This is a genomic window from Stenotrophomonas geniculata ATCC 19374 = JCM 13324, from assembly GCF_001431625.1.
Lineage (GTDB): Bacteria > Pseudomonadota > Gammaproteobacteria > Xanthomonadales > Xanthomonadaceae > Stenotrophomonas > Stenotrophomonas geniculata.
In genome coordinates this window covers 111,718-168,353 of sequence record NZ_LLXT01000138.1, presented here as the reverse complement: position 1 = coordinate 168,353, position 56,636 = coordinate 111,718, and the positions used below count along the sequence as shown (strand labels likewise).

Below are 56,636 nucleotides of genomic sequence, written 5' to 3'. Positions count from 1 at the left end.
ACCGCCATGCGCTTGACCTTCGGGTCGTAACTGGGCCCCTTGGGCACGGCCCAGCTCTTCAGCGCGTCACCCACCTGCAGGCGGAAGTCGTAGTGCCTGCGGCTGGCGTGGTGCAGCTGCACCACGAAAATGGCGCGTTGCCCTTTCGGTAGCGCCTTGCCCGGCTCGGGCTCCTTGGTCTTGTCAAAACTGCGCTTGCGGCGGTACTCGACCAGGGACATGGGCAACTCCGCGCTACTTTCCCAGATGCTTGCGGACAGCAACGGCTGTGGGGCCGACCGCCGCCACAGCGGCACGAAGTTCCTCGGCGGACACGCCCAGCGTCGTGGTCCAGTACTGCAGCTCGTAATCTTCGTTGACGTTGATGCGATCCCGGTCCGGGCGGCCGGTGTTCTTCTTGTCGTCGCTCATGGGAGTCTCCACGCGTGATCGGGCGTGAAGTGACCGTACCGGCCCGCTCATGGGCACCAGGCGATGCCACCGTGAAGCCATGGCGAAGGCCTGCCGGCATCGGGACTGCGGCAGGCAGACGACAGACGCCACCTCGTGAAGACAACGCGCAGGGTTCGCGCTGGCGTTCACATGCCGCCTTCACCTGGCCCCCGCCTGATCGCAACCGGGCGGGACCTACTCTGAGTGCTCCATTCACAGCGGAGCCCAGTATGGCTATCAAGACGGCGGAAGACCTGTTCATCCACGAACTCTCGGACATCTACAGCGCCGAGAAGCAGCTCACCAAGGCCCTCCCGCGCCTGGCCCGTGCGGCCGAGAACCCGGACCTGGCCACGGCGTTTGAAACGCACCTGGAAGAAACCCAGGGCCAGATCGAGCGCATCGACCAGGTTGTGGAGATCCTGGGCATTCGCCTGAAGCGCATCAAGTGCGCGGCGATGGAGGGCCTGGTGGAGGAAGGCAAGGAAGTGATCGACAGCATCGACAAGGGCCCTGTGCGCGATGCCGCCCTGATCGGTGGCGCACAGAAGGTCGAGCATTACGAGATTGCGTCCTACGGCACCATCGCCGCGCTGGCCAAGCAACTGGGCTACAAGGACGCCCTGCCGTTGCTGCTCGAGACGCTTGAGGAAGAGAAGGCCACCGACGAGAAGCTCACCCTGCTGGCCAAGGGCGGCGGCAATGCCAAGGCAGCGCAGGCCGCCTGATCGACGCGCCCCGGAGCCCGGCTGCCACGGACGGCAGCCTCAGGGCCCGTACAGCACTTGATCATTGGGGCAGAAGAACGTGCGTCGCCGCGTGGTCCCCATGTAGAGCTTGCTGATCGGGCCACCGCACACGGGACAGACCTTCTTCGTGTGCACCTGCCAATGCTTCTTCAGCTCAAAGCGGCGCTTCCATTCCAGGAAATCGAAGCTGTAGGTGCGGGCCTGCTCGATCAGCGCGGTAAGCCTGCGTGGCGGTAGGTCGCCCAATCGGGTGGCGGGATGCACGCCTATCCGGAACAGCACCTCGTTCTTGATGATGTTGCCGACGCCGGCGAAGACCGTCTGGTCCAGAAGCGCGTCACAGACCATGACGTCCGGCAGGGCCTTCAGCTTCCGCCGGGCCAGCTTCGGATCCCAGGCATCGTTCATCACGTCCGCCCGCCAATCGTAGATGTCGTCCAGAGGCTGGTCGATCAGGCGCACGGAACACGCATAGAAGTTCAGCTCACCGTTGTCGAACACCAGCGATACCCGCGCCGGGGCTGGCTTCCGCTCGTCGATGCGCCAGCTGCCGAACATCATCAGGTGGATGCGCAGCGTGTGATGGCTGAAGTCCAGCAGGAAGTGCTTGCCCCAACTGCGGACCGCCTTGACCCTTCGGCCCTGCAGCGGCGACAGGTCGATGCGGCTGTTCCCGGAGACGGTGCGGACCACGTGCCCCTTGAAATGGCTCGCTGCTTCGCGCAGCAGGACGATCGAAGGGCCTTCAGGCATGTTCGTTCTCCTGCAGCAGTGCCTGCAGGTGCAGGGCGTTGCCGGTGGCGTGACCCAGCGCGGTATTGTCCAGTACGAACCAGGCGGGTCGTTGCGCGTCGGCCTCGGCCAGCAGCTGCCGCGCAAGGTGGGCAAGGGTCGGCTCGTCGTAGGCACTGCGATAGATCTGCGGCTGCCCGTGCCAGCGCCTGTAGCTCCACGTGCGATCACCGCCGGGAATCGCTGCCGCCGGCACACGTGCTGGATCTGCGGCAACCCGTGCAACGCCATGCGCGCTCAGCAGCGCATCCACGTCCGCCGTAAACCAACTCGGATGGCGCGGCTCGCACGCTACATCGGCCTGCGTGCGCGCGCGCAGGCCCCGCAGGAAGGCTCCGGCCGTGACCGTGTCGTACACCAGGCTGGGCGGCAACTGCAGCAGCAACGGACCGAGCTTTCCACCCAGTTCCAGCACGCCTTCAAGGAACCGCTCGAGCGGTTGCATTGCATCACGCAGCCGACGCTCATGGCTGATCTCGCGCGGGAGTTTCACCGCGAACCGGAAGCCCTCCGGCACGCTCGCCGCCCATCGCGCATAGGTCTTGGCCTGGTGCGGTCGATAGAAGGATGAGTTGATCTCCACCATCGGCAGGCGTGTGGCGTAGCGCTGCAGAGCGCTGTCGCCCGCGCCGAACGCCTCCTGATCCGACCGCGACAGCGACCACCCCGCACAGCCGACGCGTAGCAGCTCAGGCACCACCGGGGCGGCTGACGACATCATCGTGCCAGCTGCCCGTCTGGTTCCATGATGCCGCCCGCGCCTGCTTCCGTCTGCGATTGCGAAACCGACAGTAGTCGATCCAGGGCGCTGGTGCCCGATTCCAGCGCCGACGCGCTGCGCACGAAGCCGGTCCAGTCGGATATGGCGATCTTCCCCAGTGCGAGCTCATCCACCCGCACGCTGCGCATCCGCCAGTGCGGAAACTGCCGGCGCCCCACCCTGCCCCGGTTCAGTTCGACGATCCCACTGTGGCTGCCGGCCGCGAGAATGCGTGCGTAAGCCGCATTGATCCCGGCCTCCGGGCCCTCCAGATACTGCAGGAAGCGCGAGCCGTCGAACAGCAATGTGCCGGTGACATCGGCGGACTCATTGAACTGCACCGCCTCTGCCACAAGTTCCTGCAGCCGCTGTTCCGTCAGGTTGCGGGAGGCTTCACTTACATAGGCAATCGCTCTGAAGGGCATGGCACCACCGGTTGTTGCAGACCGCTCTACCTTAGCCACACCGATCGTACGCGCGGTGAGACCGGTGTGGAGGCTGCGTCGAACTGTGGCGTGTACCTTCCGCATCGCGTTGACGCGCGGTCGGGCCGCTGAACGTGTGCCTGCCCTTGTGCGCACGCGCGCACGAATGTTCGTGGAGGTCGGATGAGGAATCAGAGCCCTCGGGATGACGCGACGTTGGCAGTCGTGCCACCGCCGTCTAGCGCCGGATCTGGAAGATGGTCGCTGCCGCCAATGAGGCGGCTGAACCCAAGGAGACTTTCCATGGCCAACCAGAACCAGGACCAGGGCACCAGCAACCGCGGTTTCGCTTCGATGGACGAGGACAAGCAGCGCGAGATCGCCGCCAAGGGTGGACGTGCCGCGCACGAGTCAGGCAACGCCCATGAATTCAGCTCGGAAGAAGCACGCGAAGCCGGCCGCAAGGGTGGCGAAGCGGTGAGCCAGGACCGCCAGCACATGGCTGACATCGGCCGCGAAGGCGGCCAGAACAGCCGTGGTGGTGGTAACCAGGGCGGCAATCAGGGGGGCGGGCAGCAACAGCAGCAACGCGGCGGCAACAACCGCGGTGGCCAGCAGCGCTGATCGGCGCTGAAACCCGATGCATCCCTTCGTGGGCGGACGTGATGTCCGCCCACTTTCGTACGCCCCACGCTGCCCAGGGGCGTTGCAACCGGGGCGCCGCACGGGCGCCCCGGGTTCTTTCACGGCTCGCGTGGTGGCAGGTCCAGTGCGCCCGCGCCCGGGCCGGCCCCCAGCTCGGCCCCGGTGGTCGGCCGCGCTTCCGGGTCGGAAAGCGTGCGCAGGGTCATGGCCTGCACCGCCGCTTGTTCGCGCGGGTCCAGGTCCACCGTGCCGCCGCCGTCGCCACCATCCACAGCGGCCTGTGCCTCGCGGTCGCTGACCCGCTCCCAGAGCTCGCCGCTGTTCCAGCTGCCCTGCAGGTCGTCGGCGCCGTCGCCCTGCGACATGTCCATGTACAGATCGGTGAACGCGGGATCCCCCGGCAGCTTGCCCGGCGGGAAGTTGGGCTGGATGCTGTGCAGCGCCTTCTCGAATGACTTCATGTGCGCGATCTCGCGCGTCATCAGGAAGCGCAGCGCATCCTTGATGCCCGGGTCGTCGGTAACGTTGATCAAGCGCTCATACACCAGCTTGGCGCGCGCTTCGGCCGCGATGTTCGAGCGCAGGTCGGCGGTGGGGTCGCCGATCGAGTCGATGTAGGCGGCTGTCCACGGCACCCCACTGGAATTGACCAGCGCGGGGCCGCCACCGTACAGGATCTGTTCGGTGTGGCTGGTGCTGTTCTGGCCCAGCAGCCGCATGTCCTCGGCCTCGGCAAGCCCTTCGGACTGGATCGCCCTGGGCCCGCGGTTGAGCATGGCGATGATGGTGCCGATGATCTCCAGATGGCTGATCTCCTCGGTGGCGATGTCCATCAACAGGTCCTTGCGCCCGGGGTCGCATTCGCCAAGTCCCTGGGTGAAGTAGCGCATCGCGGCGGCCAACTCGCCCTGTGGGCCGCCGAACTGTTCAAGCATGAGACTGGCGAGCTGCGGGTTGGATTCGCGCACGCGTACGGTGTACATCAGCTTCTTGTGATGAAAGAACATGGGGTTTCTCCAATGGCGGGCGTGGGCGGGTGTTGGGGTCAGCGCTTGGCTTGGGCGCCCGGTGTTTCGTCGCGATTGAGGAATGCACCGACCAGGCCGTCCTGGTGGTCCTCCAGCCAGCGCGCCATGGCGATCTCTTCCTGCAGGATCTGGCCGCAGACCGCAGCGATGTCCGGTGCTGCGGCACGCTCGGCAGCGATCACCAGCGCCCGGTAGGTGGCGATCTCGGTATTCTCGAAGCCGAACGAGAGGCCTACGCTCTTGACCACCTCGTCCTCCATCAGACTGGTGCCCGCCGCGTGGAGGGCGGCAGTCATGCTCGCGAACAGCCCCTTTGCGGTCGGCACGCTTCCCCCAAGCGCCTCAATGCACTCGCGCAGGGAAGCTGCCTGCCCCTGCGTCTCCTGGACGTGCTGGCTGACGCGTGCGGCAAGCTGGGGATAGTTCTCGATCCGCGAAGCCATGGCCTTCATCATGGTCTCCGCTTCCTGTTCCATGGCGTAGGCGTCCTGCAGCCACTTCAGCAGGCGCTCGCTTCGGGCGGTGTTCTGGTCTGCCATCTCGATCTCCGGTGCGGGGCAACATGCCTCCGGAGACCATGGTGGAGCGGTGGCAATCACCGCCTTGTCGGCCGCTGTGATCCGCCGAAGCTCGGCGCTGCACGCAGCGCTGATGCGGCGATAACATCCCCAGCCCCGGCTGGACCCGGGGCGCTCTCAGGTCGCCAGAGCGCTGGATACGCCTACGTTGACTGCAGGGCGCTGGCGCCTGGCGTTGGAGGCGCCCGCGCCCTCTGCCGCCATCACGGCCTGCATGACCCGATGTTCAGCACGATGCGCGCCGCCGTCCACGCCCACGACATAGACAAAGCGCCCATCAAACTTGGCCTGTGCACCGTCCAGGGTGTCGTCGGCCAGCAGTGCTCGCTTCAGCGACTTCATCCATGTCCGCTCAGGCGTACGGTCCAGTTCCACGACAATGGCGGCGCCGCCACAATCGAGCGGCATGCACTCGATACGCAGCACGCCAGGAGAGGCCGCTTCGGTTCCGGATTGAGGCATGACAGAAACTCCGATAAGGGGTCGGCGGCAGTATCCACAGCGCATGCCAAGAAGCCGTCAACGAAATCCATAACGCCTTCCACGCCTCCTCCACGAGGTTGGCCACGCGCGCAGAGCTTCGCGCCGGACTGACAATGCACACGCAGGATCTTGATGCAGCACAGCAGAAACTGGTGTTCCCAGGACAACACAGGCATGCACGCATGCAATCCGCAACCGGCCAGCGCAGATGCAACCTGCTGCTGGTGGAAGACCAACTCGACCTGGCCGCACTCATGGAGCACGCCCTTGAGGACGTCGGCGATCAGGTGACGCATGCCTACAGCGTGTTCGACGCTCTCGGGCTGCTGGACACCCAGCGGTTCGACGGTGCCGTGCTCGATGTCGAACTTCGCGACGGTGTGGTCTTTCCCGTCGCTGATCGTTTGGCAGAACTCGGCATCCCCTACCTGTTTGTCTCTGCGGTCTACGACCAGCTGGTGCCACAGCGTCACCGCGGCGCCGCTTTCGTGGCCAAACCGTTCCACGTCGGTGAATTGCAGGAGACGGTGCGGAGCGTCATGGGGGATGTCTGCGTGCAACCGCCCGCGCATTGATTGCCATGGGGTGGTCAACCCAGGTGCGGGGCCACCACCAGGCTCAGCTGGCGCAGCGCGCCACCACGGGAGAGCCCATCCCAGTTGCTGCGCGCCACGCTGCGGATCTCGGAGGCATCGACCCACAGCAGCCGCATTGACCAGTAGGGAAAGAACCGGCCGGAAACCCTGCCCCGGCCCAGCTCGATCAGCTCGCAATGGCTCCGGGCACTGAGGATGCGGCTGTACACCACGTTGATGCTGTCTTCCGGTCCCTCGATGTACTGGAGGAAACGGAGCCCGTCATAAAGAAGCACACCCGTAACGCCGGCTTCGAAGTTGAAGCGGGCGGCGGCCCTGGCGAGGTCATCCACATGGTCCATGGAAAGCCCCGATGTCGCCTCACTTGCGTAGGCGACTGCACGGAGGGGCACATTCGTTCCTTCTGACGCAGGAAATTTCCTGCTCGTCCATCATCGCTTCGCGGAGGTAGGCAGGGATGAGGGCCTTCGCAGCCTGCCCTGTCCCAACGCTCTCCTCAACCGCACGCTCCGATAACACGGGGCGCTTGCGTGACGGAGTGGCTGACCCTCAGGTGATCAGGGCGGGTGCTTCCGCGCCAGATCGCTTGCCACCCAGCGCCGCCAGATAAGCGGAGAATCCGCCTGTAGCGCGCCCCTGCAGACGCGCACTGGTCATCACCACGGGAGCGCCTGCCCATCGCACCACCGCACCGCAGCGTTGCAGCGCTGTAACAAGCGCCACGTCTTCACTACAGTGCAGGGGAGCAAAGCCGCCAACGGCCCGATAGGAACAGGCAGAGACGCCGAGGTTGGCACCGTGGATGCGCCCATGATGGTCGCCCCACTGCTGTCTTGCCTGGAATGCCCTGCGCAGGCGCCGTTCACTCTGGCAGGTCGTCGCTATGTCCACCAGTCCGCAGAAAGCGTCACAACTGCCCTGAACCTGTGCGGCCAGCCACTCGGGAGGCACCTCACTGTCAGCGTCCGTGCTTGCCAGCCACCTGGCGCCCCGCCCCAGCAGTTCAGCAGCGGCTGCGGCCCGGGCGACACCGACGCAGCGTGCATCCAGCTGTACGCTCCCGACCCGGTATCGGTGGCAGATGGTGCCCGTTGCATCCGTACAGGCGTCCAGCGCCACCATTACCTCCACTGCTTCGCCGCCGAGGCCTGGGTGCAGGGCCGCCACCCGGATGGATTGCAGGCACCGCGCGATACTGTCCGCCTCATTGTGGGCGGGTATCAGGACGCCTATCACCCCAAGCCCTCGTTCCGGGCCAATGACAAGGGGCCCCGTGTCCATCCCTGAAGCACGAAGTCCGCATCGCGGTAGTGGAAGGCTTCCTGCAGGCCTTCCCCCAGGCATCGATGCACCACCTCGGTCCGGCTCGCGCGTCCCGGGAACGAGGGCAACCAATGGCAGGCGACCAGCAGGCCGTCATCGCGAAGTGCTTCATCGATGCCACCGCGCAGCTCGCGCAGTGCGCCTGCCCCCAGGTAGTAGCCCATTTCGCCGCAGACGATCAGGTCGAAGCGTCCTGGCGGCCATTGCTCGGGATGGCTGGCGCAATGGACCTGCACGTGCGGCAGATGGGCCAGGTTGCGGCGCGCCTGGAACGCCGCACGTGGACTGATGTCGGTTGCCAGCAGGCGTTCGCAACGTGCCGCCAGCGCCTCGGTCAGTACGCCGTTGGAACACCCCAGTTCCCAGCCGCGAGCGAACTGGCGCTGGCTGAGGCTTGCCAGCAGCAGCGCGCGCTTGCGCTCTTCATACCACCGGCTGCGGTAGCCGAACGGGTCCTCCTGCTCATGCAGGTCATCAAAGTACGGTTGCGCGCTCATGCCAGGAATACCTCGTAGTCTCGGAAGAATCGGGCGAGTACATGTGCGGGCAGCACCGGCGGGCTGTTCAGGCCCGCCACGTCGCCCGTCTGCGTCCGGAAATGCGCGATCGCGTTTCGTTTTGCGGACGCCACCGCTGAAATGTCGATCAGCTTCGGAGCCTCCCACGCCATATGTGCGCAGGCAGGGTCAAGCCAGTGCCAGCCCCACACCGGGTACTCCAGCCGGTGGCAACCGGCCGCCCGCGCGGCGCGGCAGGCAGCGCGCCCTGCGGCTTCGTGATCGGGGTGGCCATCAAACCGCCATGGCGCCAGGACCAGATCGCGCGGTTGCAGATACTGCTGCAGCCAGCCTTCCAGCCCCTGCTCGTGCGCGCTGACCGCGCCGTCGGCGATACCCAGGTGGAAGATGGAGCCGACCGGAATACCGAGTTCGCCCAATGCCGCGGCAAGCTCCGCTCGACGCGTTGATCGCAGGCGTTCCGGCGTCCACCACGGCTCGCCCGGATAGCATGCTTCACCGTCGGTCACGGCAACGACACTGACGTCGATACCCTGCCCCACAGCGTGATGCAGCAGCCCGCCACAGCCGAGTATTTCGTCATCCGGATGCGGCGCGACCACCACCATGCGGTCATGCCTGCTGCAGAGTGCGGTTGCCGATATGGTCGGTTGCTGCCAGAGCCAATCGCAGTGCAGCCAGGCCTGCTCCTGGGTTCCTTCCCCTTGCAGGGGTGTCCTGGCTACAGCGCCCATGTCGCCTCCTGTGTTGCACGCTGCTCGCCCAGCCATTCCCAATCGCGATCGGCGTGGCTCTGGCGAAGGAACACGGTCAGGTCCGCGCAGCGCCTGGCATGGGAGGCCTCCAGGCACATCGGGCCCGGGCCCAGCGCGCGACCCGCCAGGTCCAGCACACGCGTTGCCGCGCGCTCGACGACACAGCGCAGGCGCACCACATCTTCGCGATGGGCCAGTTCGGGCGCGGCGTCGATGCACGCCGCCAGTTCGCGAAGCAGCGCGGCAGCCGGGCCCAGGGCGAGGTCCACTTCACCCAGCAGCCGCGCGCGATTCCCCTCGGTGCAGGCCGGTCGCATGCGCTCGGCCAATGCGGCCGCTGCGCCAAACCAGACCGCCGCGATGCCTGCCCCACCATGCCAGAAGCCCGGGCGCTGAAGGTAGTCATCGCGCGTCCCCAGGATCACCATCGGTGCGCCGTCAAAGCGCACCGTGGTGGACGGGATTGCGGCCATGCCCACGGCGGGCCATGGCTCGCCTGCAAGTGTGTGCCAGTGTTCCGCCGCCACCTGGCATAGCCACACGCCCTGCGCGTTGCGAACCGTTACCAGTGCCGAATCCACCCATGCGCTGCCGGAACACCAGGGTTTGTCACCATACAGTCCACCGCAGGCATCGATGCGAACGGTGTTGGCCGGACCCTCTGCAGCCCACACCGCCAGCAACATGTCTTCAGCATGGATGGGCACCCTCAACTCGGCAGCAATCGCTTGGGCGTCATAGTGGGCCTCCAGTACCTTAGCCAGGCAGAGATCCTCTGCCCCCCAGGCTGCCAGCGCCTGCCAACGCTGCAGCGTCTGGCCGCCCCCGGGCAAAGGCAATGCCGGTTGCTGTACCAGCACCTGGCGTGCGCGATTGAACAGCGAAGAGGATGACGTCACATCCTGCATGGGTGGCAGACCTGCAATGGAGATACGCCATGAACGTAGGCGGCAGGCAGTCACATGCCTGTCTTGACCGCGTGGCGGGCACATGAATGCCCGGTACCGTGATCCTCACGGACCCGTCTGCGTGCGTTGCTCTCGTGCACGCACGCACTGCCGCAGTTCCCACAGCCATGGCAGCACCACCAGGCCCAGTGCCGGCAACAGGGTGAACCACCAGACGTCTGGTGCTGCAGGTTTCACTTCGAGCGACCACCGGGGGTGGACCTGCCAGCCGACCCAGCCCAGCAGGACCCACGGCGCGGCATCCAGCACGCTGTGCACATGTTGTTCCGCCGGGCTGATGCGTCGACGGCCGTCCGCGCTGACGGTATCGAAGTATCCGGCGACCGCGTGTGCGATGACCAGAAGTGCCAGAAACGTGAGGAGCGACAACGTGTTTTCCAGCAGCAGCCACGCCAGCACGCCGCTGCCGATCAGAAGCAGCTGCACCCCATGCAACAGGCTTTCGCGCATCGCGGAGGTGTGTGGAAGGTCGGTCCGGCGATGAAAATGGAAGTCCAGCGAACCGGCCACCAACCACAGTGCGTACACACAGCCCACGACAATCGCACTCATGGCGCCACGCTCACGGTGTCAGAACGATCTTGCGGCAGTCGTCATCCTTGGCATCAAACATCGCATAGCCCTGCGCTGCATCGGCCAGGCGCATCCGGTGCGAGATGATGTCACCCGGGTCCAGCTTTCCTTCCATGATGGCGTCCAGCAGCTCGGGCATCAGCCCCTGGACATGGGTCTGCCCCATCTTGAACGTCAAGCCCTTGTCGAACGCGTCGCCCAGGAGGAAACCGTGGATGAAGCCGGCATAGACACCGGGGATGCTGACCACGCCGCCGCGGCGGGCCGCTGCGATGCACTGCCGGATCGCCACCCCGCTGCTGCCTTCCAGTTTCACGGCGGTCAGCGCTGACTCCAGCGCACTGCCTTCGGCCTCGAAGCCTACGGCCTCGATGCAGGCGTCTGCGCCGCGCCCGCTGGTCTGGGTCAGGATGTAATCGGCCGGGTCCTCGATCTCCCTGAAGTCGATGGGGGTCACCCCGTAGGCGCGACGCGCATAGTCAAGGCGGTAGCGAAGATGGTCCACCATGAAGATGGTCTCGGCCCCCAGCAGCCGGCAGCAGGCTGCGCTCATCAGCCCCACCGGCCCGGCACCGAAGATGGCCACCGTCGAGCCTGCCTTGACCCCTGCGTTCAACGCAGCCTGGTAGCCGGTGGGGAGAATGTCAGACAGGAACAGCACCTGCTCATCAGCAATGCCTTCCGGAATGCGCAGGGGACCCACATTCGCCTTCGGTACACGCACGAATTCGGCCTGCCCCCCGGCCACGCCGCCATACAGATGGCTGTAGCCGAACAAGGCGGCCGGAGGCAGTATGCCCTTCCGATTCAGTGCGGCGCCCTTGCCCGGATTTGTGGTCTCGCAGGCGGCATACTCGGCCAGCCGACAGTGGAAGCACTCGCCACAGGCAATCACAAACGGGATCACCACGCGATCACCGGGTTTCACCTGGGTCACGCCGCTGCCGACCTCTTCCACCACGCCCATGAATTCGTGGCCCAGCACATCGCCATCGTGCAGGTCAGGAATCCTGCCCCGGTACAGGTGCAGGTCCGAACCACAGATGGCGGTGGCGGTCACCCTCAGGATCAGATCATCCTCGGCCGCCAGTACCGGGTCCGGCACGGTCTCGACGCGCACATCCTTGCGGCCGTGATAGGTCAACGCCTGCATCGCGGTTCTCCAGAAAGATCGGAACACCAGCATCGCAGGGCATTCCTCCTGCTGCGGTGACATCCGGGTGTGCGCAGCGTTCATTCCGCGGCGTCGTGGCGTTAACCCGGACCGGTGCAGGCTTCAGGTTCTCGCCGCAGGAGCTGCCCATGAACGACAAGCTGCCTTTCAATCCAACCACAGACGTGGACGATCAGTCGAAGGCCCATACGCCGGACAAACGTCGCAACGACCAGGCCAGGTGGAAGGACCACGACATGCCCGACGATGGGGACGGCCCCAAGGCGGTACCTGAAGACTACGAGCGGCCGGATCCTGACCCGACAGGCAAGCGTTGAGCCCGCCTCACATCCTCGATGCGCAGTAATCACGAGCCCTGCCCTCTTGCCCGCGCATGCTTCAGCACGGTCTTTGGAACAGCTGATCGAGGTGTTGCATGTGGAAACGCAACGGTCTCTCGCTGGTGCTGCTTGCACTCACCGTCGTGTTCATCGTTGGGCAGGCAGTTGCGGGGCACCATGTCCACAACGAGGAGTTGACGCAGCACGGGCGCGCGCCGATCAATCTATGGCACTACCTCGCGACCGGCCACTTTGTAAGCGCCACATTCGAGAACTGGGAGAGCGAATTCCTGCAGATGGGCATGTATGTTCTCCTGACCGTCAGCCTTCGCCAGCGTGGCTCGGCTGAATCGCGGCCGTTGGACCCTGCACGGGAGCAGAGCCGCGTCGAGCCAGGCCCTACGCCTTGGCCGGTGAAGCGTGGCGGCATCTGGAAGGTGCTGTACGGTCATTCGCTTGCAATCGCCTTCGGGCTGTTGTTCCTGCTGAGCTTCACGCTGCACGCGTTGGGAAGCTGGCGAGCCGAGCAAGCCGAGAAGCTGTTGCAGGGCCTGCCCGCACCGGGCTTCCTGCAGCACCTGGCCAGCAGCACATTCTGGTTTGAATCGATGCAGAACTGGCAGAGCGAATTTCTCGCCGTGCTGTCCCTGGTTGTACTGACGATCTTCCTGCGCCAGAAGGATTCACCGCAGTCCAAGCCGGTCGAGGCCCCGCACGCACAGACAGGTGATTGAGCCATGGGACATGATCCATCGACGGCCTTGCTGATCATCGACATGTTCAGCCGTTTCGACTTCCCCGGGGCGCAGGATCTAGCGCCCGCTGCGGAGCGGGCGGCCAGACAGATCCGGCGTTTGAGAGACCACTTCGATGACCGCAGGTGGCCGGTCATCTATGCCAATGACAATTTCTCCGACTGGAAGCGTGACTTCCGCCAACAGGTTGCCCAGTGCAAGCGGGACGGGGGGGGCAGCCGGGCGGATAGCCGAGCTGCTCTCTCCCCTGCCCGATCACTACTTTGTGCTCAAGCCCAAGCACTCGGCGTTCCTCGCCACCCCGCTGCCGGTCCTGCTGGCCAAACTGGGTGTGCGCCGACTTTGGCTCAGCGGGATGACAGCCGATTCGTGCGTGCTGGCAACCGCGTTGGACGCCAACGCCAGGGAGTTCGACGTCGTGTTGGCACGGGAGGCCGTGGCGGGGAGGCCGTCGCAGAAACAGCGGGCAATGGCGCTGCTCGCCGACTCGGGAGCAGCCCGGGTGGCACGAATTGCTTCTCTTGTGCCGGCATGACCAGCGGGATGGAGCTGCACCCCGCTCAAGCCCGGTCTGCGACACCCTTTACACCAGCATGACCGGCGCAATGTGCGCAGCAGAAGATCTGGCCGTTTCCCTCGACACCGTGTCCGATGATGGCGCAATCGCAGTGGGTGCAGCGCGGGGCGAACGCATGGATCGCGCATTCGAACGAATCGAACGTGCCGCTACGCCCGCCCTGCTGCACGGTGAAGCTCTTGTCGTAGTCGTTGCCGCAGACATCACAGGTAGCCATCGGGCACCTCCTGCTCTGGAAGGAACCTGCAGTGTGGCCAGCGCGGATGTCGGCGGCAGTGAAAGCAGCGTGTCGTGCGGGTGTAGGACGTTCGCACCGTCGCCAAGCGGGCGCGGCGTGCTTCATTGGTCATTGCCGGGCTCGGCACTGTTGCCACGTGGTGTGCCGCGACCACAGGGAAACGCCGTCCGCAGCTCTTCAACAACCAGTGGCGACGCATCCTGCTGCAATCGCTCGCGGGGCAGTTGCCGGAGATGGGAAGACACATGGTCGACCAGTTCATGCGGAAGGATCTGGCCCTGCCCGCACCACTGTCCGCGGCTGGCATCGGCGACGCCCAGGATATTGCCGCTGGCGCGAGCGCTGGACAGGCTCCGGCACTGTTCGCCGTCGCAGAACCCGTCATCGCCTTTGCCCTGCAGCAGGGTGATGAGTTCGGCTCCACTGACAAGCCAGGTGCGTGCCGGTTGCGTTGTTCCGGCGAAGGCGTGTCCAGCCAGGGCGCAGAGGCCAAATGCGAAGAGCCGACGCATGCGACGGCGCACGTGGGGGGCGTGATGTCCTTTCATGTCGGGGCCCTTGGCGGTCGTCTCTGTGGGTTCCACGCGGCGTTGGTCAAAGTCGATCGAGCTGGTTGCGCGGATGAAACTCCGGGTCGTCCTGGGCTTCCAGCATGGCCTCCACCAATGTCTCGAAGGGCGCGGTCGCGGTATCCAGGTCCGTGGAAGGCAGGAAGCTGGAGTCCCCCTGGCCGACCAGCGCAATCGCGGCAACGGTCTCCCGCTCACCTTCCTCGGCCCATAGGTAGTCGTGGATCAGTACCACGCCCCGGTCGCCCGCCTTCAGGAAGTCGGCGGCGCCTCGTGCCACAGCGAGAAACGCGATGAGATCGTAGAGGCTTTCCGAATATGTCAGCGATCCTGCAACAAAATGCGTGCTGCTGTGGTCATAGGCGGCAACCCGGATATTTTCAGCCTGTGCAGATGCCAGGAAGGCTTTCAATGCGGCGCGATTGTCGGGGTAGCGAGCCAGCAGCGCCTGGCAGTCCGCGAGCAGGTGATCCAACGCCTCGTCGCTTGAAGAGGCCAGGTATTCGCCGTTGCCCAGGTGCCACTGGCCGGCGATGCATCGCCAGTCGGACCATCGGGATGCTGCGGGCACGGGCGCCGCCAGCCATCTGGAGAGATCTTCGTGGCCCAACTGCAGGCGGAGCAGCGCTGAATAAGGCTCTGACAAGGCGATCATCCATCGTGTCTGCGTGTACAGATCGCTTGTAACAGACAACCGCTGGCCCGCCAACACCCGGACGGCGCTCCCAGGGTCGCCGCAATCGGGCGTCGAGCTATCGCGCAGCCGTCGACCCTCTGACCACGCACCGGCCCGTCATCACAAGTCGGCGCACCGGCAGCTCCGGCGTGCGCAGGCGTTCAAGCAGCATCGACATCGCGGCCCGCCCCATCTCCTCAACCGGTTGCTCAAGCACGGTGATGCCCGGCACGACCAGCTCGGTCCAGCGTTCGTTGTCGAAGCCGGCCAGTGCCAACGCGTCTGGAATCGCCAGCCCTGCGCCGCGGGCGGCTTTCAATGCCCCCATCAACAGCAGGCTGTTGCTGGTGACCAGTGCTTCGGGGCGCGATGGCGCGGCCAGCCACTGCTCGACTGTCGCGATGGCGGCTTCGGCCGTGGGTTCAACCTCCCGGTAGTCCGGCTCCAACCCATGCGTGCGCATCGCAGCAAGATAGCCGTCGCGTCGCTCGGCCGCCGTGGTGCTGGTGCTGCCGAACAATCCGCCGATACGGCGATAGCCACGCTCGACCAGGTGTTCGACCAGCCCCGCCATCGCCGCTGCGTTGTCTAGGACGACGCTGTCGATCGAGCCACCGGGTGCGGCACGATCGACCAGCACCGTCGGATAGTCCAGCGTGAGCCGCTCAAGTCGACCCACCGTGGTCCGGGTCGGCGCGAAGATCAGGCCGCTGATGCGCTCTTCGTGCATCAATTGCAGATACAGCGCCTCCCGCTCCGGGTCCTCATCGGTGTTGCAGAGGGTCACGCGCAATCCTTCGCGATAGGCCACCTCCTCCACCGCGCGGATCAGCGCAGTGAAGAACGGGTTTCGGATATCTGCCACGATCAAGCCGATGATGCCGGTGTGTCGGGAGCGCAGCCGTCTTGCCTGCAGGTTGGGTCGATAGCCGGTCTGGCGGATCGCCAGCTCGACCCTGCGGCGCACGTCCTCGCTGACCGGACCGCCCCCGAGCACCCGTGACACGGTGGATTTGGAGACCCCCGCCACGCGTGCGACGTCGTTGATGCTGATGCTCATTGGAAACGTTCCCGGAAACGTGCGCTGTTCATGGCCGAATGGCTGTCCAGGACAATCCTAACGCCAAAGGACTATTGGCTTTTTGTGCACTGCACATTGAAATGCGGAGTGGGAACGTTCCCAATACGTCCCAGCCACCCCTTCCCGGAGCCCGCTTTGTCGCCCCTGACCTCCCCCTCCCCCGTCAGCCGGGAACTGATCCGCCTGGACGCGCGGGCACAGGACAAGACCGATGCCATCGCCCAGGTAGCCCAGATGCTGGTCGCCGCCGGCTGCGTGGCGCCGGGCTACGAGGCCAGCATGGGACGCCGCGAAGCGCTGGCGAACACCTTCCTCGGCCATGGTGTGGCGATCCCGCATGGGCTCGGCGAGGACCGCCACCTGGTGCGCCGCGACGGCATCGCGGTGCTGCAGTTGCCGGAAGGCGTGGAATGGAACCCCGGTCAGGCCACCCGCCTGGTGGTTGGCATCGCTGCCCAGTCCGATACCCACATCACCCTGCTGCGCAGGCTGACCCGCCTGATCCAGGACGAGGCCGCGCTGCAGCGGTTGTTCACCACCCCCGATGCGAGCGACATCGTCAATGCGCTGGCCAGTGATGTCGCGGTCACGGCAGCCCACGTGCCGGTGGCGGACCTGGCCGAGCGCTTCGACTGGACCATCGCTTACCCCAGTGGACTGCACGCGCGCCCGGCCACGCGCTGGGCCGAGACGGCGCGGGGTTTCACGGCCCGTGCGCAGGTGCGCGCGGGCGATCAGGTGGCCGATGCCAAGAGTCTGGTGGCGCTGCTGCAGCTCGGGCTTCGCGAGGGCGATACCGTGAGCGTTTCTGCCGAGGGTGCCGATGCCCACGCCCTGCTGGCCGCACTGCGCAAGGTCATGGATGGGCTGGTGGCGCAGGAAAAGACCGATGCGGAGCGTGCAGCACAGCGAAAGGCAGCGCCGGTCGCGGGCTGGAGTCCACCCGAAGCGCAGGCGGCGTTCGTCGGCATCGGCGCCAGCCCCGGACTGGCCATCGGACCGGTGCATGTACTGGCCAGCGCGCAGGCCGATGTTGCCGATCGCCCTGCCCCGCTCGGCGAGGGCGGCGCACGCCTGCAGGATGCACTCGGTCGCACCCGCCAGCAGCTGGCCGCGCTGCAGGACGACACGCAGCGCCGCCTTGGCGCTTCGGATGCTGCGATCTTCAAGGCGCAGGCTGCGCTGCTTGACGACACCGACCTGATCACCCGCACCTGCCAGCTGATGGTCGAAGGCCATGGTGTGGCGTGGTCATGGCACCAGGCCATCGAGCAGATCGCCTCCGGGCTGGCGGCGCTGGGCAATCCGGTGCTGGCCGGGCGCGCGGCGGACCTGCGTGATGTCGGCCGACGCGTGCTGGCGCAGCTTGACCCTTCTGCTGAAGGTGGTGGCCTTGCGGATCTGCCGTCGCAACCGTGCATCCTGATCGCCACAGATCTGTCGCCTTCGGATACCGCCAATCTCGACACCGGTCGCGTGCTCGGCCTGGCCACCGCGCAGGGCGGGCCGACCTCGCACACCGCCATCCTCTCGCGCACGCTGGGCCTGCCGGCGCTGGTGGCCGGCGGCGCCGGGCTGTTGGCGATCCAGCCAGGCCGCGAAGCGATCCTGGACGGCAGCAGCGGACGGCTCTACCTGTCCCCCTCCGAAGCCGATCTCGCCTCGGCACGCGAATGGATCGCCGAACAGCAGCAGATCCGCGAGCGCGAAGCCGCGCAACGCGCGCAACCCGCCCAGACCCTCGACGGCCACCGCATCGACATCGGCGCCAACGTCAACCTGCCCGACCAGGTGCCACTGGCACTGGAACAGGGTGCGGAAGGCGTCGGCCTGATGCGCACCGAGTTCCTGTTCCTCGAACGTGGCAGTACGCCCAGCGAGGAGGAGCAGTACACCACCTATCTGGCGATGGCCAAGGCACTCAACGGCCGCCCGCTGATCGTGCGCGCGCTCGACATCGGCGGCGACAAGCAGGTGGCGCACCTGGAACTGCCACGCGAGGAGAACCCGTTCCTCGGCGTGCGCGGCGCGCGCCTGCTGCTGCGCCGCCCTGACCTGCTGGAGCCGCAACTGCGTGCGCTGTATCGCGCCGCCAAGGACGGTGCACGCCTGTCCATCATGTTCCCGATGATCACGTCAGTGACCGAGCTGGTCGCACTGCGCGCCATCTGTGAGCGCCTGCGTGCCGAGCTGGAGGCGCCGGTGGTGCCGATCGGCATCATGATCGAAGTGCCGGCTGCCGCCGCTCAGAGCGACGTACTGGCGCGCCATGCCGACTTCTTCTCGATCGGCACCAATGATCTGACCCAGTACGTGCTGGCGATCGACCGCCAGAACCCGGAACTCGCCGCCGAGGCCGACAGCCTGCATCCGGCGGTGCTGCGCGCGGTCCGCGCCACGGTTGAAGGCGCACGGCTGCATGGGCGCTGGGTCGGCGTCTGTGGCGGCTTGGCCGGCGATCCCTTCGGCGCCATGTTGCTGGCTGGCCTGGGCGTGGACGAACTGTCGATGACCCCGAACGACATCCCGGCGGTGAAGGCGCGCCTGCGTGGCACCGCGATGACCGAACTGCAAGCGCTGGCCAGCACCGCACTGGGGTGCGAAACCGCCGAGCAGGTGCGCGGCCTCGATGGAGCGCGCGCATGACTGCCCGCGCCGTCACCGTGACCCTGAACCCGGCCATCGACCAGACCGTGCGCCTGGCCCGCCTGCAGCCAGGCCGCGTGCATCGCGCCGGCAGCTCCCGCGACGACGCAGGCGGCAAGGGCATCAACGTGGCGGCCTGCCTGGCCGACTGGGGCGTGCCGATCACCGCGCTGGGCGTGCTGGGCGACGGCAACGACGGCGTGTTCCGCACGCTGTTCCGTGAGCGGGGCATCATTGACGGCTGCCTGCGCGTTCCGGGCCATACCCGCACCAACATCAAGCTGGTCGAAGAGGCCAACGGCGAAACGACGGACATCAACCTGCCAGGCCTGGCCGTGGACGCTGCCGATCTGGACGCGGTGTCGCGCCAGCTCGGCGCCCTGCTCGCGCCCGGCCTGCCGGTCGTGCTGTCCGGCAGCCTGCCGCACGGACTGCCGGCCGATGCATGGTCGCGGTTGCAGGCGCAGGCCGGAACGGCCGGTGCGCGCGTGCTGCTGGACACCAGCGGCGATGCGCTTGTGGCTGCCTTGAGTGACGCCGCGGGTGCGCTGCCCTACGCGGTCAAGCCCAATCGCCACGAACTGGAGGCCTGGACCGGCACCCAGCTGCCGGACCGCGGCGCCCTGCGTGTCGCTGGCCAGGCGTTGGTCGAACGCGGTGTTGCGCTCGTAGCGATCTCGATGGGCACCGACGGCGCGCTGTTCATTGATCGCAGCGGCGCGCTGGTCGCACGACCGCCGCGACTGGCCCGGGGCAGCACGGTCGGTGCGGGCGACGCCATGGTCGCCGGCATCGCTGCCGCGATGCTGGAGTCCTCCCTCGATCTGGCCGGTTGCGCACGGCTGGCGACCGCGTTCTCGATGAGCCGGCTGCAAAGCGGTGACGCACGACGGCTGGACCCGGCGCAGGTACGCGCATGGGCCGGCGATGTACTGATCGAGCGGTTGGATTGACCCCTCCTGCCGGAGGCACGGCGGCTGGCTTCACGCCAACCGCAGCGCCCTCGGCAAGGACGAACCCGAAGAATTCCAGGAGTTCCCATGCACGCTTCCACCGTAGTCATCGCAGCTGGCGAGCGCAGCATCGAGGCGGTTCTTGCCGCCGAAGCGCTGCGCCGCGCCGCCCGCCAGCGCGGGCTCGAGCTGATGATCGAGATCCGCAGCGACCAGGGCGTGACCGGCGCACTGCCTGCATCGAACGCCGCCGCCGCGACGCACCTGCTGCTGGTGGGTGATGGTGAGGCGGACATCGCGCGCTTCGCCAATGCTGAGATCGCGCATGCCAGCCTGGGCGAAGTACTGGACGACCCGGTTGCGGCGCTCGCACCGCTCGCGGCCGCACATTCAAACGACGCCGGCACGAATGCGGACAAGCGCATCGTTGCCGTTACCTCCTGCCCCACCGGCATCGCTCACACCTTCATGGCGGCTGAGGGGCTGCAACAGGCCGCCAAAGCGCTGGGCCATGCAATCCGGGTCGAAACCCAGGGCTCGGTCGGCGCGCAGGACGCGTTGAGCGACGAGGAAATCGCGGCCGCTGACGTCGTCCTGATCGCCGCAGACCGTGAAGTCGATGTGTCGCGCTTCGCTGGCAAGCGCCTGTTCAAGAGTGGCACCAAGCCGGCGATCAACGATGGGCAGAACCTGATCCGCAAGGCGCTGGCCGAGGCCGGGGTGCAGGCAGGTATGGCGACTACGGGCCGCCCGACCGAAAAGACCAAGGCCACCGGACCCTACAAGCACCTGATGACCGGCGTGTCGTTCATGCTGCCGTTCGTCACTGCCGGCGGCCTGCTGATCGCACTGGCGTTCGCGCTCGGCGGCATCTATGCCTTTGATGACGCGCACAAGGGGACGCTGGCCTGGTCGCTGTTCCAGATCGGCGCGAAGTCCGGCTTCATGTTGATGGTGCCGGCGCTGGCCGGTTACATCGCCTACTCCATCGCTGACCGGCCCGGCATTGCGCCCGGCATGATCGGCGGACTGGTAGCAGTGAACATGGATGCTGGCTTCATCGGCGGCATCCTGGCTGGTTTCATCGCTGGCTACGGCGTGCACTGGATCAACCGTGCGCTGCGCCTGCCGCGCAGCCTGGAAGGCCTCAAGCCGGTGCTGATCCTGCCGGTGCTGGGCACGCTGCTGGTCGGCCTGTTGATGATGTACGTGATCGGTACGCCGGTCGCCGGGCTGCTGGCGTGGCTGACCGACTGGCTGCGCGGCATGCAGGGCGGCAGCGCGATCCTGCTTGGCCTGCTGCTGGGCGGCATGATGGCGGTGGACATGGGCGGACCCGTCAATAAGGCGTCCTACGCCTTCTCTACCGCATTGATTTCCAGCCAGGTCTACACGCCGATGGCGGCGACGATGATCGGCGGCATGACGCCGCCGCTGGGTATCGCACTGGCGACATGGCTGTTCAGCAACCGCTTCACCGCCGAGGAGCGCGGCACGGCCGGTGCCGCCGGCGTGCTTGGCCTCAGTTTCGTGACCGAAGGCGCGATCCCCTACGCCGCGCGTGATCCGCTGCGCACCATTCCGGCGCTGATTCTTGGTTCTGCCGTGGCAGGTGCGATCTCGATGGCCGCTGGCGTCGAGCTGAAGGTGCCGCACGGCGGCGTGTTCGTGCTGCCGATCCCGAACGCAGTCACTCACCTCGGCATCTACCTGCTGGCACTGCTGGCGGGCGTGGCCGTCACTGCAGTCGCGTTGCGCATCCTCAAGAAGCCGGTCACCACGCCGGCCTGATCCACCCCATCACCAAGCCCCTTCCACCTCCCCTGCGCACGCAGGGGCGCAGCGACCTACGCCCTGCACAAGGACCCTCGCCCATGACCCGCTCTTCCCGACACATGTTGCCGATGGCGATCGCGCTTGCCCTGCCATCCCTGGCCACCACCGCAGACGCGAGCGACGTCTTCACTCCCAGGCTCGCCTACACCGGCGAGGCGGCCGCCACGCTTGACGGCGGCAAGCGCAGCGGCACGGCCTATGCCGGCCAGCTGATGTTCGGCGCCGACGTGAACCTGGACGCCGCGTTCGGCTGGCGGGGCGCAACGATCAAGGCCTACGGCATCAACCGCCACGGCACCAATCTCGCTAACAGAAGCACGGGCAACAGCACCTCGGTGCAGGAGATCTACGGTGGCCAGGGAACGCGCCTGGCTAACCTGACGCTCGAGCAGAAACTGCTCAACGACCGACTGGTGCTGGAAGCAGGGCGAAGCGTCGCCAACATCCATCATCTCGGTTCGGAGTTGTGCCAGTACTTCCAGGGCAACTCGGCCTGCGGCAACCCGACCTACGTATTCCGTACCAGCAACTTCACCTGGTGGCCGGTATCGAGCTGGATGGCTGATGCCACGGCATGGGTGACGCCGGATGTCTACGTACGCGTCGGCGCGTACCAGGTCGACCCGAGCCAGGCCGAAGATGGCCAGCACGGTCTGAAATGGAGCACGAACCAGGCCACCGGGTGGATCGTGCCCTACACCATCGGCTGGCGCAGCCCAGCGTCGGCGCGCTTGAAGGCTCGCTACGAACTGGGTGGCTGGCAGGACAACTCGACCTACCGCGACCCGCTGCGCGATGCCAACGGCATCCCGGCGCTGCTCAGTGGTCAGGAATACGCAACACGTCACGGTCGCTCCGGCGCGTTCGCCCGCTTCGAGCAGCAGCTCAGCAGTGATGGCAGCGGCCGTGGCCTGACCCTTTTCGGTGCGGCGCTCAAGGGCACCTCTGGCCAGTTGATCGAGGATCATTTCCTGCAGGCCGGGCTGGTGCAGAAAGGCACGTTCGCCCACCGGCCGCAGGACAGCATCGCCTTCGTCGTGACCCAGCAGAAGTACAGCAGCATGGCGCTGAAAAACCTGCGCCTTGCCCGTGCCGCAGCGGGCGGCAGCGGCACCCCGCACGGGAACCAGGTGATGATGGAGCTGAGCTATGGCATCCAGCTCACCCCGCAGCTTCGAGTCGCGCCGAACCTGCACTACATCGTGCATCCGGACCAGTTCAACGAACCCGCACGCCAGCATGACCTGCCGGATGCGCTGATCGCGGGCATGCGGATCGACTGGAACCTGTAGGAAATGTCAGGTGGTCCTGGGCGCGGCCCGTGTCAGGCACCGGGTCCACGGTCGGTCCAGGCGGCGTACCGACCGCCCGGCACCCGGATGATCGCCTGCCCTGGCCGGGGTTTCAGGTGCTGTCCGCCGCCCACGCCAAGTCGAACGTCAACGCGAGGCGCTGGCCGGGCTCCAGCCGGTGCGGCGCCAGCGTGAAGCCGTCCGGCGGACCGCTCTGCGGCTCGACACAGGTGGCGTGCGGCGTGCCGTCGTAGACCACCCAATGGTCGTGGTCCGAGCGCAGCCGCAGGCGCTGGCCTTCACGTATCAGCGTGATGTCACTGTTGGCGATGAAGCAGTCATCCCAGGGACCGGTGGTCGGATCCACACAGGGCAGCGTGGCAATACCTTCCTCGTCCCGCGGGTACATCGCACGAGGCGTGAACAGCAGCCGGTCCGGCTTCCGGAACCAGGGATGCCAGCCCAGCACCGCCGGCATCGCCTGCTCGCCGGCCTGGACCGAAAGGCGCATCTGCAGGGTGTGGGCCTGCAGCTGCAGGTCCAGCATGGCAATGCCACCGAAGGGCCAGTAGCCGTCGCGCGGCAACGCCAGCGACAACCTGGCTGCCGCCGCATCCAGCCGGTCGATCTGCCACGGTCGCGAGAAGCCCAACCCATGAATGGCATGCCCGTCGAAGTTGAGCGGCAGCCGATGCGGCCTGTCGTCAAAGCGGAACGTTCCATGGCGGATGCGCCCGGCCCAGGGCACCATCGGGTAGCAGCCCCAGGCGATCGCAGCCGCCCCGCCCTCCTGCGCATCCACCAGCCACTCCACGCCCCGGTAACGCAGGTGCGCCACGCGCCCGCCCGCCCCTGCGGCGAGCGCAACCTCCAGTTCGCCGCATCTCAGCCAGTGCAGTTCACCGGCCGGCAGCGGGGCCAGCGCATCATCCACCGGCAGCATGCGCTCAGGCCCCATACGGATTGATCGTCCGGATGCTTCCGTCCGGCTCCATGTGCAGCGGCGTGCACTTGGCCGAGCGCAGGTGGGTGCTGCCGCCGGACATCAGCGCATCGTGATAGAACAGGTACCACTGCCCTTCGAACTGGCAGATGGAGTGGTGGGTGGTCCAGCCCACGACGGGCGTGAGGATCACGCCAGCATAGGTGAACGGCCCGTACGGGCTGTCTCCCACGGCGTAGCACAGCTGGTGGGTGTTGCCAGTGGAGTACGACAGATAGTAGCGACCCTGGTACCTGTGCAGCCACGGGCCTTCGAAGAAGCGGCGCGCATGGTCGTCCGCACGCAGCGGCTGGCCATGCTCATCCAGGATCTGCACTTCGCGGGTGGGTTCGGCCAGCTCGGTCATGCCGACATCCAGGCGGCCCACGCGCGGCCCCAGGGCCGGCGCGCTGCCCTCGGGCTCCTCGTGGGCCTCGCTGTACTGGTTGTCACGATACTTCTGCAGCTGCCCGCCCCAGATGCCGCCGAAGTACAGGTAGTGGCTGCCGTCCTCGTCTTCGAACACGGCCGGGTCGATCGAGTACGCGTCCTTGATCGGCTCCGGCTGGGGCACGAACGGGCCCTCCGGCCGCGTACCGATCGCCACGCCGATGCGGAACCGGCCCTCGGCGTCCTTGGCCGGGAAGTACAGGTAGTAGTGGCCATCGCGGCAGGCGGCATCGGGGGCCCACATCTGTTTCCGCGCCCAGGGCACGTCGCGCACGTGCAGCGCCATGCCGCAATCCATGGCCGCGCTATCGGGCGTATCCATCTTCAGCACATGGTAATCCTGCATGCCGAAATGGCCACCTTCGTCGTCGAATGGCTGGCCACCGTCGATGTCGTGCGAGGGATAGATGTACAGGCGCCCCTCGAACACGTGCGCCGAAGGGTCGGCGGTGTAGATGTGGGTCACCAGCGGTTGCGAAATGGCGTGCGCGGTGAGCTGCGCAAGACGGGCTTTGCTGGCCTGGCCGTCTTCGCCGGCATGGAGGTCGATCATGGTTGTCATCTTGGCGTTACGCGGAGGCGTCGGCGGAACGTCGACGCAGGTGGAGGTCCTGCTCGATGCGGGTTTCGGTGCGCTTGTCGATCCTGTAGAAGAACAGCAGCGCCACGGCGAGCAGGAAAGGAAGGGAGCAGTAGACGCTTACGGTCAAGCGGATGCCCTGCACCACGCCCTCAGGCTGTTGCGCCAGTCCTGCCTGGTAGCCGTAGTGGGCAAGGATCGCGGCGACCAGCGCGCCTCCGACGCTGAGGCCGATCTTCAGCCCGCACAACATCGCCGAGAAGATGATCGCCGTTGCCCTTCGATGGTTCTTCCACTCCGAGTAGTCCGCGACGTCGGCGATCATCGCCCACAGCAACGGGATGGTGATGCCATAGCAGAAGCCATGCAGCATGAAGGCTGCGAACGCCACCGCCACCGCCGTCGGGGGGAACAGGTAGAAGGCCAGCAGGAACAGGGTCGAGACAAACAGGGCGCCACCGAAGACATCGCGCTTGCCGAAGCGATCCGCCAGCCGCCGTGATGCGCCGATACCCAGGATCATGCAGAGGATGCCGCACGCGTTGAACAGGCTGAACGCCGAGGTGGCCGCATCCTTCGGCCAGGTGAACGCCGCGAAACCGGCGCTGGCCAGGGCGCCATTCAATGCACTGATCAGGCCGTTGAAGCCTGAGTTTTCCAGGAAGCCGGCCAGCGCCGCTTCGCTCATGTAGTACTGGAAGTAATAGATGTAGGTGCCGCCTTTCAACGCCAGGTTGATGAACACCAGCACGGTCAGCGCCAGCATCACCTGCCACGGGCGGTTGTGCAGCAGGTCCGACAGGTCCTGCACTATGCCGCCGGTCTGCTCGCGCGTCGGCACGATGCGCTCGCGGGTGGTGGCGAAGGTGATCAGGAAGAACACCGTGCCGATCAGTGCGAAGGCGGTCATGACCTGTTCAAAGCCGCGCACCCGGTCGCCATTGCCCAGGATCAGCACCAGCGGCATCAGCAGCACCTGGATGATGAACTGCGCGATCATCACGGCCACGAAGCGGTAGGCCGACAGGCTGTTGCGCTGGGCCATGCTGCCGGTCAGCACGCCGCTCAACGCGGAGTACGGCAGGTTGTTCGCGGCGTAAACGCAGACCAGCAGCGCGTAGGTGGCCAGTGCATAGATCACCTTTCCGCGCTCGCCCAGGTCGGGGGTGCTGAACGCCAGCAGTGACAGTACGCCAAAGGGAATGGCCGTCCACAGGATCCACGGGCGGAAGCGGCCCCAGCGGGTGGACGTTCGGTCAGCCGCGATGCCGATCAACGGCGTGAACACGAACGCACCCAGCAGGCCGACCACGAAGATGATCGTGGCCGCGGTGGCAGCTGGCAGGCGGTAGACGTCGGTGTAGAAGAATGCCAGGTACGTGATCAGGGTCTGGAAGATCAGGTTGGCGGCGAGATCGCCCAGGCTGTAGCCGAGCTTCTCGCGTACCGATAGCGCGTGTTCAGTGCTTGCCATGCAGCGGACATCCTGGAAAAGGGATCGGGTCGAAGGGGAATCGATGCCGGCGGGGGCGATCAGTCATGCGCGGGCACCACGGTGAACCTGCCCCGCGCACGTATATCGGCACTGGACGCCCCCACCCTGACCTCGTAGGCACCGGGCTGCACCGCGTACGCCGCACGCGCCTCGTCATAGTGGCGCAGGGCCTGCGCCGCCTCCAGGGTGAACGTCACCGTGCGGCGTTCGCCCGGGGCCAGCTGGACGCGCTGGAAGCCACGCAGTTCCTGCACGGCATCGCCGCTGCCGGCATGCTCGCGCCGCACGTACAGCTGTACCACTTCGTCACCGCTGCGCGTGCCCGTGTTGGCGACATCCACTGCCACGCCCAGGCGGCCATTGGCGCGGAGGCTGTCTGCATCGAGGCGGAGCGTTCCATAGTCGAACCGCGTATACGACAGACCGTGACCGAACGGATACAGCGGCGTGCCGCGGAAGTAGCGATAGGTGCGGCCCTCCATGGCGTAGTCGTCGAATGCCGGCATCGCTTCGCCGGCCCTGTAGAACGTGACCGGCAAACGGCCAGAGGGATTGACGTCGCCGAACAGCGCCTGGCCGACAGCGGTGCCGCCGCGTTGCCCCGGGTACCAGCTCATCAGGATCGCCGGCAGATGCGCCTGCGCCCAGTCCACGGCGATGGCCGAGCCACCGGTGAGCACCATCACCACCGGCTTGCCGGCGCCGTGCAGGGCCTCCAGCAGGGTGCGCTGCGGCGCGGGCAGCCGCAGGTCGGTACGGTCGCCACCGGCAAAGCCCGGGTAGTTGACCGTCATCTCTTCGCCTTCGACATCGCCGGTGAGGCCACCGACGAACACCACCACATCGGCATCGCGTGCTGCATCCAGCGCTTCGTCGAAGGGCGCCTTGGCGCCGGGCATGCGCCACCCAAGGCGCACGCCCGCATCGCGCTGGTCGTCGTAGTACTCCAGTGTCAGCGCATAGGCACGCCCGGCCTGCAGGTCCAGTTCGACGCCCTCGGCATGCAGGCGATCAGTATTCACCCAATGATCGATCACACGCTTGCCGTCCAGATACAGGCGGTAGCCATCATCGCCGGCCACCTCCAGCCGGTAACGGCCGGACACGGGTGGCAGCAGTTGGCCACTCCAGCGGATGCTGAAGCGGTCGTTGGGAATCCCCTGCCCCGGTGCCGCTTCGCCACGTGCCAGCAGGTTGTCGGTCGGCGAGCCGCGGTCCCAGCGGAAGCCGATCTGCGCGTCGGTACGCACCAGTGCCGGAGTGCCGGACAGGTCGGGCGTGCGGAAGTACTCACCGCGCAGGCCACGCTCGGGCGAGTCCGCCGAGGGCCGCAGGTAGGTCGGCTCGATCAGCGGTGTGGCGCCGGGATCGTCACGGCCTTCCACGAGGTCGACGCCGCGGGCATAACGCACTTCAACGCCCTTGGCCGCCTCGCGTATGCCCTGCAGTATCGTCACCGGCGCGGCCGGTGTGCCGAAGTAGTTGCCGAGCAGCGCCATGGTGTCGTCGGCGGTGGGTCCAACCACGGCAATGCGCCTGGTGTTGCGTGACAGTGGCAGGATGCCGTCGTTCTTCAGCAGCACCAGCGATGCCTGCGCGGCCTTGAGCGCGAGCGCATCATGGGCCGGCGCCTGGTTCACCGAGGCGGGAATGCGCGCCCAGCGCACCCGCTCCGCTGGGTCGAACATGCCCAGGCGCATCCGTGCGGTGAACAGGCGGGTCACTGCATCGTCGATCTCCGCCTCGCTGATCAGCCCCTGGCGCACGGCCGAGGGCAATGTGGCGTACTCCTGGCCGCATTCCAGCTCGGTGCCGTTCCTCACCGCCAGCGCCGCAGCGGCTTCGCGCGTGGTGACGATACGGTGGTGCTTCCAGATATCGACGATGGCCCAGCAGTCCGAGACCACGTAGCCCTTGAAGCCCCAGTCGCGTCGCAGCACATCGCGCAGCAGGAAACGGCTGGCACTGGCGGACTCGCCGTACACGCGGTTGTAGGCGCCCATGACCGCATCGACGTCGCCCTCCTTCACCAGCGCCTCGAACGCCGGCAGGTAGGTGTCGTACAGGTCGCGTCGGCTGGGCCGTGCATCGAAGTGATGGCGGTCGGCCTCCGGGCCGCTGTGCACGGCCAGATGCTTGGCGGTGGCGTCCAGCTTGCGGTAGACGGGGTCGTCGCCCTGCAGGCCACGTACGAAGGCCACGCCCATGCGCGCGGTGAGGTACGGGTCCTCGCCATAGGTTTCCTGTCCGCGGCCCCAGCGCGGGTCGCGGAAGATGTTGACGTTCGGCGACCAGAAGGTCAGCCCCTGGTAACGCCCGTGCAAGCCTTCGCGGAGGAACTGGTGGTGCTTTGCGCGGGCCTCGTCGCTGATGGTCGCGGCCACCTGCCCCATCAACGGTACATCGAAGGTCGCGGCCAGGCCGATCGCCTGCGGAAACACCGTGGCCTGCCCTGCCCGTGCGACGCCGTGCAGTCCCTCGTTCCACCAGTCGTAGGCGGGTACCCCCAGCCGTTTGATCGCCGGCGCGGCGTTCTGCATCTGCGCGGCCTTCTCTTCCAGCGTCATCTGCGCGACGAGTGCGGCGGCCCGTTGCTCGAAGCTGGCCGAAACGTCCAGCCAGGGCCGCGGCGCGGCCGCGGACGCGGCGGCCGCCACGCAGGTCAGTACGAACAGGGCGGCCCCACCGCGCAAGGTACGGCGGCGGGCCTTGGACGAAATCGACAGCCTCATTTGCTTCTCCCGGTGCGCTCGTCGCGCGCGAAAGGACCCAGCAGTGCGCCCACGAAGCCGCCTGCCCGGTCCGTACTCAGAACGGTGCCGTCCCCCCCGCCTGCGAGCAGTTGCCAGCCCTGCCCATCGCCGGTGTCGAACGAGAACGCATAGTCGCCCTCGTTGCCGGCAATCTTCAGGCGCAGTGCTGCAGGCACCGGTACTTCACGGCTGGCCAGCGTCCGCGTGCTGCGGCCACCGTCGCGCGCTTCGAGGAAGAGCGAGAGGCGCCCCCCGCCAAGGTCACGAACGCCAAGGAAGTACCAGTACGCCTCGCTCTGGAACGCCGCCAGACCGGCGGCGACTCCGGAAGCTGGCGGGGTCATCGCGGTGCTCGCCTCGAAGCGCAGATGCTGCTGGCGCCGGCCGAGAAATGCCGGATTGCGCAGCGTGTCCAGATCCTCGGCGAGCGGGTGCACGGCCAGCATGCCGGGGCGCGTGGCCAGGTCGGCCCAGGCATGCCTGGGCACCCGCACGCGCAGCCACTGTGGATCAAGTGTCGGGCCATCGAAATTGTCGCGCGCTACGAAATTGCCGGTCGAAGGGGCCTGGGATGCCTCGCCCTGCATCCACGCGGGGGCCTTGGCCACATAGGGAATGGCCTGGTCAACCGGCAGGATCTGCGGCCAGCCATCCTGCCAGCGCACCGGCAACAGGTAGGTCTCGCGCCCGGTGTTGTAGTGCCGCTTCTGGTAGTTGCGGCTGGCCAGGAACACCGCCCACCACGAGCCATCCGGGCCTTCGACCAGGTCGGCATGGCCGGCATTGGTGATCGGAAGTGGACGGTCGTCCGGCAGTTCGCGCTGGGTCAGGATCGGATTGCCCGTATAGGGAACGTAGGGGCCCCACACCGTGCGGCTGCGCAGCACCACCTGCGAATGCTGCGGCCCGGTACCTCCTTCAGCGTCGGACAGGTAATACCAGCCCTCCCGCTTGTAGATATGCGGTCCCTCGATCCAGATGGGATTCTTCGCCGGCTCCACGCCTCCATCAACCAGCACCCGGCGCGGCCCGACCGGCCTGAATGCCGCCAGATCGATCTGCTGCATCCAGATGGCGCGGTGCCCGTCGTAGCGCGGCGGGCCGGGCGGTGCATCGTTGTTGACCAGGTATACCTTGCCGTCATCGTCGAAGAACAGTGACGGGTCGATGCCATCGATGCCGGGCAGCCAGTGCGGATCGGACCACGGACCGGCCGGATCGCGCGCGGTGGCGATGAAGTTGCCACCACTGTCGGTGGCGGTGGTGACGACGTAGAAGGTACCGTCGTGGTACTCGATGGTCGGCGCGAAGATGCCGCGCGATACGCTCAGGCCGTCGAAATCCAGTTGCGTGGGGCGGTCAATCACATTGCCGATCTGCTTCCAGTGCACCAGGTCGGCACTTTCGAACACCGGAATGCCCGGGAAGTAGGTGAAGCTGGAATTGACCAGGTAGAACCGGCCGTTCGCGCGCACGACGCTGGGATCGGCATGGAAGCCGGCCAGGACAGGATTGCGGTAGTGGCCGGCCGGCAGCGGCACTTCAAACGCCTGGTCATTGCCGCGGTACTCGAACCAGTCGAAGTACACCGGGGGAGCATCCGGCGGCGCGCTGGCCCGGGTGGTTGCGGCCGACAGCAGGAACAGCGCCCCCAGCAGGTGGCGCGCCATCGACCTCAGGCCGGCCCTGTCGCGGGCCAGAGGGGACTGCTTGGACAACGTCATCATCGTCGGGCCTCGGCTTCGGCAATGGGAAGTTCGAACGGGCCGGCCGGCGCCCCGCTGCGGTCGCGCAGCGTGCACACCGGGCCATCGGCCCAGCAGTAGCGCACATGCGTTGCGCGCGTGGACAGCGGGCCGCGCAGCAGGATCCGGCGCGCATCCAGTCCGGCATCGGCGTACTCGCAGTGGCGCGTATGGCCCCTGGCCTCGCACAGTTCAAAGCCGATCGGACGCAGTGCGCCGGTCGCGGTGAGCGCGCCTTCGACATCCTCGAACGCAATGGCGACGCCCGTGGGCGTCCGCACGGCGGTGACCGCTCGCGGGCCCGACGGTGCTACGCCCTGCTCGCCGTACACCACATGGCGCGCCACGCGCGCCAGGCGGCGCCCGAGCTCCTGCTTGTTCGGCGGATGGATGTCGTAGGCGTCGCCGATGTCGATGGCAATGGCAAGACCGCTCTGCGCATCCTCGGCCGCGACGCGCCGCTGCGCCTCACGCACCTGCGCCCAGCCGCTGTCGGCGGGCGCAGCCGGCGGCTGGCCGTAGCCGGCCAGTTGTACCAGCAGCAGTGGCGTGCGCGCACCGAACTGCCGCCGCCAGTCCTCGCGCAGCGCACGCAACCGCACTGCATAGGCCGCACCATCGCCGGTGTTCGATTCACCTTGATACCAGAGCATGCCGCGCAGCCCGAAGCCCCCGAGCGGTGCGATCATTCCGTTGTACAGCGTCGACAGCCCGGTGGCGGCCTGCCAGGGGGCAAACGGCGGCGCCTGTTGGCCCGGCGCAACCCGATACAACCACGGTCCCTGCAGTGGCACCCGCTCGCCGGTATCGAACTGCAGGCGGTGTGCCGTTGAAGGGCCGGCCAGGCCGCCTTCGCTGTAGGTGTCCAGCACGTTGACCGCAATGCTGTTGGATCCTGCCTTCAGCAGGCCATGTGGCAACGGGTAGCGCCTCTCGCCGGCGCCGTACTGGCTGCCGACGGCGACCCCGTTCACCCAGGTCACATCCACCTCGTCAGCCGATGCCAGCTCCAGGGTCGCGCCGCGTGCAGCCTGTTCAGCGCTCAGCATCACCTGCGTGCGATACCAGACCATACCGTTGTAATCGGCAAGCGCGGGCACGTTCCACCGCTCCCACGCCCCCAGCGCGGCCGGTGCGCGTGACCAGCCGCCGTCATCGGTGTCTGCGCGCCAAGGTGCGTCGCCGGGCAGCGCGCCGTCACGCATGGCCCACCAGTGCTGCCAGTAGCGGCCCCAGGCTGCCCGTGCCTCCAGCGGATCACGCGCAGAGCGCGCGAGGATATCGAGTGCCTCGTCCAGGCTATCCTGCCCTCGCAGTGCACCCACGCTGGTCCAGGCCTCGATCCGCGAGCCCCCCCACGCCGCCTCGATCAGCCCCATCGGCACGTCGACGGTGCGCTGCAGTTCGCGCGCGAAGTAGAAGCAGGTGGCGGAGAAATCGCGCACCGTATCAGGCGTTGCCGATGTCCAGGCAGTGCTGCCGTTGAAGCTCTCCCGTGCCTGCACGGCGGCGTGCTGCGGCACGGTGAACAGCCGGATCCGTGGCATCGTGGCCGAGGCGATCTCGCTGGCAGCGTTGAGCGAGCGCCACACCGGCAGCTCCATGTTCGACTGGCCCGAGCACAGCCACACGTCGCCCATCAGCACATCGCGCGCCGTCTGCCGGCGCGTTCCGTCGTTTACCTCCAGCGTGTAGGGACCGCCAGCGGCGACCGGGGACAGCATCGCCTGCCAGCGGCCTGCGGCGTCCGCCCGGCTGCTCACCGCCTGCCCCGCAAACGTCACGGAAACCGGCTGCCCGGGGCCTGCGCGCCCCCAGACCGCAATGGGCCGGTCGCGCTGCAGGACCGCGTGATCCTTGAACAGGGGATGCAGCAGTCCCGTCGTTTCCCGCGCCGCGGCCGGCATCGCCACTACTGCCGCAGCCATCATCAACAGCGCACACCCGACCGCTCCGAATCTGCTCATCGGCCATCCCCCGGTGCGAACGGAAACTGCAAGGCCTGGTAGTACGACAACGGATGCGGCGGCGGCCGCTCGCCGGCGGGCAGTGGCCGGCCACTGAGCGACTGGAAGTACGCCACGCTGGCGTCACGCCACCATTGCGCTTCGTCGTGCTGGATCTGCAGGAACGCCGCGACGTGCCGATGCCGCTGCGGATCGATCCGGTCGCTCAGGCCGGCCCAGGTCGCCTGCATCGACTGCACCTGGCGCACGCCGCGCGAATAGCGCCCGACCAGTTCGTCCCAGAGCGTCCTGCCCGAGCGCATGCGGCGGTCCCACGGCACATGATGGAACCACAGCAGCAGCGACTCGGGCACCCGCTCGGGGTCGCCATAGACCTCGGCCACCTGCGGCGCGTACTGGCCCACGGCGTTGCTTCCGCTGGCGCTGCGGTCAAAGCCGATGCCCTTGCTATCTGCGCGGTGGTAGTACACCGACGTCCAGTCCGCACGCGGGCCGCCGTCCACCCAGGGGCCGGGGCCGTAGTGATGGCCGCGTGCCATCAGGTGATGCAGGCCCAGCGGCGTCATGTAATCCACCACCGCCTCGCGCGAGTCCATCATCATCCGCACGATCGGGCCGGTCACCTGCGGGTCGGGCGAGAAGGTCAGCGCTGCCCAGTCTTCGGCAATCGCGCGCGCGGATTCCTGCGGGTTCCAGGCCAGTCGGCCGAAGGCGTACCAGTTGGCCTGATCGAAGTGCGAGCCACTCCAGGTGCGGTCCACGCCGATGTTGGCGACGCCGGCGATACCGGTCAGCGCATGCCCCTCCAGCGAGCCATCGACCACGCGGGAGACCGTGGAGCCTTCGCTGCGTGCATGGGTGTCGGCCTGCAGCACTTCCTCGTAGAGCGTTCCCAGGTACACCAGGTGCGTCGCAAAACCCAGGTACTCCTTGGTGATCTGCAGCTCCATCATCAGCGGCGTGCGCGGCATCGCGCCAAACAAGGGGTGGAACGGCTCGCGCGGCTGGAAGTCGATGGGGCCGTTCTTCACCTGCACGATCACGTTGGGGCGGAAGGCGCCGTCCAGCCCGACAAACTCGCTGTATGCCTGCTTGGCGCGATCTTCGGGAACCACGTGCGAATACACGAAGGCCCGCCACATCACCACACCGTTGTAGGGCGCCAGCGCGTCGGCCAGCAGGTTGGCGCCGTCGGCATGGGAACGACCGTAATCCTGCGGGCCGGGTTGCCCTTCGGAGTTCGCCTTGACCAGGAAGCCGCCAAAATCCGGAATGCGCGTATGGATCTCATCGACCTTGTCGCGCCACCAGCGCCGCACAGCCGGATCCAGGGGATCAGCCGTTGCCAGGCCGCCGAGTTCGATGGGTGCACTGAAGCGCGCGCTCAGGTAGACCCGGATGCCATAGGGGCGGAACAGGTCGGCCAGCGCGGCGGCCTTGGCCAGATAGGCCGGCGACAGGCTCATCGCACTGGCATTGACGTTGTTGAGGACGGTGCCGTTGATGCCGAGCGAGGCGTTGGCACGGGCGTAGTCGGTGTAGCGCGGGTCACGCCACTGCGGCAACGTCTGCCAGTCCCAGAGCGAGCTGCCTGCATAGCCACGCTCGACGTAACGATCCAGGTTGTCCCAATGGTTGAGCACACGCAGTGCGACCCGAGGCGACTCACGCACCTCCAGCCCCCGCAGCGACGTGCCACGCTGCAGCAGGCGCAGCAGATGGAAGGTGCCGTACAGCACGCCGACATCCTGGCGTGCCGCCACCAGCAGTACATCGCGCCCCTCGATCCGGACCCGCCGGATCAGGAACCCCCCGTCGCCCAACGTGGCGATCTCGTTGCCGTACGCGGCGACGAGGGTCGAGGATTGCGGTGTGCCCAGCACCAGGGCATGGTCAGTAGTGATTGCCGTTCGCATTGGCGGGGCCGTTCCCAGCAATCCAGAAAGGCTGCGCGCAAGCTCGTCGCGGGTAGCGCGCTGCATCGGCGTGCAATCCGGGGCCACGACTTCGGCCAGTTGCCGCCGGTAATCGGCAGCGACCGTTGCGGCAACCGGCTGGTAGCGCATCCACAGCGCATAGCCATCCTCCGCCCGTGCCCCGCCAGCACAGGCCAGCAGCACGACCACGGCCCACAGGCGCGTGCCGACAGCACGCAACAAGGGCGTTAACATGCGTCTTTGTAGACTACGTCCGGGCCCGGGGCAGCGCATCATCGTCCTTCGCACCCGCGCGGCAGCGCCACCAAGAACAAAGGGATCGTGCATTGGACAAGCCGAAGAAATCGGTTCGCCGCAGAACCGCAGGCGTGACGATCGACGAGGTTGCGGCCCTTGCCGGCGTTTCGCCGATGACCGTGTCGCGGGTGATCAACCAGGGCAAGGTGCGCGACGTCACCCGCGAGCGCGTGCTGCGCGCCGTGCGTGAGCTGGGCTATACGCCCAATCTTGCCGCCAGTTCGCTGGCCGCCGCACAGCACACGCGCATTGCGCTGATCTACACCAACCCCAGCGGCGCCTACCTGCGTGAACTGCTGGTGGGCCTGCTGCGCGTCGCCTCCAGTTCCGCCATCCAGCTGGTCATCGACTACTGGGACAACCTGGATGCCGAATCCGAACGCAGGGCGGCGCGCGCGCTCGCCGGACGCGTCGACGGGGTGATCCTGCCGCCGCCTCTTTGCGAATCGCAGGCCGCCGTAAGCGAACTGGTCAAGGCTGGCATTCCGGTGGTGGCCATCGCATCGGGGCGCCTGAGCGAGGCCCTGTCCTGCGTCCGCATCGACGATTTCAGTGCGGGCAGGGAAATGACCGATCACCTGCTCCGGCAGGGACACACCCGCATCGGCTTCATCCGTGGGCGCGATGACCTGAGCGCAAGTGCGCTCCGCTACGACGGGTTCGTCACCGCCCTGCGCGAGGCCGGGCTGGCGGTGGACCCCGGCCTGGTCCAGCACGGTGACTACACCTACCGGTCCGGCCTGGCTGCGGCCGAGAAGCTGCTGTCCCAGCGCCGGCCACCGACCGCGATTTTCGCCAGCAACGACGACATGGGCGCCGCCGCCATCTCGGTGGCGCATCGGCGCGGGCTGGAAGTGCCGCGCGACCTGTCGGTCGTGGGTTTCGATGACACCTCGGCCGCCACCACCGTGTGGCCGGAACTGACCACGATCCACCAGCCCATCGCCTCGATGGCCAACGCGGCCGTCGACATCCTGCTGCGCACCATCCGCCGTCCGGCGGCGGACGCAACGGTGCTGCGCGATCATGTGATGCCGCATCGGCTGATCGCACGCGATTCGGTCGCCGCGCCACCCCGGCGGCGGTAGCGCAGGCATCATGCTCCGCATCCGAGGGTGACCTCGGCTTCGTTCAGCGCACCCAGCGCGACGCGTGACACGGAGATCGTCATCGCATCGCCCGTCACCACCGACCACGGTCGGTCGATCGCGTCCAGCTTGGCGCCCGCCTTGGCCAGGCACTTCAGCGGCACGCCAACACGCTTCCACTGGCCTTGTGGAAGCGCCGCCAGCGACGACCCGATGGCGATGCGTGCCGAGCAGCCCGCGCCGCAACCGACCGACAGCCACACCTCACCCTGCGGCGCAGCGTCGACCCGCAGCGTGGTCAGCAGCATCAGGTCGCCGTTGGATTCGCGCTGCAGGTCCAGCGCCGTGTGCGACTGCAGTGCAGCGACGGCCTCGCCCTTGCCCGACCAGGCCAGGCGTCGCCCATCCTCCTGCGCCAGATGATCCACGCCGGTGATCTTCAGCCGGTCATCTGGCAATGCGTCCGGTACGCGGGTCACCGTCAGGCCCTGGCCAGCGGCATCCTCGAGTCGCAGCGCCATGCCAGGGCCTGCGTCACCACGCGCGAAGTAGACGCCGGTCGCGCCCTCGTTGCCGGTCACGCCCGATGCCTCCGGCAGCGCGGCCAGGTCGCCGTTGTCGGCGTAGGTCAGGCCGAAGCCGAACGCAAACAACGGATCGTAGTCCTTCTGGCCAACGTTGTTGGCGTACTGGGTGGCGGTGCGCGGCCAGCTGAAACTGAGCTTGCCCTTGAAATCGTGCTGCACGCGGCCATCGCTTCCGCGCAGCAGTACATCGGCAATGCCGGCGCCTTCCGAGCCCGGCAGCCAGGCAGCCACGAAGGCATCGGCGGCATTGATTTCCCGGTTCACCCAGAGCGGCCGCCCGCTCAGGAAAACCGCAACAACCGGTATGCCTTCGGCCTTGAGCCGCTTGAGCAGCGCCAGGTCCGTTTCGTTGCCGGGCTTGTAGGCCAGCGTCGGCCGGTCTCCCTGGAACTCGGCATAGGGGTCTTCGCCAAACACCACCACCGCCACATCGGGCCTCACTGCATAGCGACCGTCAACGGCAAGCACGGCTTCACCACCCGCCGCGCTGGCCTGGCGCGCGATGCCCTCATAGATCGTGTCCGCATTGGGGAAGTCCTTGCGGGTGGTGCCGGTGCCCTGCCAGTTGAGCGTCCAGCCGCCCGCCTGCTTGCCGACATCGTTGGCACCGTCGCCGGCCACGAGGATCCGCTGCTTCGGAGACAGCGGCAGGACGTGGTCCTGGTTTTTCAACAGGACCAGCGATTCGCGCACGGCCTGCCGGGCGACCGCGCGATGTGCCGGCGCGCCGATCAGTGCGAACTGCCCGCCGACGGCCCGCGTGGATGGCCTGCCGGCCTCGAACAGCCCAAGGCGGAACTTGACCCGCAGGATCCGGCGCACTGCATCGTCCAGCCGCTGCGTCGTGATCCGGCCGTCCTTGACCGCAGCCAGCGTCGTCTCGTAGAAGCCCTTCCAGCTGTCCGAAGCCATCGCCATGTCCAGGCCCGCGATGATGGTGGCCGGGCAGTCTGTGGTGGTGCAGCCCTTGACCTGTCCATGACCATTCCAGTCACCCACCACGAAGCCACCGAAGTTCATGCGGCCCTTGAGCACATCGGTGAGGTAATGCCGGTGCCCATGCATCTTTTCACCGTTGACGCTGTTGAACGACGCCATTGCGGTCTGCGCGCCGGCGGCGATTGCCGGCGGGTATCCGGCCGCGTGGATGCGCACCAGATCTGACTCGCTGATACGGGTGTCGCCCTGGTCCTTGCCGTCAGTGGTGCCACCATCGCCCAGGAAGTGCTTCACCGAGGCGATTACATGGCGGCCATCGAGGAACTCCGGTGTTCCCACCCTGCCCTGCAATCCCTCCACCATGGCGGCGGCATAGCTGGCCACCACCTCCGGCGATTCGGAGTAGCCTTCGTAGGTGCGTCCCCAGCGATCATCCTGGGGTACCGCAACGGTCGGCGCGAACGTCCACTCCATGCCGGTGACGCGGGTCTCCAGCGCGGTGATGCCACCGATCTGCCGCAGCAGCTCCGGATTGCGCGTGGCGCCCAGCCCGATGTTGTGCGGGAACAACGTGGCACCCATGATGTTGCTCTGCCCGTGCACGGCATCGATGCCGAACAGCAGAGGGATGGGCTTGCCGCCTTTGGACGTATCCATGGAGGCGTCGTAGAACGCGTCGGCCAGCGCCAGCCATTCGGCCGGCGAGGCGTCATAGCGGCCACCGGGATCGGAGTTGCCTCCGGCCAGGATCGAGCCGAGGCGGTAGCGGCGCACGTCGTCGGGGGTGACGCTGGCGATGTCGCCCTGCACCAGCTGGCCGACCTTTTCCTCCACCGTCATGCCGGCCATCAGGTCGGTGATGCGCTTCTCCAGTGCCGGATCCGCGGCCAGCGGCCAGGCGACCTTCGGCCAGGGATCATTGTCGGTAGCTGCGGCGGCGGCAGCCCGGTCCTGGCCGCGGCAGCCGAGCAATCCCAGCATCAGTGCGGCGACCAACGCGCCGCTGCGGATTACCAAGGCCTGCGATGTCATGGCGCTCATCCTTCCATCTGCTCCAGTTCCTTGCCCTTGGTCTCGTGCACATGCCGGACCACGAAAATCACCGAGATCACGGCAGCCACCAGGTAGATGCCGTAGGTGGCTGCCAGCCCTGCCGCGGCCAGCAGCATCGGGAACGTCACCGTGACCACGAAGTTGGAGGTCCATTGCGCTGCGCCAGCGACCGCCAGTGCCGAACCGCGGATCTGGTTCGGGAACATCTCGCCCAGCATCACCCACATCACCGGCCCCCAGGACAGATTGAAGAACACGACGTAGGCATTGGCCGCCACCAGCGCCAGCGTGCCCATGCGACCGGGCAGCTGCAGGTGCCCGTCCGCCAGCGAACCGCTGGCAAAGGCCACCACCACCAGTGCAAGCGACAGCGACATCCCTGCCGAGCCGAACCACAGCAGGGGCTTGCGGCCGATCCGGTCAATCAGCAGTACCGTGACAACGCAGGCACCGATGCTCAGCGCGCCGGACAGCACGTTGATCAGCAGCGCGTCGTTTTCGGAAAAGCCGACCGCCTGCCACAGCACGGCGCCGTAATAGAACACCACGTTGATGCCGACCAGCTGCTGGAAGCAGGCCAGCCCGACGCCGACCCAGACAATCGGGCGGATCCGCCCGGTCGCCCGGCTCTTCAGGTCGGACAGTCGAGGGCGATGATGGTCGTTGGACAACGAGGCATCGATCTCCTCGAGCGTGGCGCGGGCCTTGTCGCTGCCCAGCAGCCGGGTCAGCACCCGCAGTGCATCGTCCTTGCGCCGCTTCACCACCAGGTAGCGCGGGCTCTCAGGAATGGTCAGCAACAGCAGCAGGAACAGCAGCGATGGCGCGGCCTGCATCCAGAACATCCAGCGCCAGGCGGCCTGCCCACCCCACAGCGGTTCGGTCGACGCGCCCGCTGCAGCCGCCAGCAGGTAGTTGGACAGGAAGGCAGCGGTGAGCCCGGTGATGATGGCGATCTGCTGCACCGTAGCCAGGCGGCCGCGATAGCGGGCTGGAGCGACCTCGGCAATGTAGGCCGGCGAGATCACGCTGGCCGCGCCTACCGCGAATCCGCCCACCACCCTCGCCGCAATGAACCAGCCCGACGAGACCGCCGCCCCGGCACCGAGCGCCGACAGCAGGAACATCACTGCCGAAAGGATCAGCACGTTGCGACGGCCGAGGCGGTCGGCCAGCCGTCCAGCACTGAACGCGCCCACCGCACAGCCCAGCAGCATCGACGCGATCTCGAAGCCCTGCATCCATTCGCCGGACCGGAACGCCTGGTGCAGGCCATCCTGGGTGCCATTGATCACACCGCTGTCGAAGCCGAACAGAAAACCGCCAATCGTCGCTACCACGCTGATCAGTACGATCAGTCGTGTGTTTTCACCGCTGCCTGCTGCCTGGTTCATCCCCGTCCCCTTGAGTGCACCGTTGCGCCCTTCGCCTGCCGCGCTCAGCGCAGCAGGTATTGGTTGAGCAGGTTTTCGTAACGCTCCTGCTTGCCGCTGGCCTGGCGCGGTTCGCCGAGCCGGGAGGCCAGTGCCGCCAGGTCCGGCAGGCTGAGCGTGCCACGCTCGAAATCCTGGCCGGCACCGCTGTCGAAACTTGCGTAGCGCTCCTTGCGCCATTGCTCCCAGGGCGACTCGGTCAGCAGTGCATGGGCAACCTCCAGGCCGCGTGCGAACGCGTCCATGCCGCCAATGTGGGCAATGAACAGATCCTCCAGGTCGGTCGACTCGCGGCGCACCTTCGCATCGAAGTTCAACCCGCCCTCCAGCCCACCCTGGCGCAGCACGACCAGCATCGCGCCGACGGTGTCGTACAGATCGCTGGGGAACTGGTCGGTGTCCCAGCCGTTCTGCGCGTTGCCGCGGTTGGCGTCGATGCTGCCCAGCAGGCCGTGATCGGACGCGACCTGCAGATCGTGCTCGAAGGTGTGCCCGGACAATGTGGCGTGGTTGGCCTCGATGTTGAGCTTGAAGTCCTTGTCCAGCCCATGCTCCTTCAGGAAACCCACCACCGTGGCACTGTCGAAGTCGTATTGGTGCTTCATCGGCTCCATCGGCTTGGGCTCGATCAGGAAGTTGCCCTTCAGACCAATGCTGCGGCCGTAGTCGCGGGCCATGGTCAGGAAGCGTGCGACGTGCTCGATCTCGCGCTTCATCTGGGTATTGGCCAGCGACGCATAGCCCTCGCGTCCGCCCCAGAACACGTAATGCTCGCCGCCCAGCTCGACCGTCGCTTCCAGTGCAACCTTGACCTGCACGGCTGCACGCGCGACCACCGCGAAGTCAGGATTGGTCGATGCGCCGTTCATGTAGCGCGGGTGCGAGAACAGGTTGGCCGTGCCCCACAGCAGCTTCACGCCGGTGGCCTCCTGGCGCGCCTTGGCCAGGCCCACCATGTGCGCGAGGTTCTTCTGGTACTGGCCGATGTCATCGGCGTCCGGCGCCAGGTCGATGTCGTGGAAGCACCAGTACGGCACGCCCAGCTTCGTGAAGAACTCGAACGCGGCGTCCACCTTTGCCTCGGCCGTGGCCAGCGGCGACGATGCCTCCCACGGGAACTGCCGGGTGCCCGGGCCGAACGGATCGTGCCCGGCATTGCAGAAGGTGTGCCAGTAGCACACGGCGAAGCGCAGATGCTCCTGCATGGTCTTGCCGCCGATGACCCGGTTGGCATCGTAGACCTTGAAGGCAAGCGGATTGTCCGAGCCCCTGCCCTCGAACGGAATGCGGCCGACGCCGGGGAAGTACTCCTTGGCGCCGATGAAGGGCTGCGTGCTCATGGTGCGTGCTCCTGTCGTTGTACGGGGTGTCGTGGAGGAGCCATCAGCCGCGCTGCAGCGGCGTGATGGCATCAAGATGGCTGAGGAAGCGTGCGTAGGGCCGTGCATAGGCTTCGCTGCGGTCCGGATCCGGCCGTGCGGACAGCGCGGGATCGACGGTGACGTGGCGCGCGGTGATGTCGCTGATCGAGGTGGCGTCTCCCTGCGCCCTGGCGAACGCCCACAACGCCTGTAGCGCCGCTCCAAATGCCGCACCTTCGGCCTGCACCGGGACGTCCACCGGCAGGCCGAACACATCAGCCACCAGCTGACGCCAGGCAGCGCTGTTGCTGCCACCGCCGGTGAGCACGATGCGATCGAACTGCATGCCTGCGCGGACAAAGGCGTCGTAGCCGTACTTCAGGCTGTAGGTCGCGCCCTCCATGGCGGCGCGGTACACATGCGCCGGGGTGAAATTGGCGGTGTCCAGGCCAGCCAGCACGCCCTTGCCCAGCGGCAGGTCAGGGGTACGTTCGCCATTGAGGAACGGCAGCATCACCAGCCCGCCTGCTCCCGGTGGCGTCGCGCGCAGGTGCGCATCGCCGTCGCGAGTGCTGAAGCCGAAGGCACGGGCCACCTGTTCGGTCGCCACGGTGCAGTTCATGGTGCAGATCAGCGGGAGCCAGCCCCCCGTCGACGAGCAGAACGCTGCCCAGGCGCCGTCGGTATCGATCACCGGCGATCCGGAGTAGGCAAACAGCGTTCCGGAGGTTCCCAGGCTCATCGCCAGCCGACCTTCCGTGACGCAGCCGGTGCCGATCGCCGCCATCATGTTGTCGCCGCCGCCAACGGCCACCTTCACCGCCGTCGGCAGCCCCAGCGCGGCTGCCGCAGCAGGCGCGATATCGAACAGCGCATCGGGTGATGCGATGGGCGGCAGGCAGGCGGCAAGATCACGATCAGGGTCGGTTGCGCGCAGCAGCTGCTGCGACCAGGTGCGTGTGCGCACGTCCAGCCAACCGGTTCCAGACGCATCGCCAAGCTCGCAGAACCGCTGCCCGGTCAGCACGAAGTTCAGGTAGTCGTGTGGCAGCAGGATGGTCGCCATCCGCGCGTAGGCGTCGGTACGGTGGATCCGGGTCCAGGGCAGCTTGGACGCTGTGTAGCCGGCCAGGATCGGGTTGCCCGCCAACGCGATGGTCCGTTGCAACCCGCCCACGGCGTCCATGATCTGGATGCACTCGGCCGAGGTGCTGGTGTCGCACCACAGCTTGGCCGGCGCCAGTACTTCACCAGCATCATCAACCGGCACGAACCCATGCTGCTGGCCCGATACCGCCAGCGCGACGATGCGAGCGCGCAGCGAGGGATCGATCCGGGCAAAGCAGTCGCGCAGGGCCGACACCCAGTCGGCAGGCGCCTGTTCACGGCTGCCGTCGGTGCCGCTGTCCAGCGCGAGCGGCGCGCTGGCCGAGGCCACAACCGCCTGCTTCCGCGGGTCATAGACCAGCACCTTCAGGCTCTGCGTCCCTGCATCGATTCCTGCAACCAGACCCATCGAAACCGCCTCCATTCAAAAAGGTAGCGCTAACATTCCGTGGACTCAAAAAAGGGGCGTGATGTTCAGCCCCTCCTTGCCACCGCTCGCGTCATCGCCACCGGTGTTGCCGCACTGTAACCAGCTGCAGCGGAAAAAGCGTGCTGCAACGCAAAACCCTGCTACGCGTTTGCTGCCGTCGAACGCCACACGTCAACGCCGGACCTGCAGTACTGCGCGATGAACTCCGCCTGCGTCGGCATCTGCGCGGCGGCCTGCTGCACCGGCTGCTGGATGCCCTTCAACAGGGTGCGCAGATCGGCGTCGCTCACTGCCCGCGCCAGCGGGTGGGCAGGACCGGGCGCGATGCCCTGCCCGAGCAGCACGCTGGTCCACGATTCCACGCGGAACAGCTCGCCGGGGTCCTGCCAGGCGTGTGCGCGCTCGCGCCACGCCTGCAGCCGCTGCTGCAGCGATTCGGGCACGCGCATTTCGCGACACGCCTTCCACATCGGTTCGGTGCGCTGCGTTGCGTGATAGTGCAGGATGATGAAGTCGCGCACGTGCTCCATTTCCTGGCGGCTGACATCGTTGTACAGCTTCACCAGCGACGCACGGATGCCGTCGAACGGGAACAACTGGATCAGGCGCACCACCGCGCTGATCGTCAGATGGATGCTGGTCGACTCCAGTGGCTCGATGAAACCGCTGGCCAGCCCGAGCGACACCACATTCCCGTTCCAGGCCTTCAGCCGGCGCCCGCTGCGGAACGGCACCTTCCATGGATCGCGCAAAGGTGGGGCCCCGGCATCGCGCAGCAGCTTCGCTGCGGCCTCGTCATCGGACAGGTGGCGGCTGTCATACACCAGCCCGCAGCCAACGCGGTGCTGCAGCGCGATGTGCCAGCGCCACCCCGCTTCGTGGGCGATCGCGCGGGTATAGGGAACCGGCGGCGCCACCGCTTCGGTCTGCACCGCCACGGCCCGATCGCACGGAAGCCATTCGTGCCAGTCCTCGTAGCCGGTGCCCAGCGCCTGCTCGATCAGCAGGCCGCGGAACCCGGTGCAGTCGATGAACAGATCGCCCTCGATCACCTGGCCGTCGTCCAGCACCAGCGCCTGCACCGAGCCGTCGTGTGCGTGCTGCCTGACCAGGGCGATCCTGCCTTCGATCCGGCGCAGGCCGTGGGCCTCGGCCCTGTGGCGCAGGAACCGCGCATACAGGCTGGCATCGAAGTGATATGCATAGCTGGCCTGCGGCTGGGTGTGCAGCGAGAAGCGGTCGCCACGCGAGGCGATGCTCTCCAGGCAGAAGTCGCCCAGGTCCGAGGTCATGCCGCGGCGCAGGCTGTCCAGCCAGAAGTGATGGAAGGGAGCCGCCCAGGTGCCATGGCCGATGGTGCCGAACGGATGGAAGAATCGATCCCCCGGCAGCCGCCAGTTCTCGAACGAGATCGACAGCTTGAAGGTACCGGCCACCGCGCGCAGGAACTCCTGCTCGTCGATCTGCAGGAAGCGATGGAAGGTGCGGATCGGCGGCACGGTGGACTCACCGACGCCGACCGTGCCGATCTGCTCGGACTCGACCAGCGTGATCTGTAGTTGGTCACGGAACTGATGCGCCAGCGCGCAGCCGGCCAGCCATCCCGCTGTACCGCCACCGGCAATGACCACTTTACGGATGCGCCCTGCAGGCGTGCTCTCGGTATCCAACACGGTGCCCTCTCTCAACGGTTGAGCCTGCCCAGCAGCATCGCGCGCATGCGGCGGGCGCGCTGCTCGTCGAACGGTGCCAGCTCCCCGCGCGCCGTGTCAGGCAGGTGCTGCCCGGCGCGCTCGCCGGGGCCGAATACGTAGTATCGGAAGAGCCCTTCCCAGGCCTGCTTCTCATGCGCTGGCAGGTCGCGCACGGACCACATCGCGTGCTGTAGCGCCGCCAGAGGCGCCCCCAGCCAGGCCGGCGAGCTTCGCCACCAGTAGTTCACCAGCACGTTGAACGGTTCCAGGCTGCGTACATGGTGCCACCACATGCTGGGAATGAAGATCGCATCGCCCGGCCCAAGCACCGCCCTGCGTGCATGCGCCAGCGCGTCGCGGAAGCGTGGATGCCGACCGAAGTCGGGGTGTTCGAAGTCCACCACGCTGACCACCTGTCCACCCGGCGTGGGATCGAGCGGACCCGGATAGAGGTTGTCGATCTGAGCGGGCGGGAACAGCGTGAACTCGCGCTGCCCCACCGCGCAGCAGGCGAGGTTTTCGGGTGTGTCGAAATGGCACGAGGCCGTCACCCGGTTGCCGATCCAGATGCTGGCGGTGGCGTCGATGCCCTGCTTCGCCAGCCCGGCGTCGTTGGCCTGCGCGAATGACGGCAGCAGGGCCCGCTCGATCGGCAGCGAGGCCACGTAATAGGTTGGCGGCCGCGGCGCATGCAGCGTCGTGGCGATCTCTTCCAGCACCTGGGCCAGCAGGCCACGCCGCACTTCGAAGTTCAGCCGGGTGAAGTCCGCGCTGTAGAACGGGCGGCCTGCGATCTCGGGGCCGCCGAACGAGTACTGGATGGGCGCACCCGCATCGACGCTGCAAAGGTACACCATAGCGTCGTGCACGCCACCCAGTCCGGCCTGGACCAGTGGCCAACCGCTGGCGATGCCGCGCAGTACGACCGGCTCACCGGCGTCCACCAGGTCAGCCAATGGCAACGCGGCAGGATCGATGCCTTCCAGGATCCGCATCGGCAGGCTGGCTTGCACCGGTCAGTTCCTGACCGCCTGCGTGGTGCCGTCCTGGACGCGGAGACGGCGCTGCTTCTCGGCGATCAGGCGGCGCATGTTATGCAGCGAGGCAAGCATCAGGTATGCACCTTCCAGGTAACCGGCGCGGTTCAACGCAGCCAGGCGTGAACTGTCCAGCGCTGCCAGGCGCTCGCGGTCAATGCCGTGCAATCCGCTCACGCCCACGCGGTGATGCGGCGCGAGCTGCACATCAAGCATGACCGGCTGGATGAGCCCGCAGTCGTCAAGCATCGTGAACATATTGGCCGCGAAGGCACTCCCCTCGTGGATGCCGCGCAGCACGCCGGCGATGTGGTCCAGGTAGGGCGTGTTGCCGCCCTGCGGCAGGAACACCGGCTCACCGGCGCCGGCGGTGACGCGCGGATGGTCCAGGTCCACGTGCATCACCGCATCCTGGGTGAGCACGCCATCCACGTAGTGCTCCTGGAACCCGATCAGGAACGGCCCTTTGGCGGCCGCGCCAGGCAGGTAGGAGGCATTCCAGCGCCCGACCTGCAGGAACAGGTTCTCGTGTTGTTCGAAACCCAGCAGGGCCACGGACTGCCACGCTTCCGTCCCGGTTTCCCTGCGCAGGAAGATCGGATACTCACGCTGCAGTTCAGCGAACTCGCTGGGATAGGCCGGCACCATGCCCACCGCATCGCCGAACTGCGGCCCGAAGCCGGTGGCGACCTTCAGGTCCCGATGCGCGATGTTGTTGAGCATTTCATAGCGGGCCATCAGGATATCCAGTCCAGCGCGGGGTGGCTGGACAGCAGGGTAGCGCAGGCGCGACAGGTGCGGCGACACCGTCCCGGCACGGCACCGCTGGCGGGCAGCGGTGCCGTGCCGGACGCGTCGGCAACCAGGCTCAGAACTTGTAGCGGACGCCCAGCATGTAGCGCGGGCTCTGGTCTGCCAGCTTGACGATCATCTGCGACGTGCGCGAGCGCCACCGCACATCCTCACCGGTCAGGTTGATCGCCTCCAGGCTGAAGGACCAGTGGTCATCGAGCGCGTAGTTGACGCTGAGATCCCACTGCTCGTACGGCTCCACATAGTACGGATTGCGGCTGGAGCCCTGGTTGGCCAGGATCAGGTACTGATCGCGCCAGTTCCATGCCAGTCGCACCGACCACCCGTACTTCTCGTACATCAGCATGGCGTTGGCGGTGTCGCTCAGGCCGGTGAGCGAGAACTGGTCGATACCCGGATCGCCGCCGTTGTTGTAGCCGACATCACCTTTCACCACCGTGTAGTTGGCCAGTACGCCGAACCCGGTGTCACCGAAGAAGTACTGCCCGCCCAGCTCCCAGCCGTGCAGCTTGGACTTGTTCTGGTTGATCGGGCGATTGACGTTGAACTGGTACAGCGGATCGTTGGCCTGCCCATACAGATCGTAGGCCGCTTCGGTGGCCAGGACCTGCGCATCGGTTCCGTTGTAGGCGCCCAGGCCGGCAGGATTGTTGCGCAGCAACGCCAGTGCGGTGAACAGCGAGGTGTCGTTGGCCGAGCAGGCGGCTGCGTTGGCCGGCCCGACCTGGGCGACGCAGGCGCCGCTGGTCAGGAAGTCCAACGCCGCCCGCGCATCCGGCCCGGAGGTCGGGTCGGTGAGGCCGTACAGGCTTTCCTGGACGACGGTGTTGCCGATGAAGTTGCTGACCGACTTGTTCCAGTAGGTCAATGACACATAGCTGGCATCGGCGAAGTACCACTCCAGCCCCAGGTCGAGGTTGTCCGATTCCAGCGGCTTCAGGCTCGGGTTCTGCGAATTGCCGCTGGCGCGGGACGAGGGATCGATCAGCACCGAGCCGAACGGTTGCTGGGCCCCGGGTCCTGCATAGAGATTGCCGTACGGCGCGCGGGCGATGCTTTTGCCGAACGACACACGGCCCTTCAGTTCCTCGGTGAGGTCGATGCTGAAATCAAGGTTGGGCAGGATGTAGCTGTACCGCGCCTTTTCCGTGAAGGGCTGCTGCTCATCGGACAGCACGATGCGGAAATCGTTGTTGGCCTGCCACTCGATGGACTCGGGAACGGCAATGACCGAGGTCGACACCACGTCGGTGGTTTCATAGCGCACTCCCAGGCGCGTGTTGGTGCGCATGCCGCCCAGTTCCCCGTCCAGCTCTACCTGGAAGTACGCCGCCTTGGTCTTCTCTTCCACGAAATTGTCGGCCGCGCGTTGCGGGTTCACACCCAGGCCAACGCCGTACTCGCGCGACGCCCATTGCGCGAGCTGCCCGGCATTGCCGCGCCAGGCCGGCCAGCTGTTTGCACTGTAGTCGTCGAACAAGCCGACGATGCTGACCGGTTGAAGCAGGTCCATCAGGCCCGCGGCGGTATCCCGGTCCACGTTGGCCACGCCCCAGTCACCCAGGGTGGAGTAGGCCTCGGCGGCCTGGATGCGGTGGGTGGTGGACTTGTTGGTGTCCACGCCGAACTGGAAGCGGCCGTGGTCGAAGTTCCATTCGCCATCGACGCGCGCCTGCTTGATCTCGCTGATCTGGGTCTGCGCGTTGACGCGCAGCACCTGCGTGCCAACCTCGCCTTCCTGGAAGCCCGGATTGACCACGCCATTGGTCCCGGCGACCGCATCGGCGGTGCTGGGATACCAGACCTGGGTGCCAACCGGCAGGCCATTGTTGAAGTTCAACTCCTGCACCCAGGAGCCACCGCAATGCGGGCCACGGGTGCAGTTGTTGGTGCCGGCGATGCTCATGAAGATCGAACCACCGCCGGTGAGCGGGTCATTCGGGCGGCTCTCGTTCTTCGAGTTGTGCGCATCGAAGCTGAGCTTGAAGCGGTCGCTGACATTCCAGACGGCATTGAAACCCAGCGAACCCAGCTTGTATTCCTGCATGCTGCGCTGCTGTTCCAGGCCGAAATCCTTGGTGCCGGCGATTTCACGGATGTATACCGGCGTCGCGACGGCGCCACTGGTGTCGAACTCGACGTTGGTGTAGTTGCTGTTCTGCAGCCACATGCCCTGCTCGCCGCGATTCTCGGTGATTTCGTTGGTCGAGTAGGTGTAATCCACGGTCAGGGTCAGGCTGTCCGTTGGTGCGAACTGCAGCACGGCCTGACCGTTGACGCGTTCGCGTTCGAATTCGGAGAACGCGTAGCGCAGGTCGTTGGGCCGCGCGTAAAGCTGGCCGACGGCCGGGGCATTGACCACGGTCGGGTTGCCCGGCATCGACCCTGTCCACGGCTGCACGTTCCAGTAGTTCTCCGTGGCCTGCACCGAGCCACCCTTGCGCTTCTGCTGGCTCGCACTGAGGCTGACGCCAAAGGTCTTTTCCGGATTGCTGTAGCTGAAGATGCCCGACAGCTCCGGTGTCAGGTCATTGTCGAACGGCTGGCTCTGGTCGGAGACCAGCTTCGCCCCGGCGTTGGCCACGATGCCGGCGTGATCGAGCGGGCGCGAGGTCAGAATATTGATCGTCGCGCCGATGCCACCGCTGGGCACCTGTGCCTGGCTGGTCTTGTAGACCTCGATGCCATTGATGGCCTCGGCGGCCAGTTGCGCGAAATTGAAGGCTCGGGTACCGCCGTCGACACCGCCGATGGCCACCTGTCCGGAGGCACCGAACGCGTCCGCGCCCGGCATCTGCCGACCGTTGAGCGTGACCATGTTGAACTGCGGACCGAAGCCACGCGCGGTCACCTGCGCGCCCTCGCCGTCACGGCGCTCGATGGAGATGCCGGTGATGCGCTGCAACGACTCGGCAAGATTGGTATCGGGGAACTTGCCGATGTCCTCGGCGCTGATCGCATCGACCACGCCCGCCGAGTCGCGCTTGATATCCATGGCCTGGCTCAGGCTGTTGCGTATGCCCGTGACCTGCACTGCATCAAGCTGGGTGGGTTGCGACTGGCTCTGCGGCTGCTGCCCGGTCGCCGGTGCGGCGTCCTGCGCAAAGGCGGGATTGATGACCAGGGCACCACCCACGAAGGTGAACATGGCCCGGGACCGGAACTTCGCCAACGCGCGGCTCATGAACCGGACCTCGGGCCCGGGGTGCCACGGAAACTGCAGGTGCTCATGAAAGTCCCCTCTGACATACGATCGAATGGATGTACCGCCCCCTCCCAGGGGCACGCACGGGCGTGGCCCGCATTCCAAACCGAACAGCACGGGTGCTCGGGCACGCCGCGACTTACACTTGCTTTTCAAGCCTGCCAGGACAAACACGCGGCAAAGAAGGCAGCCTCCCGGACCCTGGATCCCCGTCCGACTGGTAGCGCTACCATCGCGTTGCAGCGGAGAGTAATCACCCCGGTTCGCGCTTGTCACCATGCAGCGCAGCAAACCAGCACAGCCGATGGCCCGGCTGCTGCATCCGGTCACGCTCACCCGACGTAGGAAAGATGCCCGCACTTGTGGGTCATCCAGAAAGGAACGCACCGTGAACGCTCTTCAGCGCATCGCCGCCGCAGTCGGCTTCGCCGTACTCGTTTCGTCCGGCTCCTCAGTTTTCGCCGCCAACACCGTCATCGTGGGCGGGGCAGAAATGTACCCCACCAGGACCATCGTCGAGAACGCCGTCAATTCCAAGGATCACACCACGCTCGTTGCAGCGGTCAAAGCAGCCGGCCTGGTCGACACCCTCAACGGCACCGGGCCCTTCACTGTTTTCGCGCCCACCAATGCGGCCTTCGAAAAACTGCCTGCAGGCACTGTCGATACGCTGGTGAAGCCGGAAAACAAGGCACGGTTGACCCGGATCCTGACCTACCACGTCGTCCCGGGCAGCTACAGTTCGGCCCAGCTTCTGGCCGATGCCCGCAAGCACGGCGGCAAGGCCACCCTGAAGACCGTGCAGGGTGAGCCTCTCACCGTGGCGCTCCACGATGGCAAGCTCTGGGTGATCGATGCAGAGGGTGGCAAGGCAGGCATCAGCGTTGCAGATGTCAGCCAGTCCAACGGCGTCATCCACGTGGTCGACACCGTGCTGATGCCCAAGTAGGCGTCCTCATGCAACGGGCATCCGGCGCGATGCCCGTTGCCCGGGCCGGTCATTCCGCCATCAGCATGCGGATGCCCGGCCGGCATGGCGCAGTGGCTACCACACCGGTCCCAGCAGCTTCGTCACTTCGGCCTCCAGTTTCTGCGCGGCCTCGTCCTGGGAGGCGACCTTGATGCACAACCCCGACTGCGCCGGTCCCGGCACCAGCTGGTAGCGGTTGATGGTGCCGCCACCTTCACCGTCCAGCGCTACCCGCGCCACTACCGTTCGGCCATTGGTGTGGAAGGTCCAGTCCTGATAATCAAACATGCTTCAGTAGGTGTGCGGCCAAGATGTCATCCCACTTTAGGCGGCACGACAGTGAAGAACGCTCCAGGAAGATGTTCAGCGCGCGTGGACATGATGGCGACAGGGCCTATTGCAGTGTCCGCGCCAACTGCAGGACATCGGCGAAGAAGGAGGGATAGTCGTCCTGTGGAGCGTTGTGGCTCTCGCGCCGGTGGATCAGGCGCACTGCGACGACACGCTGTTCCGGGATGATCATCATGTATTGGCCCAGGTAGCCGTTGGCGGCGAAGCCGACGACCGGCCCCCGTGTGATGTCGTAGAGATCGGCAAGCTTCAGCCCTCGCCCGGAGATCTGGCTGCCGTAACGCTGCGACCAGTCCGCGCCCAACTGATCGGCAAGGAAGGCCACCAGCGCGCTGCGGCTTTCGAATGCACGCCCTGCACTGGCCTGCAGTGCGCGCTGCACGTCGTCTTCCACCCTCCTTTGCACCAGCAGATCCTGTAGCCGGGGCTTGAGCTGGTAGCGTTCCCAGGCCGGTACCCGCCACCACAGCAGCCCGACATCTGGCGCACGGGCGCTTTCGGTCGTCATCAACGCGACCGACTGCTCACTCAGGAGACGTTTGCCATCCGGCGCCACGCCTCCTTCCAGCAACAGTTGCCCGATGGCGGCAAGATCGGCCGCGCGCAGGGACAGCCCGGCCATGCCCAGCGGGGTGCCTGCCTCATCCTTCATCCAGGTGTAGTGGGCAATGCCCAGGGGCTTGAACAGGCGCGCGTCCACATAGGCATCCAGCGGCTCGCCTGCCAGGCGCTCGACAATACCGGGCAGCAGGTTGGTGGCCTTGTTGTTGTAGGAGAACACGGTACCCGGGGCATCGCTCAGCTCGGCGGCCAGTGCCAGCCTGACCAGGTCAGGGGCCCCTTCCAGCTCTTCGCCCGCGTTCGCCACGTTCTGCAGGCCCGAGGTATGGTCCAGCAGCATGCGCACGGTAATGGCGCTCTTCCTGCCCTGCTTCCATTCGGGATAGATCTGGCTGACCGGCGTATCGATCGAAGCCAGCTTTCCTTCGTCCAGCAGCAACGCAATGGCCAGCGCGACGACCGACTTGGTGGCCGACATCAGGTGAACCGATTCCTGCCCCGCGGCGGGCTTCAGCTCAAGCAGCGTTTCCCGGTCGTGCATCACCAGGACCGCATCGGAATGCGCGCCGCGCGCGTTGCGCTCGATCGCGGCAAGGGCTTCGGCACGCGTCGCCGCTTGGGTGGGCCCGGCGATGCCGAACACCAGGGCCAGGGCGCAGGACAACCAGCAGGATCTTGGCATCGCAATCTCGTCCAATGAGCGTGTGTGCAGTTTGACTACATGTGTAGTCAAACTGCAGTGCCTGAAGTCATGCCGCGCTTGAGTGCTGAAGGTGGGCTGGGCGCCGCCCCGGCCCACCTGCAGCGCGGTCGACTGCAGCGGTCGCCATGCCGCGCCGCACGGTATGATGCGGCGACCCGGAACCTGCGATGATTGCAGCGGCCGCCCATCCGCTGATCACGCGCGCCAGGACCCCCTGCGCCGGGGTCGCTGCCGGTGCCGCTGAAGCCCCACTCCATGCTCGCCCCCCAAGCCCCCCTCGTGATCTGGGCAGCGGTCGCCGTTGCCACCATCGGCCTGCTGTTCCGTCCTTTCCGCATCCCCGAATATGTGTGGGCGTTGTGCGCTGCCGCCCTCTTGCCGTTGCTGGGCGCGGTGTCGCTGCACACCGCATGGGGCGCGGTGGCCGAAGGCCGCGACGTCTACCTCTTCCTGGTCGGCATGATGATGCTGGCCGAACTGGCGCGGCGCGAAGGCCTGTTCGATTGGGTGGCGTTGTACGCGGTCCGGCATGCGGGCGGATCCGGGCGACGCCTGTTCGACCTGGTGTTCCTGGTCGCCACGCTGGTGACGGTGTTCCTGTCCAACGATGCAACGGCCGTGGTGCTGACCCCAGCGGTCTACGCCGCCTGCAAGGCGGCGCGCGCCAATCCCCTGCCCTACCTGTTCGTCTGTGCATTCATCGCCAATGCGGCCAGCTTCGTGCTGCCTATTTCCAATCCGGCCAACCTGGTGGTGTACGGCCAGCACATGCCGCCGCTGCTGCAGTGGCTGGCGCAGTTCGCGCTGCCGTCGGCGGCGGCGATCGGTGCCACCTACCTGGTCCTGCGCTGGGTGCACCGGCGCGAGATCGCCCAGCCGCTGGTGGCCGCGCCGGCGCATCGCCCGTTGACCGACGGCGGCCGGCTGAGCGCACTGGGCGTGCTGTTCACCGGCACCGTGTTGCTGGTCACGTCCGCCTTGAACGGGCCATTGGGCCTGACCACGTTCTGCGCGGGCACGCTGAGTGTGGCGGTGGTGGCGATCCGCCAGCGGCGCAGCCCGCTGCCACTGCTGCGACACGTGTCCTGGGGCGTGCTGCCGCTGGTGGCGGGACTGTTCGTGCTGGTGGAAGCGGTGGCGCAGACCGGTGTCATCCAGACCGCGGCCAGCGCGCTGCAGGCCGTGGCGCAGGCGTCTCCCCGCCAGGCCAGCTGGCTGGCCGGTGGCGCGGCTGCGCTGCTGAGCAACGTGGCCAACAATCTGCCGGTCGGCCTGGCCGCCGGTTCGCTGGGGCAGATGGCCGACCTGCCGGCGCAGACCCGTGCCGCATTGCTGGTCGGCGTGGATCTGGGGCCCAACCTGTCGGTCACCGGTTCGCTGGCGACGATGCTGTGGCTGGTGGCGCTGCGCCGCGAGGGCGAGCATGTCAGCGCGCTCGACTTCCTGCGTGTCGGCGCGCTGGTGATGCCGCCGGCGTTGATCGGAGCACTGCTGCTGCTCTGATCGGCGCACGAGCGGCATGCGCTTCTAGAAGGCCACCTGCAGGCGGGTGTTGAAGGTGGTGCCTTCATCCCTGCCCTGGCCGGTGCCGCTGCGGTTGCGGGTCTGCCAACGGATCGCCTCGAACATCACGCGGCTGAAGTCGTTGAGATACCAGTTCGCACCCAGCGTCCACGCGTGGCCGGTACCGCCACTGGGCAGCTCGGCATAGTCCACATCCTCGTAGCGCCCCTTCAGTTCCCATGCCCCGGCGCCGCCGCGGGTGACAGGATCGGCCACCTTGACCCGGCCCCAGGTGCCGGCCTTGCCCGAATAGGCCGGCCTTGCACCGGCCAGGAACCAGCCCGCCGAAATCGCCCAGGCCTGGTGGTCCAGATCGTAGCGCCCGCTGGCGTCGGCCCCGCGCAGGTTGCGCGTACCCCATTCGCCGGTCGCCCAGGCCGGCCCGAAGAAGCCTGCCAGTTCCGCGCCATGGGCCGTGCTGCGCTCGGCGCCCAGCAGTGTGCCCGGCGCGATCTTGACCAGGTCGTTGAAGTGCCCGGCGATGGCCGAACTGCGGACGACGCCGCTGGCGCCTGCGGCGATCTCCTCGTGGAAGGCCCAGGCCCCCAAGTGCACCGTGACCGCATCGTTGGCCACCGGGTTCCAATGCACGCGCGTGGCCCAGGTCTGGCTGTCGTTGTCGGTGCCGGTGTTGTTGAGATCGTTGCCGGCCACCGACAGGCTGGCATGCCAGTCCTTGCCGTACACGCGCTCGGTCAGGCCGACACCGAACAGGCCGCGCTGCGGCAGCATCAGCGTGCCGACCACGTTGCGGTCCTGGAACGGCGTGTTGGACGTGCTGCTGGAGCCGTCGATACCCCGGTCGTTGAGGCGGTTGCCCACGGTCAGGTCGGCCGGCAGCCCGAACAGGCGGTGGTCCACGGTGGCGTAGACCGACTTCCACGCCACCGCGTTGTCGGCGAAGTCACCTTCCACCGCCCAGCCGAGGATGCCGTAGCGGCCTTCGGCGCCCAACCGCACCGAGCGGATCTCGGTACCGGAGATGTTGCGGTCACTCACTGAGGATCCATCGGTGCTGGATGCGTCGACGAACAGGCGTCCGCGCGGACGGAACACCACGCTGCCATCGGCACTGCTGAATTCCGGTGCGCCCTTGGACCAGGTGACCTTGGGCGCCTTGGCCTGGCTGGATTCCAGTGCGGCAATGCGGGTGTCCAGCGCGGGAGCCTGCGTTGCGACCGCCGCGCCGGAAGTGCCGCGCCCGCCCTCCACGGCACGCAGGCGCGCCTCCAACTGCTGGATCTGCAGCGCCTGCTGCTGCACCAGGCGTGAGAGTTCGGTCTGGCTCAGTGGTGCGGGAGGGGACGAAACAGCCTGGGCGCCAACATGGCCACTGGCCAACAGCAGGCCAAGCGCGACCGGCAGCACTGCCAGCGGCAGCACGGTGGAATGATTCATGGGCTCTCTCTCCGGCCAGCCGGCCCCCTGGCCCGGCGCTGGCCTGTTGCGGTGGTGCGGGGGAAGATCGGGGGAGGAAGTGCGCGCCGCCGGATCGGTCCGGCGGCGCGGCGGGCCGGTCAGCGCGGCCGGTTCAGCTGGTGGCCTGTGCCTGGGCGTTGGGACGCCAGGTGATCAGCTTGTTCTCGACCACGTCCAGCAGGGCGTCGATGACCAGCACGAAGGCGGCCAGGATGATGATGCCGGCGAACACGCCCACGGCATTGAAGTTGCCCTCGGCCTGCGCGATCAGGTAACCCAGGCCCGCCGAGGCCCCGAGGTACTCACCGATGATCGCGCCGACCACCGCGAAGCCCACCGAGGTGCGCAGCGAGGACAGGATCCAGCTGGCTGCTGCAGGGAAGTAGACATGGCGCAGCAGGTCGCTACGGCTTGCACCCAGGATGCGGGCATTGGCCAGCACCACCGGATTCACCTCGCGCACGCCCTGCATGGCATTGAAGAACGTGGTGAAGAACACCAGGGTGACCGCCAGCGCCACCTTCGACCACAGGCCCAGCCCCAGCCACAACACGAAAATCGGCGCCAGCACTACGCGCGGAATTGCGTTGAAGCCTTTGATGAAGGGGTCGAGGATGCGCGCCGAGCGTCGGCTCAGGCCCAGCCACACGCCGCCAGCCACACCCAGGCCGGTGCCGATGATGTAGCCCAGCGCGGTTTCGGTCAGGGTGATGTAGACGTGCTGGTAGAACGAGGTATCGGACAGCCAGGTCCAGGCCTGCTGCACGATCGCTGTTGGCGAAGGGAAGAAGAACGGATCGATCACGCCCAGCGCGATGCCACCTTCCCAGCCACCGAACACGGCGACCACCAGCGCGAGCTGGATGAACTTGTCAGTCTTGGCGTGCATAGCTCTTCTCCACTTCGCCGCGCAGGCAGGCCCAGATGTCGCGGTACAGGTCGGTGAAACGGTCATCCAGCTTGATCTCGGCCACATTGCGCGGCCGTTCCAGATCCACGTCGAAACTGCGCACCACGCGGCTCGCCGGGCCGGAGGACAGCACCACCACGCGATCCCCCAGGGCGATCGCTTCTTCCAGGTCATGGGTAATCAGGATCACCGAGCGCCGGTCCTCCTGCCACAGGCGCAGCAGCTCGTTCTGCATCAGGTGCCGGGTGTGGATGTCCAGCGCCGAGAACGGTTCATCCATCAGGATCACCTTCGGCTCGACAATCAGCGCCTGCGCCATCTGCACACGCTTGCGCTGGCCACCGGACAGCTGGTGGGGGTAGCGATGCTCGAAACCGGCCAGGCCGACCTTGGCCAGCCACGCGTTGGCCTTGGCCTTGCGTTCGGCTTCGGGCACGCCGCGGAAGCGCAGGCCGAGTTCAACA

The 56,636-nt window shown here is 66.7% G+C and carries 51 protein-coding genes and 1 pseudogene (2 of these 52 only partly in view); 13 read left to right on the top strand and 39 right to left on the bottom strand.

Annotation, left to right across the window (positions count from 1 at the left end):
• Together ligD and ARC63_RS22550 are read right to left on the bottom strand one after the other, a co-directional pair.
• A protein-coding gene (gene ligD / locus ARC63_RS18650) for a DNA ligase D (RefSeq protein ID WP_057504091.1) crosses the window boundary here: on the bottom strand, positions 1-221 show its 5' end (the start). The gene continues 2,329 nt to the left of window position 1, outside the view; the window shows 221 of its 2,550 coding nt (coding positions 1-221); the start codon lies at positions 219-221; its stop codon lies beyond the left edge, outside the window.
• Between the two features lie 13 nt (positions 222-234).
• On the bottom strand, positions 235-411 hold the full coding sequence (locus tag ARC63_RS22550) for a DUF3606 domain-containing protein (protein WP_064968354.1): 177 nt from the start codon (positions 409-411) through the stop codon (positions 235-237).
• A gap of 251 nt (positions 412-662) precedes the next feature.
• Here ARC63_RS22550 and ARC63_RS18645 point away from each other — a divergent pair, with 251 nt between their 5' ends.
• Positions 663-1,160 (top strand): YciE/YciF ferroxidase family protein, encoded by a 498-nt coding sequence (locus ARC63_RS18645; protein ID WP_019659711.1) that lies wholly within the window; start codon positions 663-665, stop codon positions 1,158-1,160.
• 39 nt (positions 1,161-1,199) lie between these two features.
• On the opposite strand, the gene ARC63_RS18640 is transcribed toward ARC63_RS18645, so the two are convergent.
• The 3 genes from ARC63_RS18640 to ARC63_RS18630 are packed head-to-tail and all read right to left on the bottom strand — an operon-like array spanning position 1,200 to position 3,158.
• On the bottom strand, positions 1,200-1,934 hold the full coding sequence (locus ARC63_RS18640; protein WP_057504090.1) for a DNA-formamidopyrimidine glycosylase family protein: 735 nt from the start codon (positions 1,932-1,934) through the stop codon (positions 1,200-1,202).
• A complete protein-coding gene (locus ARC63_RS18635; protein ID WP_043395803.1) occupies positions 1,927-2,694 on the bottom strand; it encodes a DUF72 domain-containing protein in 768 nt (255 codons plus the stop codon). Before ARC63_RS18635 ends, ARC63_RS18640 begins: the two co-directional genes overlap by 8 nt.
• Positions 2,691-3,158, bottom strand: coding sequence for a BLUF domain-containing protein (locus ARC63_RS18630; RefSeq protein ID WP_043395806.1), 468 nt, complete (start codon positions 3,156-3,158; stop codon positions 2,691-2,693). Before ARC63_RS18630 ends, ARC63_RS18635 begins: the two co-directional genes overlap by 4 nt.
• A gap of 303 nt (positions 3,159-3,461) precedes the next feature.
• On the opposite strand from ARC63_RS18630, the gene ARC63_RS18625 reads away from it, so the two are divergent.
• The gene (locus ARC63_RS18625; protein ID WP_057504089.1) at positions 3,462-3,782 is read left to right on the top strand and encodes a KGG domain-containing protein; all 321 of its coding nucleotides are present in this window, start codon (positions 3,462-3,464) and stop codon (positions 3,780-3,782) included.
• Positions 3,783-3,901: 119 nt separating this feature from the next.
• Here the strand turns inward: ARC63_RS18625 and ARC63_RS18620 are convergent, their stop codons facing one another.
• The 3 genes from ARC63_RS18620 to ARC63_RS18610 form a co-directional block, all read right to left on the bottom strand.
• Positions 3,902-4,810: a manganese catalase family protein gene (locus ARC63_RS18620; RefSeq protein ID WP_057504088.1), complete on the bottom strand. Its 909-nt coding sequence runs from the start codon at positions 4,808-4,810 to the stop codon at positions 3,902-3,904.
• Positions 4,811-4,848: 38 nt separating this feature from the next.
• Entirely contained in the window at positions 4,849-5,370 is a 522-nt protein-coding gene (locus tag ARC63_RS18615) for a ferritin-like domain-containing protein (RefSeq protein ID WP_057504087.1), read from the bottom strand.
• Positions 5,371-5,526: 156 nt separating this feature from the next.
• Positions 5,527-5,871 (bottom strand): hypothetical protein, encoded by a 345-nt coding sequence (locus tag ARC63_RS18610; RefSeq protein WP_231298664.1) that lies wholly within the window; start codon positions 5,869-5,871, stop codon positions 5,527-5,529.
• 203 nt (positions 5,872-6,074) lie between these two features.
• Here ARC63_RS18610 and ARC63_RS18605 point away from each other — a divergent pair, with 203 nt between their 5' ends.
• The gene (locus ARC63_RS18605; protein ID WP_057504085.1) at positions 6,075-6,467 is read left to right on the top strand and encodes a response regulator; all 393 of its coding nucleotides are present in this window, start codon (positions 6,075-6,077) and stop codon (positions 6,465-6,467) included.
• 14 nt (positions 6,468-6,481) lie between these two features.
• On the opposite strand, the gene ARC63_RS18600 is transcribed toward ARC63_RS18605, so the two are convergent.
• From ARC63_RS18600 to ARC63_RS18570, 7 genes are all read right to left on the bottom strand, one after another.
• Positions 6,482-6,880 (bottom strand): BLUF domain-containing protein, encoded by a 399-nt coding sequence (locus ARC63_RS18600; protein WP_032965872.1) that lies wholly within the window; start codon positions 6,878-6,880, stop codon positions 6,482-6,484.
• 157 nt (positions 6,881-7,037) lie between these two features.
• Positions 7,038-7,724, bottom strand: a complete 687-nt coding sequence (locus ARC63_RS18595; RefSeq protein WP_057504084.1) for a glycosyltransferase family 2 protein — start codon at positions 7,722-7,724, stop codon at positions 7,038-7,040.
• A complete protein-coding gene (locus tag ARC63_RS18590; protein ID WP_057504083.1) occupies positions 7,721-8,308 on the bottom strand; it encodes a class I SAM-dependent DNA methyltransferase in 588 nt (195 codons plus the stop codon). The genes ARC63_RS18595 and ARC63_RS18590 overlap by 4 nt, the downstream gene beginning before the upstream one ends.
• Positions 8,305-9,063, bottom strand: a complete 759-nt coding sequence (locus ARC63_RS18585; protein ID WP_057504082.1) for a PIG-L deacetylase family protein — start codon at positions 9,061-9,063, stop codon at positions 8,305-8,307. Before ARC63_RS18585 ends, ARC63_RS18590 begins: the two co-directional genes overlap by 4 nt.
• On the bottom strand, positions 9,051-9,992 hold the full coding sequence (locus ARC63_RS18580; protein ID WP_057504081.1) for a hypothetical protein: 942 nt from the start codon (positions 9,990-9,992) through the stop codon (positions 9,051-9,053). Before ARC63_RS18580 ends, ARC63_RS18585 begins: the two co-directional genes overlap by 13 nt.
• Positions 9,993-10,097: 105 nt before the next feature.
• Positions 10,098-10,604 carry a hypothetical protein gene (locus ARC63_RS18575; RefSeq protein ID WP_057504080.1) on the bottom strand — a complete coding sequence of 169 codons (507 nt, stop codon included), beginning with the start codon at positions 10,602-10,604 and terminating at the stop codon, positions 10,098-10,100.
• A 10-nt stretch (positions 10,605-10,614) separates the two neighbouring features.
• Positions 10,615-11,778 (bottom strand): zinc-dependent alcohol dehydrogenase, encoded by a 1,164-nt coding sequence (locus ARC63_RS18570; protein WP_057504079.1) that lies wholly within the window; start codon positions 11,776-11,778, stop codon positions 10,615-10,617.
• A gap of 149 nt (positions 11,779-11,927) precedes the next feature.
• Between ARC63_RS18570 and ARC63_RS18565 the strand changes: the two genes are divergently transcribed.
• From ARC63_RS18565 to ARC63_RS18555, 3 genes and pseudogenes are all read left to right on the top strand, one after another.
• Complete coding sequence (locus tag ARC63_RS18565; protein ID WP_019337695.1) at positions 11,928-12,116, top strand: hypothetical protein; 189 nt, start codon at positions 11,928-11,930, stop codon at positions 12,114-12,116.
• Positions 12,117-12,214: 98 nt separating this feature from the next.
• Positions 12,215-12,853, top strand: coding sequence for a DUF6766 family protein (locus ARC63_RS18560; RefSeq protein ID WP_057504078.1), 639 nt, complete (start codon positions 12,215-12,217; stop codon positions 12,851-12,853).
• A gap of 3 nt (positions 12,854-12,856) precedes the next feature.
• Positions 12,857-13,409, top strand: a pseudogene (locus ARC63_RS18555) (cysteine hydrolase family protein).
• Positions 13,410-13,434: 25 nt separating this feature from the next.
• On the opposite strand, the gene ARC63_RS18550 reads toward ARC63_RS18555, so the two are convergent.
• The 4 genes from ARC63_RS18550 to ARC63_RS18535 all read right to left on the bottom strand — a co-directional run bounded on the left by ARC63_RS18550 (position 13,435) and on the right by ARC63_RS18535 (position 15,994).
• Complete coding sequence (locus ARC63_RS18550; RefSeq protein WP_057504077.1) at positions 13,435-13,668, bottom strand: hypothetical protein; 234 nt, start codon at positions 13,666-13,668, stop codon at positions 13,435-13,437.
• A 122-nt stretch (positions 13,669-13,790) separates the two neighbouring features.
• Positions 13,791-14,213, bottom strand: a complete 423-nt coding sequence (locus ARC63_RS18545; protein WP_231298663.1) for a Rap1a/Tai family immunity protein — start codon at positions 14,211-14,213, stop codon at positions 13,791-13,793.
• Positions 14,214-14,283: 70 nt separating this feature from the next.
• The gene (locus ARC63_RS18540; protein WP_057504075.1) at positions 14,284-14,913 is read right to left on the bottom strand and encodes a hypothetical protein; all 630 of its coding nucleotides are present in this window, start codon (positions 14,911-14,913) and stop codon (positions 14,284-14,286) included.
• Between the two features lie 97 nt (positions 14,914-15,010).
• The gene (locus tag ARC63_RS18535) at positions 15,011-15,994 is read right to left on the bottom strand and encodes a LacI family DNA-binding transcriptional regulator (protein WP_049409742.1); all 984 of its coding nucleotides are present in this window, start codon (positions 15,992-15,994) and stop codon (positions 15,011-15,013) included.
• A gap of 156 nt (positions 15,995-16,150) precedes the next feature.
• On the opposite strand from ARC63_RS18535, the gene ptsP reads away from it, so the two are divergent.
• The 4 genes from ptsP (at position 16,151) to ARC63_RS18515 (ending at position 22,742) form a co-directional block, all read left to right on the top strand.
• A complete protein-coding gene (gene ptsP, locus ARC63_RS18530) occupies positions 16,151-18,661 on the top strand; it encodes a phosphoenolpyruvate--protein phosphotransferase (protein WP_057504074.1) in 2,511 nt (836 codons plus the stop codon).
• Positions 18,658-19,614 (top strand): 1-phosphofructokinase family hexose kinase, encoded by a 957-nt coding sequence (locus ARC63_RS18525; protein WP_057504073.1) that lies wholly within the window; start codon positions 18,658-18,660, stop codon positions 19,612-19,614. Before ptsP ends, ARC63_RS18525 begins: the two co-directional genes overlap by 4 nt.
• Positions 19,615-19,701: 87 nt before the next feature.
• The gene (locus tag ARC63_RS18520) at positions 19,702-21,405 is read left to right on the top strand and encodes a PTS fructose transporter subunit IIC (protein ID WP_057504072.1); all 1,704 of its coding nucleotides are present in this window, start codon (positions 19,702-19,704) and stop codon (positions 21,403-21,405) included.
• A gap of 83 nt (positions 21,406-21,488) precedes the next feature.
• Entirely contained in the window at positions 21,489-22,742 is a 1,254-nt protein-coding gene (locus ARC63_RS18515) for a carbohydrate porin (RefSeq protein ID WP_057504071.1), read from the top strand.
• A gap of 112 nt (positions 22,743-22,854) precedes the next feature.
• Here ARC63_RS18515 and ARC63_RS18510 read toward each other — a convergent pair whose 3' ends face one another.
• The 7 genes from ARC63_RS18510 to ARC63_RS18480 are packed head-to-tail and all read right to left on the bottom strand — an operon-like array spanning position 22,855 to position 34,885.
• Positions 22,855-23,700, bottom strand: a complete 846-nt coding sequence (locus ARC63_RS18510; protein WP_057504070.1) for an aldose epimerase family protein — start codon at positions 23,698-23,700, stop codon at positions 22,855-22,857.
• On the bottom strand, positions 23,690-24,727 hold the full coding sequence (locus tag ARC63_RS18505; RefSeq protein WP_057504069.1) for a glycoside hydrolase family 43 protein: 1,038 nt from the start codon (positions 24,725-24,727) through the stop codon (positions 23,690-23,692). The genes ARC63_RS18510 and ARC63_RS18505 overlap by 11 nt, the downstream gene beginning before the upstream one ends.
• A gap of 16 nt (positions 24,728-24,743) precedes the next feature.
• A complete protein-coding gene (locus tag ARC63_RS18500) occupies positions 24,744-26,228 on the bottom strand; it encodes an MFS transporter (RefSeq protein WP_057504068.1) in 1,485 nt (494 codons plus the stop codon).
• Positions 26,229-26,287: 59 nt separating this feature from the next.
• Positions 26,288-28,981, bottom strand: coding sequence for a glycoside hydrolase family 3 protein (locus tag ARC63_RS18495; RefSeq protein ID WP_057504067.1), 2,694 nt, complete (start codon positions 28,979-28,981; stop codon positions 26,288-26,290).
• Positions 28,978-30,672, bottom strand: a complete 1,695-nt coding sequence (locus tag ARC63_RS18490; RefSeq protein WP_057504066.1) for a glycoside hydrolase family 43 protein — start codon at positions 30,670-30,672, stop codon at positions 28,978-28,980. The genes ARC63_RS18495 and ARC63_RS18490 overlap by 4 nt, the downstream gene beginning before the upstream one ends.
• Before the next feature lie 53 nt (positions 30,673-30,725).
• Positions 30,726-32,714, bottom strand: a complete 1,989-nt coding sequence (locus ARC63_RS18485; protein ID WP_057504065.1) for a sialate O-acetylesterase — start codon at positions 32,712-32,714, stop codon at positions 30,726-30,728.
• Positions 32,711-34,885, bottom strand: coding sequence for an alpha-glucuronidase family glycosyl hydrolase (locus tag ARC63_RS18480; RefSeq protein WP_231298662.1), 2,175 nt, complete (start codon positions 34,883-34,885; stop codon positions 32,711-32,713). The genes ARC63_RS18485 and ARC63_RS18480 overlap by 4 nt, the downstream gene beginning before the upstream one ends.
• Before the next feature lie 92 nt (positions 34,886-34,977).
• Here ARC63_RS18480 and ARC63_RS18475 point away from each other — a divergent pair, with 92 nt between their 5' ends.
• On the top strand, positions 34,978-36,036 hold the full coding sequence (locus ARC63_RS18475; RefSeq protein WP_019337710.1) for a LacI family DNA-binding transcriptional regulator: 1,059 nt from the start codon (positions 34,978-34,980) through the stop codon (positions 36,034-36,036).
• 8 nt (positions 36,037-36,044) lie between these two features.
• Here the strand turns inward: ARC63_RS18475 and ARC63_RS18470 are convergent, their stop codons facing one another.
• From ARC63_RS18470 to ARC63_RS18435, 8 genes are all read right to left on the bottom strand, one after another.
• Positions 36,045-38,603 (bottom strand): glycoside hydrolase family 3 protein, encoded by a 2,559-nt coding sequence (locus ARC63_RS18470; protein ID WP_139042445.1) that lies wholly within the window; start codon positions 38,601-38,603, stop codon positions 36,045-36,047.
• Positions 38,600-40,009, bottom strand: coding sequence for a sugar porter family MFS transporter (locus ARC63_RS18465; RefSeq protein WP_010485699.1), 1,410 nt, complete (start codon positions 40,007-40,009; stop codon positions 38,600-38,602). Before ARC63_RS18465 ends, ARC63_RS18470 begins: the two co-directional genes overlap by 4 nt.
• A gap of 44 nt (positions 40,010-40,053) precedes the next feature.
• Positions 40,054-41,388 (bottom strand): xylose isomerase, encoded by a 1,335-nt coding sequence (gene xylA, locus ARC63_RS18460; protein ID WP_057504064.1) that lies wholly within the window; start codon positions 41,386-41,388, stop codon positions 40,054-40,056.
• A gap of 43 nt (positions 41,389-41,431) precedes the next feature.
• Positions 41,432-42,925, bottom strand: coding sequence for a xylulokinase (gene xylB, locus ARC63_RS18455; RefSeq protein WP_057504063.1), 1,494 nt, complete (start codon positions 42,923-42,925; stop codon positions 41,432-41,434).
• A gap of 161 nt (positions 42,926-43,086) precedes the next feature.
• Positions 43,087-44,619 (bottom strand): tryptophan halogenase family protein, encoded by a 1,533-nt coding sequence (locus ARC63_RS18450; RefSeq protein WP_057504062.1) that lies wholly within the window; start codon positions 44,617-44,619, stop codon positions 43,087-43,089.
• Positions 44,620-44,630: 11 nt separating this feature from the next.
• Entirely contained in the window at positions 44,631-45,653 is a 1,023-nt protein-coding gene (locus tag ARC63_RS18445; RefSeq protein ID WP_082587912.1) for a cupin-like domain-containing protein, read from the bottom strand.
• Between the two features lie 3 nt (positions 45,654-45,656).
• Positions 45,657-46,415: a SapC family protein gene (locus tag ARC63_RS18440; protein WP_057504061.1), complete on the bottom strand. Its 759-nt coding sequence runs from the start codon at positions 46,413-46,415 to the stop codon at positions 45,657-45,659.
• 130 nt (positions 46,416-46,545) lie between these two features.
• Complete coding sequence (locus ARC63_RS18435; protein WP_029380038.1) at positions 46,546-49,674, bottom strand: TonB-dependent receptor; 3,129 nt, start codon at positions 49,672-49,674, stop codon at positions 46,546-46,548.
• 409 nt (positions 49,675-50,083) lie between these two features.
• Here ARC63_RS18435 and ARC63_RS18430 point away from each other — a divergent pair, with 409 nt between their 5' ends.
• A complete protein-coding gene (locus ARC63_RS18430; protein WP_043395883.1) occupies positions 50,084-50,644 on the top strand; it encodes a fasciclin domain-containing protein in 561 nt (186 codons plus the stop codon).
• A gap of 96 nt (positions 50,645-50,740) precedes the next feature.
• Here ARC63_RS18430 and ARC63_RS18425 read toward each other — a convergent pair whose 3' ends face one another.
• Together ARC63_RS18425 and ARC63_RS18420 are read right to left on the bottom strand one after the other, a co-directional pair.
• Entirely contained in the window at positions 50,741-50,953 is a 213-nt protein-coding gene (locus tag ARC63_RS18425) for a hypothetical protein (protein ID WP_057504060.1), read from the bottom strand.
• A 106-nt stretch (positions 50,954-51,059) separates the two neighbouring features.
• Entirely contained in the window at positions 51,060-52,241 is a 1,182-nt protein-coding gene (locus tag ARC63_RS18420) for a serine hydrolase domain-containing protein (protein WP_057504059.1), read from the bottom strand.
• 294 nt (positions 52,242-52,535) lie between these two features.
• On the opposite strand from ARC63_RS18420, the gene ARC63_RS18415 reads away from it, so the two are divergent.
• Positions 52,536-53,783 (top strand): arsenic transporter, encoded by a 1,248-nt coding sequence (locus tag ARC63_RS18415; RefSeq protein WP_057504058.1) that lies wholly within the window; start codon positions 52,536-52,538, stop codon positions 53,781-53,783.
• 24 nt (positions 53,784-53,807) lie between these two features.
• Here the strand turns inward: ARC63_RS18415 and ARC63_RS18410 are convergent, their stop codons facing one another.
• The 3 genes from ARC63_RS18410 to ARC63_RS18400 all read right to left on the bottom strand — a co-directional run.
• Positions 53,808-55,241 carry an OprO/OprP family phosphate-selective porin gene (locus ARC63_RS18410; protein ID WP_057504057.1) on the bottom strand — a complete coding sequence of 478 codons (1,434 nt, stop codon included), beginning with the start codon at positions 55,239-55,241 and terminating at the stop codon, positions 53,808-53,810.
• 133 nt (positions 55,242-55,374) lie between these two features.
• Entirely contained in the window at positions 55,375-56,151 is a 777-nt protein-coding gene (locus ARC63_RS18405; RefSeq protein ID WP_005409726.1) for an ABC transporter permease, read from the bottom strand.
• Positions 56,135-56,636: the 3' portion of an ABC transporter ATP-binding protein gene (locus ARC63_RS18400; protein ID WP_057504056.1), read on the bottom strand. The gene runs 332 nt beyond the window's last position; 502 of the gene's 834 nt are visible here — the last part of the coding sequence; its start codon lies off the right edge, out of view — the gene reads right to left on this strand; its stop codon occupies positions 56,135-56,137. Before ARC63_RS18400 ends, ARC63_RS18405 begins: the two co-directional genes overlap by 17 nt.

Bases quoted from the DNA above. Each gene is read 5' to 3' on its own strand.
- ARC63_RS22550 (WP_064968354.1), bottom strand. From the start codon at position 411: ATGAGCGACGACAAGAAGAACACCGGCCGCCCGGACCGGGATCGCATC.
- ARC63_RS18645 (WP_019659711.1), top strand. From the start codon at position 663: ATGGCTATCAAGACGGCGGAAGACCTGTTCATCCACGAACTCTCGGAC.
- ARC63_RS18640 (WP_057504090.1), bottom strand. From the start codon at position 1,934: ATGCCTGAAGGCCCTTCGATCGTCCTGCTGCGCGAAGCAGCGAGCCAT.
- ARC63_RS18635 (WP_043395803.1), bottom strand. From the start codon at position 2,694: ATGATGTCGTCAGCCGCCCCGGTGGTGCCTGAGCTGCTACGCGTCGGC.
- ARC63_RS18630 (WP_043395806.1), bottom strand. From the start codon at position 3,158: ATGCCCTTCAGAGCGATTGCCTATGTAAGTGAAGCCTCCCGCAACCTG.
- ARC63_RS18625 (WP_057504089.1), top strand. From the start codon at position 3,462: ATGGCCAACCAGAACCAGGACCAGGGCACCAGCAACCGCGGTTTCGCT.
- ARC63_RS18620 (WP_057504088.1), bottom strand. From the start codon at position 4,810: ATGTTCTTTCATCACAAGAAGCTGATGTACACCGTACGCGTGCGCGAA.
- ARC63_RS18615 (WP_057504087.1), bottom strand. From the start codon at position 5,370: ATGGCAGACCAGAACACCGCCCGAAGCGAGCGCCTGCTGAAGTGGCTG.
- ARC63_RS18610 (WP_231298664.1), bottom strand. From the start codon at position 5,871: ATGCCTCAATCCGGAACCGAAGCGGCCTCTCCTGGCGTGCTGCGTATC.
- ARC63_RS18605 (WP_057504085.1), top strand. From the start codon at position 6,075: ATGCAATCCGCAACCGGCCAGCGCAGATGCAACCTGCTGCTGGTGGAA.
- ARC63_RS18590 (WP_057504083.1), bottom strand. From the start codon at position 8,308: ATGAGCGCGCAACCGTACTTTGATGACCTGCATGAGCAGGAGGACCCG.
- ARC63_RS18585 (WP_057504082.1), bottom strand. From the start codon at position 9,063: ATGGGCGCTGTAGCCAGGACACCCCTGCAAGGGGAAGGAACCCAGGAG.
- ARC63_RS18580 (WP_057504081.1), bottom strand. From the start codon at position 9,992: ATGCAGGATGTGACGTCATCCTCTTCGCTGTTCAATCGCGCACGCCAG.
- ARC63_RS18575 (WP_057504080.1), bottom strand. From the start codon at position 10,604: ATGAGTGCGATTGTCGTGGGCTGTGTGTACGCACTGTGGTTGGTGGCC.
- ARC63_RS18570 (WP_057504079.1), bottom strand. From the start codon at position 11,778: ATGCAGGCGTTGACCTATCACGGCCGCAAGGATGTGCGCGTCGAGACC.
- ARC63_RS18565 (WP_019337695.1), top strand. From the start codon at position 11,928: ATGAACGACAAGCTGCCTTTCAATCCAACCACAGACGTGGACGATCAG.
- ARC63_RS18560 (WP_057504078.1), top strand. From the start codon at position 12,215: ATGTGGAAACGCAACGGTCTCTCGCTGGTGCTGCTTGCACTCACCGTC.
- ARC63_RS18550 (WP_057504077.1), bottom strand. From the start codon at position 13,668: ATGGCTACCTGTGATGTCTGCGGCAACGACTACGACAAGAGCTTCACC.
- ARC63_RS18540 (WP_057504075.1), bottom strand. From the start codon at position 14,913: ATGATCGCCTTGTCAGAGCCTTATTCAGCGCTGCTCCGCCTGCAGTTG.
- ARC63_RS18535 (WP_049409742.1), bottom strand. From the start codon at position 15,994: ATGAGCATCAGCATCAACGACGTCGCACGCGTGGCGGGGGTCTCCAAA.
- ARC63_RS18525 (WP_057504073.1), top strand. From the start codon at position 18,658: ATGACTGCCCGCGCCGTCACCGTGACCCTGAACCCGGCCATCGACCAG.
- ARC63_RS18520 (WP_057504072.1), top strand. From the start codon at position 19,702: ATGCACGCTTCCACCGTAGTCATCGCAGCTGGCGAGCGCAGCATCGAG.
- ARC63_RS18515 (WP_057504071.1), top strand. From the start codon at position 21,489: ATGACCCGCTCTTCCCGACACATGTTGCCGATGGCGATCGCGCTTGCC.
- ARC63_RS18510 (WP_057504070.1), bottom strand. From the start codon at position 23,700: ATGGGGCCTGAGCGCATGCTGCCGGTGGATGATGCGCTGGCCCCGCTG.
- ARC63_RS18505 (WP_057504069.1), bottom strand. From the start codon at position 24,727: ATGATCGACCTCCATGCCGGCGAAGACGGCCAGGCCAGCAAAGCCCGT.
- ARC63_RS18500 (WP_057504068.1), bottom strand. From the start codon at position 26,228: ATGGCAAGCACTGAACACGCGCTATCGGTACGCGAGAAGCTCGGCTAC.
- ARC63_RS18495 (WP_057504067.1), bottom strand. From the start codon at position 28,981: ATGAGGCTGTCGATTTCGTCCAAGGCCCGCCGCCGTACCTTGCGCGGT.
- ARC63_RS18490 (WP_057504066.1), bottom strand. From the start codon at position 30,672: ATGGCGCGCCACCTGCTGGGGGCGCTGTTCCTGCTGTCGGCCGCAACC.
- ARC63_RS18485 (WP_057504065.1), bottom strand. From the start codon at position 32,714: ATGAGCAGATTCGGAGCGGTCGGGTGTGCGCTGTTGATGATGGCTGCG.
- ARC63_RS18480 (WP_231298662.1), bottom strand. From the start codon at position 34,885: ATGTTAACGCCCTTGTTGCGTGCTGTCGGCACGCGCCTGTGGGCCGTG.
- ARC63_RS18470 (WP_139042445.1), bottom strand. From the start codon at position 38,603: ATGAGCGCCATGACATCGCAGGCCTTGGTAATCCGCAGCGGCGCGTTG.
- ARC63_RS18465 (WP_010485699.1), bottom strand. From the start codon at position 40,009: ATGAACCAGGCAGCAGGCAGCGGTGAAAACACACGACTGATCGTACTG.
- xylA (WP_057504064.1), bottom strand. From the start codon at position 41,388: ATGAGCACGCAGCCCTTCATCGGCGCCAAGGAGTACTTCCCCGGCGTC.
- xylB (WP_057504063.1), bottom strand. From the start codon at position 42,925: ATGGGTCTGGTTGCAGGAATCGATGCAGGGACGCAGAGCCTGAAGGTG.
- ARC63_RS18440 (WP_057504061.1), bottom strand. From the start codon at position 46,415: ATGGCCCGCTATGAAATGCTCAACAACATCGCGCATCGGGACCTGAAG.
- ARC63_RS18435 (WP_029380038.1), bottom strand. From the start codon at position 49,674: ATGAGCCGCGCGTTGGCGAAGTTCCGGTCCCGGGCCATGTTCACCTTC.
- ARC63_RS18425 (WP_057504060.1), bottom strand. From the start codon at position 50,953: ATGTTTGATTATCAGGACTGGACCTTCCACACCAATGGCCGAACGGTA.
- ARC63_RS18415 (WP_057504058.1), top strand. From the start codon at position 52,536: ATGCTCGCCCCCCAAGCCCCCCTCGTGATCTGGGCAGCGGTCGCCGTT.
- ARC63_RS18410 (WP_057504057.1), bottom strand. From the start codon at position 55,241: ATGAATCATTCCACCGTGCTGCCGCTGGCAGTGCTGCCGGTCGCGCTT.
- ARC63_RS18405 (WP_005409726.1), bottom strand. From the start codon at position 56,151: ATGCACGCCAAGACTGACAAGTTCATCCAGCTCGCGCTGGTGGTCGCC.